The sequence below is a fragment of the Streptomyces sp. TP-A0356 genome (genome assembly GCF_001417775.1).
In the GTDB taxonomy this organism is placed as follows: domain Bacteria; phylum Actinomycetota; class Actinomycetes; order Streptomycetales; family Streptomycetaceae; genus Streptomyces.
Genome location: NZ_BBZJ01000044.1, coordinates 1 through 57671, shown reverse-complemented (window position 1 = coordinate 57671; position 57671 = coordinate 1). Strand labels below are relative to the sequence as shown.

The window sequence follows — 57671 nt, the reverse complement described above, 5'->3', positions numbered from 1 at the left end:
CGCCGGTCGGCCCCGCCGCGCGGGCGTGTCCTCCTTCGGCATCAGCGGAAGCAACGCCCATGTCGTCCTGGAGGAACCGCCCGCGCCACGACCGCTGGGAGAACGGCGGCCGGCCACGGCGGAGCCCCGCGCGTTCGCCGTCTCCGGGCACTCACCGGACGCGCTGCGCGCCCAGGCCGCCCGGCTGCGCACCCACCTCCTCGCGGACGTGACCGACCCGCGCGACCTCGCGTACACCCTCTCCACCGCCCGGCACCCCATGGACCACCGGGCCGTCGTCGTCGCCGCGGACCACGAGGAACTGCTCGCCGGGCTCGCCGCCGTCGCACAGGACCGACCCGCCGCGCACGTCGCCACCGGGGTCGTGGGCGCAGCCGGCCGGACCGCGTTCCTCTTCAGCGGACAGGGCGCCCAACGCCCCGGTATGGGAAGGGAGTTGTACGACGCCCACCCCGCGTACGCCGAGGCGTTCGACGCCGTCTGCGCGGAACTGGACAGACATCTCGAAGGCCCGCCGTTGCGTGAGGTGGTCTTCGCGGCGGAAGGCACGCCGGAGGCGGCGCTGCTGGACCGCACCGCCTGGACCCAGGCGTCCCTGTTCGCCCTGGGCACGGCCGCACACGCCCTCGTGCGGTCCTGGGGCGTCCGGCCCGACCTGCTCATGGGCCACTCGATCGGCGAGTTGACCGCCGCGCACGCCGCGGGCGTCCTGACCCTCCCGGACGCCTGCGCGCTCGTCGCCGCCCGCGGCCGGCTGATGCAGGCACTGCCCGAGGGCGGCGCGATGATCGCCGTCGCGGCCACCGAGGACGAGGTGCGCCCGCTCCTCGACGGCCAGGAGGAGCGCGTCGCGATAGCCGCGCTCAACGGCCCTGCCTCCGTGGTGCTCTCCGGCGACACGGACGAAGTGGAGCGCGTCGCCGCCGAGTTGGCCGCGCGCGGCCGCAGGTCCCGGCGACTGCGGGTCAGCCACGCCTTCCACTCACCGCACATGGACGCGATGCTCCAGGAGTTCGAACAGGTCGCCGCGGGTGTCCGCTACGCGCCGCCCACGGTGCCCGTGGTCACCAATCTCACCGGCGGCGTCGCCACGGACGAGGACCTGTGCTCGGCCGCCCACTGGACCCGGCACATCCGCGCGGCCGTGCGGTTCGCCGACGGCGTACGCACCCTGGAGGCCGAGGGCGTCACCACGTACCTCGAACTGGGCGCCGACGCCACGCTCACCACCATGGTCCGCGACAGCGTCCAGGACCCCGCCACCGCCGACGCCGTGCCGCTCATGCGGCGCGACGCCGCCGAGGTCCGCGCCGCCCTGCTCGCGGCCGGCCGGCTGCACGCCCGCGGCTGCGAGGTGGACCTCGCGCGGCTGCACGATGCCGACGCCCGCCGCGTCGACCTGCCCACCTACGCGTTCCAGCGCGAGCGATACTGGCTGGAGTCCTCGGCCGCGGCCGCCCGCGCGGAGGACGCACCGTTCTGGGACCTCGTCGAGCGCTCCGACCCGGCCGCGCTCGCCGGCCGGCTCGACCTCACCGAGGACGCCCCGCTCAGTGCCGTCCTGCCCGCTCTGGCGTCCTGGCGCCGCGACCGGCTCCGCCAGTCCGAGGAAAGCCGCCTGGACCACCGCGTCACCTGGCGGCCCGCACCCGAGGCAGGCTCCGCGACCCTCACCGGGCACTGGCTGATGCCCGTGCCCGTGGAACTCGCCGACGGCGCCTGGGCCGCTTCGATCGCCGACGCGCTCACCGCGCACGGCGGACACGTCACACCGCTGCCCGTCGACTGCGCCGCCGCCGGCCCCGCGACGCTCGCGGCCCGCCTCGCCGCGCTCCGCGACACCACCGACGGACCGGACCTCACCGGGATCCTGTCGTTGCTGGCCGCCGACGAACGTCCGCTGCCGGAGCACCCGTCGACGCCGGCCGGACTCGCCGCGACACTCGCCCTTGTCCAGGCCCTGTCCGAGGAGTCGGCCGCCACCACCGCCGTGCCGCTGTGGTGCCTGACGGCCGGCGCCGTCGGTGCCCCCGGACAGGAGGCGCCCGCCTCGCCCGAACAGGCCGCGGTCTGGGGCTTCGGCCGCTCCGCCGCCCTGGAGTACCCGCAGAACTGGGGCGGTCTTGTGGACCTTCCGGCCGGTACCGGCGCCGCCGTCGCCGAGGACGTCGCCCGGCGGTTGTGCGCCGTCCTGACCGCGCCCGACGGCGAGGACCAGGTGGCAGTCCGTCCCTCCGGAACCTTCCTGCGCCGCCTCGTCCGCCTCGCACCGCCCGCCGACCCGGGCCCCGGGCCGGACTGGAAGGGCACGGTCCTGCTCACGGGCGGCACCGGGGCGCTGGGCGTGCGGACCGCGGTCTGGCTCGCCGAACAGGGCGCCACGCGCCTGGTCGTGGCGAGCCGCTCCGGCGGCGACTCCGAAGGAGCGACCCGGCTGCGGGAGTCCCTCGCCGGCACCGGGGCCGAACTCGCCCTGGTCGCCTGCGACATCGCGGATCGTGCGGCGCTGTCCGCGCTGCTCGACGAACACCCGGTGGACGCCGTCGTGCACGCTGCGGGCGCCCTCGACGACCGGTTGATCGACAACCTGGACGCCACGAGCCTGGAGGCCGTGCTGCGGCCGAAGCTGGCCGCCGCCCGGAACCTCGACGAACTCACCCGGGACCGGCACCTGTACGCGTTCGTCCTGTACTCCTCGGTCTCCGGGACCATCGGCTCCATCGGCCAGGCCAACTACGCCGCCGCCAACGCCTGTCTCGACGCTCTCGCCGAGCGGCGGCGGGCCGCCGGGCTCCCGGCGACGTCGATCGCCTGGGGACCCTGGGCCGGCGGCGGCATGGCGACGAAGACGTCCGGCACCGAACAGCGCATGCGGCGCGGCGGGATGGCCCTGCTGGACCCCGCACGGGCACCCCGGGCGCTCGGACGGGCCGTGGCCCGCGGCGAGGCGGTGGTGGCCGTCGCCGACGTGGACTGGGCCCGCTTCGCGCCCGGCTTCACCTCGGCCCGGCGCAGCCCGTTGCTGTCCGACCTGCCGGAGGTGCGTGACCTCGCGTCCGCGGTCTCCGACGCGGCCGGCGGCACACAGGCGGCGCAGGCGTTGCGCGACCGGCTCACCGGGATGTCCCCCGCGGAGCGGGAACGCACGCTGGTCTCCCTGGTGCGCGCGGAGGCCGCCGGCGTCCTGGGACACGCCTCGACCGACAAGGTCGCCGCCACCCGCGCCTTCAACGCGCTCGGCTTCGACTCCCTGATGGCGGTCGAACTGCGCAATCGTCTCGGCGCGGCGACCGGGCTCCGGCTGCCCGCGACCCTGCTGTTCGACCAGCCCAACGCCGCCGCGCTCGCCGGGTACCTGCGCGGCCGGCTGACCGAGGGCACCGACGGCGCCGCCGCCGTGCTCGCCGACATCGACCGGCTCGACGAAGCCCTGGCCGGGCTGCCCGAGGACGACGCCCGTCGCGACCGGATCGCCCTACGGCTCAAGGCGCTGCTCGCCCGCTGGGACGGCGCCGACCGGGTCGCGTCGACCCCGAGCACGGCGACGACGGACGACGTCAGCGACCGGATCAACTCCGCCGCGGCGGACGAGATCTTCGACTTCATCGAGAACGATCTTGGGATCTCCTGAGCGCACGGCCACGGACCGGGAAACGGGTGAGAGACACATGAGCGATGAGGAGAAGCTCCTCGGCTACCTGAGGAAGGTCACGGCCGATCTTCACCAGACGCGGCAGAGGCTGCGCGAAGCCCAGGAGCGCCACCGGGAACCGATAGCCATCGTCTCGATGGGCTGCCGCTTCCCCGGAGGCGTCAGTGATCCGGACGACCTGTGGGGTCTGCTGCGGTCGGGCACCGACGTCATGAGCGAGTGGCCCGCGGAACGGGGCTGGGACGTCGACGCGCTGTACGACCCGGAGCCCGGTGCCCCGGGCAAGAGCTACACCCGTCTCGGCGGGTTCGTCGACCGTGTGGGGGACTTCGACGCCGGCTTCTTCGGCATCTCACCCCGTGAGGCCGTCGGCACCGACCCCCAGCAGCGGCTCCTGCTGGAGATCTGCTGGGAGGCGCTGGAGCGCGCGGGCATCGACCCGCTGTCCCTGCGCGGCAGCCGCACCGGGGTCTTCGCCGGCACCAATCTGCAGGACTACACGACCCTGTTGAGCCTGTCCGACAACGCCGGTGACGACGGTGTCGGCAACGCCTCGAGCGTGGTGTCCGGGCGCATCTCGTACACGCTGGGCCTGGAAGGCCCCGCCGTCTCGGTCGACACGGCGTGCTCCTCCTCCCTGGTCGCCCTGCACCTCGCGGCGCAGGCGCTGCGGGCGGGCGAGTGCGACCTGGCGCTCGCGGGCGGCGTCACCGTCATGTCGACGCCCACGGTCTTCCTGGAGTTCAGCCGGCAGCGCGGGCTGTCGCCGGACGGGCGCTGCCGCGCCTTCGCCGACGCCGCCGACGGCACCGCGTGGGGCGAGGGCGCGGGCGTCCTCGTCGTGGAGCGGCTGTCGGACGCCCGCCGCCACGGCCACCCCGTCCTCGCCGTGGTGCGCGGCTCGGCCGTCAACCAGGACGGTGCCTCCAACGGGCTGACCGCGCCCAACGGCCCCTCCCAGGAACGAGTCATCTGGCAGGCCCTCACCGCGGCGGGCCTGTCGCCGGCCGACGTGGACGCCGTCGAGGCGCACGGCACCGGCACCACGCTCGGCGATCCCATCGAGGCCCAGGCCCTCCTCGCCACCTACGGCCAGGACCGGCCCGCCGACCGGCCGCTGTGGCTCGGCTCGGTGAAGTCCAACATCGGGCACACCCAGGCCGCGGCGGGCGTCGCCGGCGTCATCAAGATGGTCCTCGCGCTGCGCGAGGCGCTCCTGCCGCCCACTCTCCACGTCGACCGGCCCTCCACGCACGTCGACTGGTCCGCGGGCAACGTGGAACTCCTCACCGGCACCCGCCCCTGGCCGCGTACCGACCGGCCGCGACGCTGCGGCGTCTCGTCGTTCGGCGTGAGCGGCACCAACGCGCACGTCATCCTGGAGCAGCCCCCGCTGGAGGAGGGGAAGCCGGACGCCTCCCCGCACGACCCCGGCGACACCACCGGCCAGGCGCCCCGTCCCGCCGCGCGCGGCCCGTTCGCCTTCCCGGTCTCCGGCCGCACCGCCGGGGCCCTGCGCGATCAGGCCGCGCGGCTCCACGCGCACCTGCGGACCGGCCCCGGCCGCACCCAGTCGCCCGCGGACCTCGCCTGGTCCCTGGCCGCCACCCGCCCCGCGCTGGAACACCGCGCCGTCGTCGTCGCCCACGACCACGACGAACTCCTGCGCGGCCTCACCGCCGTGGCCGAGGGCACTCCTGCCCCCGCCGTGGCGAACGGCGTCGCCGACACCGAGGGCGGCCCCGTCTTCCTCTTCCCCGGCCAGGGCGCGCAGTGGGAGGAGATGGCCACCGGGCTGCTCGACGCCGACGACGGACGGTTCCGCGCCCACTTCGACGAAGTGGCCCGGGCCGTCGAACAGTTCACGGACTGGTCGGTCCTCGACGTGCTGCGCCGTGCGGAGGGCGCCCCGTCGCTGGAGCGCCTCGACGTCGTCCAGCCGACCCTGTTCGTCGTGTGCGTGGCCCTCGCCCGGCTGTGGCAGTCCTGCGGTGTCCGCCCCGCCGCGGTCGTCGGGCAGAGCCAGGGCGAGATCGCGGCCGCCCATGTCGCGGGAGCGCTGACCCTCCAGGACGCGGCACGTGTCGTCGTCACCCGCTCCCGGGAACTGACCGCCATCGCGGGCCGCGGCGGCATGGCCTCCCTGCCCCTGCCGCTGGCGGAGGTGGAGCAGCGCCTCGCCCGCTGGAACGGGCGGATCTCCGTGGGCTCGGTGAGCGGACCGCGTTCCGTCGTGGTCTCCGGCGAGGAGGCCGCGCTCCTGGAACTCCTCGACGAGCTGACCGCGGAGGGGGTGCGCGCCCGCCGCGTCCCGGTCGACTACGCCTCCCACTCCGTCCAGGTCGAGGAGGTCCGCGACGCCCTGCTGGCCGGCTTCGCGCCCGTGCGTCCGCTGCCCGCCGACGTGCCGTTCTACTCCACCGTCACCGGGGGCCGGATCGAGGACACCACGCGGCTGGACGCCGCCTACTGGTACGCCAACATCCGGCAGACCGTCCGCTTCGAGGACGCCGTGAAGGCCCTGGCCGCCGCGGAGCACCAGGTGTTCGTCGAGGTCAGCCCGCACCCGGTGGTCACCACCGCGGTGGGCGACATCCTCGACGCGCTGGGCGCGGGCGGCGGTGCGGTCCTCGGGACGCTCCGGCGCTCCGAGGGCGGCCCGGAGCGGTTCCTGCTGTCCGTCGCCGAGCTGTCCGTGCGCGGCGGGGACGTCGACTGGGCGACCGTCCACGGGGCTCCCGGCCGCCGCGTCGACCTTCCCGTCTACGCCTTCCAACGACGCCGGTACTGGCCCGAGTTCACGTCCGCCGCCGAGCCGTCGGCCCGGCAGGACGACGCGGCCGACGCGCCGTTCTGGGCAGCCGTCGAGAACTCCGACCTGCCCGCCCTCTCCGCCGCGCTCGGACTCGACCGCGACGCCGTCTCCACCCTCGTACCGGCCCTCGCCCAGTACCGCCGACGCGGCGCCGAGTACGCCGTCGCGGACCGCTGGCGCTACCGCATCGCCTGGCACGCCGTCGAGGACCGGCCCACCCCGGCGCTCACCGGCACCTGGCTCCTCGTCGTGCCCCGCGGCCACGAGGACGGGCCGGAGGCCGCCGTCGTCGGCGCGGCCCTCGAACGCGCCGGTGCCCGCCGTGTCACCGTGGTGGTCGGCGGTGCCGACGACCGCGCGGCGGTCTCGGAGGCCCTCTCCGACGTCGTCCACGAAGCCACCGGCGTCCTTTCGCTGCTCGCCCTGGACGAGGAACCGCACCCCGGACTCCCCACCCTGCCCAGCGGCTTCGCCGGGACCGTCGCCCTCGTCCAGGCGCTGGACGACCTCAACGCGCACCTGCCGGTGTGGTTCGTCACCCGCGGCGCGGTCGCCACCCGGACCGGCGCGGGAGTGGACGCCCCCGCCCAGTCCCTCGTCTGGGGATTCGGGCGCGTCGTCGCCGCCGAACAGGCCGACTGCTGGGGTGGCCTCGCCGATCTGCCGCCCGACCTCGACGACCGGGCCGGTGACCGGCTCGTCGCCGTGCTCGCCGGTACGGACGCCGAGGACCAGGTCGCCGTCCGTGCCACCGGCGTCCTCGGCCGCAGGCTCGTGCGCGCCGCCACCGGAGGCCTGCCCGGAGGCCGGCGCTGGCGCCCGGACGGCACCGTCCTCGTCACCGGCGGCACCGGCGCCCTCGGCCGCCACGTCGCCCGCTGGCTCGCCCGCTGCGGAGCCCGCGACCTGCTGCTCGTCAGCCGGTCGGGCCCCGAAGCCGACGGCGCCCAGGACTTCGTCGCCGAACTCGCCGAGCTCGGCGCCCGCGCCGAACTCGCCCGCTGCGACGTCGCCGACCCGGACGCCCTCGCGGCCCTGCTCGCCACCGTGCCCGCGGAACGTCCGCTGACCGCGGTCTTCCACACCGCGGCCGTCCTCGACGACGGCGTCATCGGTTCCCTGACCCCGGAACGGCTCGCGGACGTGCTGCGCGTCAAGGTCCAGGGCGCACTCAACCTCGACGCCGCGACCGCCGGCCTCGACCTCTCCGCCTTCGTGCTCTTCTCCTCCGCCACCGGCGTCTTCGGCAGCCCAGGGCACGGCAACTACGCGCCCGGCAACGCCTTGCTCGACGCCCTCGCCGAGCACCGGCGCGCGCGGGGACTGCCGGCGACGGCCGTCGCCTGGAGCGCCTGGGCACACGGCGGCATGGCCGCGGGAACCGTCGGCGAACGGCTCCAGCGCCACGGAGTCCGCCTGATGGACCCGGACATCGCCGTCACCGCGCTGCAGCAGGCGCTCGACCATGACGACACGGCCCTCGTCGTGACCGACATCGACTGGGAGGTGTTCGGCGCCGAACTCGCCAGGAGCCGACCCCGGCGCCTGTATGCCGACCTGCCCGATCTGCGCCGCATTCTGGCGGACGCCCGCCGCACCGCACCGGAGCAGGACCAGGGGGGCGGGGCCCGACTGGCCGAACAACTCGCCGCCCTCGGCGAGGGCGACCGCAGGCACGCCCTGCTCCAGCTCGTCCGGGCCCATATCGCGTACGTCCTCAACCATCCCAGCCCCGACGACGTCGAACCGGCCCGTGCCTTCCGCGAACTCGGCTTCGACTCGCTGACCGCGGTGGAACTGCGCAACTCCCTGGGCGAGGCGACCGGGATGCGCCTGCCGGCCACGCTCGTCTACGACTACCCGACGCCCGCCGCGCTCGCCGAGCACCTCAGCGCCGGCCTGGCCCCGGCCGCCGCGCCCGCCGCCGCGCCGGTGGGATCCGCGACGGCGACCGACGACGACCCGGTGGTCATCGTCGGCATGGCGTGCCGTTTCCCGCGGGACGTCGAGACGCCCGAGGGGTTCTGGCGGCTGCTCGCCGACGGTACCGACGCCATGGGCCCCTTCCCGGAGGACCGCGACTGGGACCTGGAGGCGCTGTACGACCCGGAGCCGGGCAGGGCCGGCCACACCTCCACCCTGGCCGGCGGTTTCCTCTCCGGCTTCGCCGACTTCGATCCGGTGTTCTTCAACATCTCGCCGCGTGAGGCGACGGCGATGGATCCGCAGCAGCGTCTGCTGCTGGAGATGGCGTGGGAGGCGTTCGAGCGGGCCGGTATCGATCCGCGGACCCTGCGCGGCAGCCGTACCGGAGTCTTCGCCGGCACCAACTACCAGGACTACTCCTCGCGGCCCCTCGCCGTGGGAGAGGACACCAGTGCCCATCTCGGCACCGGAAACTCGGCCAGTGTCATGTCCGGCCGGCTCTCCTACACCTTCGGGCTGGAGGGGCCGGCGGTGACCGTGGACACCGCCTGCTCCGCCTCCCTGGTCGCACTGCACCTGGCCGTCCAGTCGCTGCGTTCCGGCGAGTCGGACCTCGCGCTGGCCGGGGGCGTCACCGTCATGTCGACCCCCGGTCTGTTCGTGGACTTCAGCCGGCAGCGGGGGCTTGCGGCGGACGGGCGGTGCAAGGCGTTCGCGGACGCGGCCGATGGCACCGGGTTCTCCGAGGGCGGCGGTCTGCTGCTGGTGGAGCGGCTGTCCGACGCCCGCCGCAACGGCCATCCGGTGCTGGCCGTGGTGCGGGGCTCGGCGGTCAACCAGGACGGCGCCTCCAACGGCCTGACCGCGCCCAACGGGCCGTCCCAGCAGCGGGTGATCCGTGCCGCGCTGGCGGACGCGGGTCTGCGTCCCGCCGATGTCGATGTGGTGGAGGCGCACGGTACGGGGACGAGGCTGGGTGATCCGATCGAGGCGCAGGCGGTGATCGCCACGTATGGTCAGGACCGGCCGGAGGGGCGGCCGGTGTGGCTGGGGTCGGTGAAGTCGAACATCGGTCATACGCAGGCGGGTGCCGGTGTGGCGGGTGTGATCAAGATGGTGCTGGCGATGCGGCACGGGTTGTTGCCGGCGACGCTGCATGTGGATGTGCCGTCTTCTCATGTGGACTGGGAGGCGGGTGAGGTACGTCTGCTGACGGAAGGTCAGCGGTGGCGGCGGGATCCGGGACGTCCGCTCCGGGCGGGTGTCTCCTCCTTCGGTATCAGCGGCACCAACGCGCACGTCATCCTCGAATCCCCCGAGGACGCCACCGCCGAACCGGACGCCCCGCGGCCACAAGCCGCTCCCGGAAGGCTCGTCCCCTGGGTGCTCAGCGCCCGCGACACCGCCGGTCTGCACGCTCAGGCGGCACGCCTACGGGACCGCGTCCTCGCCGAACCGGACGTCGGCCTGCACGACATCGGCCTGTCCCTCGCCACCACCCGCACCCACTTCGAGCACCGCGCCGTCCTCATCGGCGCCGACCGGGCCGCACTCCTGCGCGGCCTCGGGGAACTGGCCGCGGGCGCCCCCGGTTCCGACACGGTGACCGGCACGGCCCGTCCGGAAGGCAAGACCGCCTTCCTCTTCACCGGGCAGGGCGCCCAACGCCCTGGCATGGGGCGCGAACTCCACGCCACGTACCCCGTCTTCGCCGCCGCCCTCGACGAGGTCTGCGCGCGCATCCCCGGGCTGCGGGACCTCGTCCTCGGCGCGGACGGGTCCGACGGCGCCGCCGCCGACCGGCTCGACCGCACCGAACACGCCCAGCCCGCACTGTTCGCCTTCGAGGTGGCCCTCTTCCGGTTGCTGGAGTCCTGGGGCCTGCGCCCGGACCTGCTCGCCGGCCACTCCGTCGGCGAACTCGCCGCGGCACACGTCGCCGGGGTGCTCTCACTCGACGATGCCTGCACCCTGGTCGCCGCCCGCGGACGCCTCATGCAGGAACTGCCCGCCGGGGGCGCCATGGTGTCCCTCCAGGTCTCCGAGGAAGAGGTGCTGCCCCTCCTCGCCGGCCGTGCCTCGGAGGTCGGCGTCGCCGCCGTCAACGGACCGGCCGCCACCGTCGTCTCCGGCACCGAGGAGGCAGTCGCCGAGGTGGCGGCGGCGGTGGCCGCCATGGGACGCAGGACCTCCCGGCTCCGCGTCAGCCACGCCTTCCACTCGCCGCTGATGGAGCCGGTTCTCGACGCCTTCCGGTCGGTCGCGGCCACGCTCGACTACGCGCCTCCCCGGCTGACCGTCGTCTCCACAACGACCGGTGAACCCGCCACCGCCGAGCAGCTCACCGATCCGGAGTACTGGGTTCGGCATGTGCGGGAGCCCGTCCGCTTCCACGACGCCGTACGGCGCATGCGCGACCTGGGAGCCGCCCGGTTCCTGGAGGTCGGCCCGGATGCCACGCTCACGGCCCTGGCCCAGGCGTCGGCCGCCGTTCCCGACCGCGCAGAGGCCCTGCTCGTGCCCGCCGTACGCCGTGACCGTCCCGAGGAGCGGCACCTGCTGACGGCCGTGGCCCGGCTGTTCGCCCACGGCGCCACGGTCGACTGGCGTCCGCTGCACCCCGGCGGCCGGACGGTGCCCCTGCCCACGTACGCCTTCCAACGCGACCGGTACTGGCTGGCGAGCGCGCCGTGGACCGGCGACCTCGACGGCGCCGGACTGGAGTCGGCCGGGCACCCCTTCCTGGGAGCCGCCGTCACCCCCGCAGACTCCGACACGGTCCTGCTCACCGGGCGCCTGTCGCTGCGCACCCACCCCTGGCTCGCCGACCACGCCGTGCTCGGCCGCGTCATCCTCCCGGCCACCGGTCACCTCGACCTCGCGGTGCACGCGGGCGACCGCACCGGCTGCGGCCACGTGAGCGAACTGACCCTGCACAGCCCGTTGGTCATCCCCCGAGAGGGCGCCGTGCAGCTCCAGGTCACCGTGGACGCCCCGGACGCGACCGGCCGACGCTCCTTCGGCGTCTTCGCACGCGCCGCGGACGGGGACGGGCCCTGGGAGCGGCACGCGCAGGGCGTCCTCGCCCCCGACGCGCCGCACGCCCCCGAGGACGGCCTCGCCGCCTGGCCGCCGCCGGGCGCCCGGCTCGTGTCCGACGACGACCCCTACGCCCAGTTCGCCACCGCGGGGTTCGACTACGGCCCCAGCTTTCGCGGTCTGCGCACCGTATGGCGGCGCGGCGAGGAGGTCTTCGCCGAGGTGGCCCTGCCCGAGCCGTACCGTGCGGACGCGGCCCGCTTCGGCCTCCACCCCGCCCTGCTCGACGCCGCCGTCCAGGCGCTGCTGGTCACACAGCCGGGACCGGAGGCGGACAAGCCGTCCCACGACGAGGCGATGCTCCCGTTCGCCTGGAACGGGCTGACCCTGCACGCCGAGGGCGCCACCGAGCTACGGGTGCGGCTCACGCCGGCCGGGCACCCCCACGGCTACTGCGTCCTCGTGACCGACGCCACCGGCAGCCCCGTCGCCTCGGCCGCGTCGCTCACCCTGCGCACCGTTCCGGCCGACCGGCCCGAAGACGGCCCGCGGCAGCGGCCCGAACTGCTGCGCCTGGACTGGCAGCCGGCCACCCCCGCACCCGCCCCGCCCCGCCCCGAGTCCCTCCGCTGGATCATCCTGGGCGACGGCGACGACCGGGTGGCACGGGCGCTGGACTCCTCGGGTGTGCATCTGGAGACGTACGCGGATCTGGAGGCCCTCGGCAAGGCCGTCGCCACCGGCATGACCATGCCGGACCTGGTCCTGGTGGCTCCCGACCCGCACCGCACGCCCGAGGCGGCCGTCTCCGAGGCGGTGCGCGGACTGCTCTCCCGGGCCCACGACAGGATCCGGGAATGGCTCGCCGACGAGCGGTTCGCCGGATCGCGGCTGGTGTTCGTCACCCGCGGCGCCCTCGCCACCGGGCACGACACCGGGGTGCCGGATGTCACCGGGCCGGCCCTGTGGGGCCTGGTGCGTTCCGCCCAGGCCGAACACCCCGGCCGCTTCCAGCTCGTGGACCTGCCCCCGGCACCGGACCCGTCCGACGACCGGGCGATCCTGGCGGCGGTCGCCTGTGGCGGCCCGCAGAGCGCTCTGCGCGACGGGCAGGTGCTCCAGCCCCGCATCGCCCCCGCCGACGGAACCGCCACACCGCCCGACCTGACCTCCGGCACCGTCCTGGTCACCGGTGCCACCGGCACCCTCGGCCGGACCGTCGCCCGCCATCTCGTCACCGCCCACGGCGTACGCTCCCTGCTGCTCAGCAGCCGCCGCGGACGTGGAGCGGACGGAGCGGACGACCTCGTCGCCGAACTGACCGCGCTCGGCGCCCGCGTACACCTGGACTCGTGCGACATGGCCGAACGCGCCGAGGTCGAACGGCTCCTGTCCCGCGTCCCCGGGGACGCGCCGCTGAACGCGGTGATCCACGCCGCCGGGGTCGTCGACGACGCCACGGTGACAGCCCTGGACGGCCCGCGGTTCGACCGGGTGCTGCGACCGAAGGCCGACGGCGCCTGGCTGCTGCATGACCTCACCGCCGACCTGAACCTGGCCGCCTTCGTACTCTTCTCCTCCGCCGCGGGCACCTTCGGCTCACCCGGACAGGCCAACTACGCGGCCGCCAACGCCTTCCTCGACGGACTGGCAGCCCACCGGCGGGCCCGGGGCCTGCCCGCGGCGTCACTGGCGTGGGGGTTGTGGGAGACCACCAGCGGCATGACGGCCGGCCTGTCGGCCACCGACCGCCGGCGCATGGCCCGCGGCGGAATGCGGCCGCTGTCGACGCAGGACGCCCTGTCGCTGCTCGACTCCGCGCTCACCGCCGACCATGCCGCACTGCTCGCGATGGACACCCGCGCGGGCCGGGCCGGCGTGGAGGCGCTGCTGCGCCCCGCCACCACGGCACCGGCCCGGCGCAGCGCGGCGACCGCGCCCGGCGCCCCCACCGTCCCCGCGCTGCTGGCCGGACGTGGCCCCGAAGGGCGCCGACGCGTCCTGGTGGAGCTGGTGCGCGACCTCGCCGCGACGGTGCTCGGGCACGCCTCGGCCGACGGCGTCGCTGCCGACCGGCTCTTCACCGAGCAGGGATTCGACTCCTTGACCGTGGTGGAACTGCGCAACCAACTCGCGTCGGCGACCGCGTTGCAGCTCCCGCCCACCCTGCTGTTCGACCACCCCACCCCGGAGGCGCTCGCCGCCCACCTCGACACGCAACTGCTCGACGCGGACACGGCACCCGCCGGACCCGCCCCGGCGCCGCGGACCGGGGAACCCGCCGCCCGCTTCGAGGACACCCTCGGCGGTCTGTTCAAACGAGCCTGTGAGACGGGCCGTGTCAACGAGGGCTTCGCGCTCCTGCAGGCGGCGGCCGAGCTCCGGCCCACCTTCGGCTCCCCGGCCGAACTGGCCACCGTGCCCGAGGCGATCCGGCTGTCCGCCGGCGACCGGGCGGCCCCCCTCGTCTGCTTCAGCTCCTACGTCGCCCTGGCCGGCGTGCACCAGTACGCCCGGTTCGCCTCGGCCTTCCGCGGGCAGCGCGACGTATGGGCCCTGCCCACCCAGGGCTTCGGCGCGGGGGAGACACTGCCGGCCTCCTTCGACGCCGTCGCCGAACTCCACGCGGAGGCCGTCGCGCGGACCGCCGGTGACGGCCCCGTCGTCCTGCTCGGCTCCTCCTCGGGCGGCGTCCTCGCCCTGGCCGCGGCCCGCCGCCTCCAGGAACAGGGGCGCCCGCCGGCCGCCGTGGTCCTGCTGGACACGTACATGCCCCGCGCGGACTCGCCCTTCCTGCGCTTCTCCCAGCAGATGCTGGGCGGCATGTTCGACCGCGAGTCGATGTTCGCGCACATGGACACCGACCGGCTGACCGCCATGAGTTGGTACGTCGCGCTGATCGGCGAGTGGGAACCCGGCCCGCTGGACAGCCCGGTCCTGCTGGTGCGATCCAGCGAGCCGCCGGTACCGCCGGAGCCCGGGACCGAACTGCCCGCCGAGCAGTGGCAGACCTCCTGGGACCGCGCCCACACCGTCGTGGACGTCCCCGGCAACCACTTCACCATGATGGAGGCCCACGCCCGCAGCACGGCGGAGGCCACCGGCGACTGGCTCACCCGCCTCTCCGGCTGAGACCGCAGCACGACGAGCACCGGGCCCACTCCCTACTACAGGGGAGTGGGCCCGGTCAGGTCCGGTCCGATCACCCGAGCCGGACGGAGAGTGACGTTCTGTCAGGTGTACCGGGGCGCGCCGCACGGGAGCATGGGCGGAGGGTGCTCATCGGGCCTCGGGCGTGTGATGGGCGATCTGCCCGCGGGACCGGCGACGATGCGAGGCTCCTGGCCGGCTGCCGGCGATCCCGTCCGGCAGCCGACCAGGAGCCTCGCAGGTCCCGAGTCGCGCCGCGCCCGATGTCCGCCAAGAGGTCGTGTCCGCCCGCGCGCGGACGAGTCGTCGGCCCGCGTACGCGATGCCCGACGCATCAAGACCGACGCCCGGCCGCGCGGCGGGGTTTCACCCCGTCCCGCGCAGGCGGGCGGTGCAACGCGCGCCCTGTGCCGGGCGCCGGGACGCTCAGCCCGGCGTCGTCGTCTCCCACAGCTCGCGTACCGCATCTTCCAGTCCGCGGCGTGGTGACCACCCCAGCAGTTCACGGGCAGCGCTGATGTCGACCCGCATCCAGTCCGGGTCGGCCGAGGGCCTGGGAGCGGATCCGGGGTTCTCCACCACCTGCACGGTCATCCCGCTCGCCGCGATGAGGAGATCCACCAGTACGCGTACGTGGGTGGCCTCGCCCCTCCCGATGTTGATCACCTGTCCACCGACCGGGCCCAGGGCGGCGGCCACGATCGCGTCCGCGGTGTCGCGAGCGTCCACGAAATCACGGCTGGCGCGCAGTGGCGACAGCCGGACCACGGCGGGCTCGCGCGTCTGGGCCGCCTTCCGCAACTGCTGGGCCACACTGCCGAGAAGGCTGGTCGTCGGCGTGCCCGTGCCGATCACATTGGACAGCCTCAGGACCACCGCGTCCGCCCGGCCGGAGGCAGCCGCTTCGAGCACGGCCCGCGAACCCAGCAGCTTCGACGCGCCGTAGGCGGTGACGGGGCGGGTCGGCACCCGCTCGTCCAGGGCCGTGCCCACGGGCTGCGGTTCGTATTCGTGCATCGAACCCAGATGCACGAGCCGGGGGCGGCAGGAGGCGGCGTCCAACGCGGCCAGCACCTGCTCCACCAGAAGCAGGTTCCCCTCCCGCAACGGCCCCTCGGAGGAGGACCACGCGGCGCCGGCGGCGTTGACGATCGCGACCGGGCGCTCCGCGTCCATGAGCCGCAGCAGTTCGTCCCTTCCGTCATTGGCCAGGTCCGCGGGGAAGAACCGCCAGGACGCCGGTATCTTCGCGGGCCTGCGGGCCACGGCCAGCACCTGGTGGCCGCCGGCCTGGAACGCGGCCCCCACATGACGGCCGACGAATCCGGTGGCCCCCAGGATGACCACGCGGGAAGGCGTTTCGTCCTGCCCCCCGCCCTGCTCCTCTGCCGCCCCGACCACCATGTCCCAACCTCCTCGCGGGCCCGCCCCGCCCGTCGTCCCTCGCTTCCCCCGGCTCTCCGACGCATGCCGTGCGGACGCCGCACGCCTACTCTGTCACGCCCTCGTCGAGAATCAATTAGGGTTTGTTTCGACCCGATCGGCGCTTGACCGGCCCTTCAGTGAGCCTCGATCCCCTCGGCTTACCGTGGTGCGCCATGAAGGTTGTGCGAACGCCGTCGGCAGCCTCCGTGGCGTGGCGCGAGAGGGCATGAAACGTCCCGCGCGCCGGTTCGCCGGCGTTCGGTGGGCACCGGTCGCCCCGGCTGGATTCCTGGTCTGATGAGCTGCGTCGCGCGGTGGAGGCCGGTGCAGTTCGTTCCCGGCACCCGGCGCGGCGTCGCCCCTTCGCCAGACGCCCGTCGTCGCCGGCCCGGGCCCCATGCCGCGCGGCGCAGGCCGGGACCGCGGTGAGCCGCCTTTCCCGAGCCTGTCACAGCACGCCGGGCGCATCAGGTGCCCGCTGAGCAAAGGTCACAGTCACCATGAATGCAACAAGCCCGCGCCTGCATGTCGCCGTGTTCATCTTCGCGGATTTCGGGCACATCAATCCGACGCTGGGAGTGGCCCGCGAACTGTTGGCCCGCGGCCATAGGGTCACCTACGTGATCGACGAACGATTCGCGGACCGCGTCGAGCAGAGCGGGGCGCGCGCCGTCACGTACGCCTCCGGGCGAGGCGCCTTCTACAAGGCGACCCATCCGACCGCGGACGAATTGGCGGACGACGGCCACAGGCTCTTCATCGAGACGATGGACACGGTCGTCCCGCTCGCTGCTTCCGCGTTCGAGAACGATTCGCCGGACGTGGTGTTGTACGACTTCGAGACGGTTGTCGCGGGCAGAATGACCGCCCGCACGTTCGACGCCACCTCGATCCAGGTGAACCCCAGTTATGCGTCGAACGAGGAATTCTCGATGCGGGCCATGGTCTGGAAAGCCGACCACCCGGTCATCCAGGCGTGCGTCACGGCTCTCATCGAATTCCTCCAGGCCAACGGCATAGGACTTGAGGAATACAGCCGCTTCGGCGACGAGTGGGACGAGCGGAACCTGGTCTTCCTGCCTCGCGAGTTCCATATCAAGGGGGACACCTTCGGCGACCGCTACTCTTTCGTCGGTCCCACGGCGACGCAGTACGACGGCGACATCTCCTGGACCCCGCCCGGCGACGGCCGGCGCGTGGCGCTGGTCTCGCTCGGCACGGAGGCAGTTGGGCAGCAGGAGTTCTTCCAGGCCTGCGCACAGGTGTTCAACGAGCGTGAGTGGCACGTGGTGATGACCGTGGGGTCCGACTTCGACCCCACACAGCTGGGAGCCCTGCCTCCCAACGTGGAAGTCCACCCGTGGCTGCCCCACCCGGTGATCCTGCCGCACGTGGATGTCCTCGTCTGCCACGCGGGCATGGGCAGCGTGATGGAGGCCCTCTACTTCGCCACGCCCGTGGTGGCGGTCCCGCGCGCGCACGAACTGGAGCTGACCGCACGCCGGCTGGAAGAGCTGGGGCTGGGGCGGATGATCCCCGTGGACGATCTCAGCGCGTCGGCCATCGCCGAGGCCGTACAGGGGCTGCTGGCGGCCCCGGGGCTCGACGAACGGCTTGCCCTCATGCGCGAGCACCTGATCGCGTCCGGAGGCGCCCCACGCGCGGCCGACCTCGTCGAGAGGTGGGCCGCCGAGGCGGCCAAGCCCGCCGTCTCCGCACAGCCGTCGACCGCCCTCTGAACGACCCGCTGCACGGCCCTGTGCGAGGGCATTCACGGCCCGCGCGAGGAGCTCCGCGCACCTGACGTCCCCTCCACGCGCGGGGAAGCCGCGGCACGCTCTAGGCGAAACCCTAGCGAAGCTGTGGCCATACTGACGCTGCGATCAACATGCTTCGGCACTTTGGGTGCTCGGACCCGGCGCGAGCGGCCGGCTCGTCGGCGGCACCGCATTTCCGTTCCCGACGTGATTGGAATCCGAGAGCGTGAGTGACAGGTTGCGCAATGAGCTGATTCGACCGCTGCATGAGCTGCTTGACCACCATGCCCGTCGTTTTCCGGAGAAGACCGCGTTCCTGGACGCGCGGCGCTCCGTCACGTACGGAGAACTGGAACGCCGTACACGCCGACTGGCCGGACACCTGGCGGACCTCGGCGTGCAACGCGGTGACCGGGTGCTGCTGCGCATGGGCAACCGGGTCGAGATGGTGGAGAGTTACCTGGCCGTCACCCGCGCCGGTGCCGTCGGTGTACCCCTCGACCCCCAGTCGACGGACGCCGAACTCTCCCACCACCTCGACGACAGCGGTGCCGACCTGGTCATCACCGCAGCCGCCCAGACGGAACAGGTCCGCAGAGTCATCCGGCGCGCCGCGCAGGCCCGCGTCGTGGTGGTCGGAGCGGCCCAGGCCGACAACACGCTCCCGCGGTTCGAGACCCTCGCGACCACCGAGCCGGACGGCGGTGCGCGCGACGACCTCGGTCTCGACGAGCCGGCGTGGATGCTGTACACCTCGGGCACCACAGGGCGTCCCAAGGGCGTGGTGTCGACGCAGCGAACCTCTCTGTGGGCGACGGCGTCCTGCAACGCGCCCATCCTCGGCCTGGACGCCGAGGACCGGGTGCTGTGGCCCATGCCGCTCTTCCACGCGGTCTCGCACAACGTGGGCGTGCTGGGCGTACTGGCCGTCGGCGCCACGGCGCACATCGTGCAGGGCGCGGCCGCCGACGAGATCCTGGAGACCGCGCACGAGGACGGGTCCACCTTCCTGGTGGCCGTACCCACGCTCTTCCACCGCATGGTGGAAGTGGCCCGGGAGCGCGGCACGGGTCTGCCGGAGCTGCGCGTGTGCATGGCGGCCGGTTCCGCCTGTCCGGCGTCGCTGCACGAGACGTTCGAGGAGACCTTCGGCATCCGTCTCCTGGACAGCTACGGCAGTACCGAGACCGGTGGGGCGATCACCACCCAGGCGCCGGACGGACCGCGCATGCCGGGCTCCTGCGGAACGCCGCTGCCCGGGCTGACCCTGCGCCTGACGGACCCCCGCACCGGCGAGGAGGTCGCTGCGGGCGAGGAGGGCGAGGTATGGGTCAACAGCCCGGCTCTCATGCTGGGTTACCACAACCAGCCCGAGGCGACCCGGGCCGTGCTCCATGACGGCTGGTACCGCACCGGCGACCTCGCCCGCCAGGACGCATCCGGTTTCCTCACCATCACGGGCCGGGTCAAGGAACTGATCATCCGCGGTGGGGAGAACATCCATCCCCGGGAGGTCGAGGAGGTTCTCGCCCGGGTGCCCGGAGTGGCCGACGCCGCGGTGGCCGGCCGCCCGCACGAAGTGCTCGGCGAGGTTCCCGTCGCCTATCTCGTACCAGGGCCCGAAGGCATCGACCCGGCACTGCTGCTGGAGACCTGCCGTCGGGAGCTGTCCTACTTCAAGGTGCCCGACGCGTTCCACGCGGTCACGGAGATCCCCCGGAACGCGGCAGGGAAGATCGCCCGCCGACAGCTCGCCGAGCTGCCCGCCGCCCTGCTCTCCGTGAATCCCTCGGTCGGCCGGCGGCCGGACGTGCAGGCACCCGCCGGCGGCAGCGGCGCCCCGACGGACTCCGCCACGTTCCTGCCGCCCGCGGACGCCGAGGCGCCGACCGGCGGAAGGGCGCTGCTCGACCTGGTGCGCTCCGCCGTGGCGGAGGTCCTGGGGCTCGCCTCCGCCCAGGAGGTGCCCGTGGACCGGGCCCTGCACGAACTCGGCTTCACCTCGCTGGCCGCAGTGGCTCTGCGCGACCGCCTGTCCGCCGCCACCGGACGGCGCCTGTCGGCCGCGCTCGCCTATGACCACCCCACCGCCGGCGCCCTGGCGACGTATCTGGCGGGCGAGTTGCTCGACGCCGCGCCGACGGCCGAGGACACCGAACCGGCCCGGACCGACCCGGACGAGCCGGTGGCCATCGTCGCGATGGGCTGCCGGTTCCCCGCCGGCGCGCACTCCCCGGAGCAGCTGTGGGAGCTGCTCATGGCGGAGACGGACGCGGTCGGCCCGCTGCCGGTGGAACGGGGCTGGGATCTCGACCGGCTGCTGGACGACGCGTCCGGCGGTGGCGGCAGGTCGTCGGCCCGCCAGGGCGCCTTCCTGGAGGACGTGAGCCGGTTCGACGCGGCGTTCTTCGGGATCTCGCCGCGTGAGGCGCTGGCGATGGACCCCCAGCAGCGGCTGCTGCTGGAGACGGCCTGGGAGACGTTCGAACGCGCGGGCATCGACCCGGCGTCCCTGAAGGGCAGCCGGACCGGAGTCTTCGCCGGGGTGATGCACAACGGTTACGGGCCCGGGCTCTACGACCGCGCGCCCGAGAACCTCGAGGGGTACCTCGGCAACGGCGCGGCCGTCAGCATCGCCTCCGGGCGCATCGCGTACACGTTCGGTCTGGAAGGACCGGCGATCACGGTGGACACGGCGTGTTCGTCCTCCCTGGTCGCCCTGCACCTCGCCGCTCAGTCGCTGCGACAGGGCGAGTGCACGCTGGCCCTGGCCGGCGGGGCGACGGTCATGGCGACCCCCGCCGCACTCGTCGAATTCAGCCGTCAGGGCGCCCTGTCCGCCGACGGCCGCTGCAAGGCGTACGCGTCCGCCGCCAATGGCACCGGGTTCTCCGAAGGTGTGGGGTTGGTGCTGCTGGAGCGGTTGTCGGACGCGCGGCGTCGTGGTCATCCGGTGTTGGCGGTGGTCCGGGGGTCGGCGATCAATCAGGACGGTGCGTCCAATGGTCTGACGGCGCCGAACGGTCTGGCGCAGCAGCGTGTGATTCGTGCGGCTCTGGCGAACGCGGGTCTCGTCCCTGCTGAGGTCGATGTGGTGGAGGGGCATGGCACGGGGACCACGTTGGGTGATCCGATCGAAGCGGGTGCGTTGTTGGCGGCGTACGGTCAGGGGCGGCCGGAGGGGCGGCCGTTGTGGCTGGGGTCGGTGAAGTCGAACATCGGGCATACGCAGGCGGCGGCGGGTGTCGCCGGTGTGATCAAGATGGTGCAGGCCATGCGGCACGGGGTGCTGCCGCGCACCCTGCACGTCGACGAACCCTCCCCCCACGTCGACTGGACCAGCGGAGAGATACGGCTGCTGACCGAGGCACAGGCGTGGCCCGACACCGCACGCCCGAGGCGGGCCGGGGTGTCCTCCTTCGGCGCCAGTGGCACGAACGCTCATCTGATTCTGGAGGAGGCGGAGGGGGAGGCGCTGGTCGCTGGGGTTGTTGGTGATGCGGTGGAGGATGCGGTCGAGGATGCGGTGGTGTCGTTGATGGTGTCGGCGCGGGGTGAGGAGGGTGTGCGGGCGTTGGGGGAGGGGTTGGCGTCGTTCGTGGAGCGGTATGGGGAGGTGTCGTTGGGGGAGGTGTCTCGGGTTCTTGCGGGGCGGGCGGTGTTTGAGTGTCGTGCGGCGGTGGTGGGTGGTTCGCGGGTGGAGTTGGCTGCGGGGTTGCGGGGTGTGGGTGATCCGTCGGTGGCGGGGGTGTTCAGGGGTGTGGGTCCGGTTCTGGGTGATCCGGTGTTCGTGTTTCCGGGGCAGGGTTCGCAGTGGCCGGGTATGGCGGTGCGGTTGCTGGCGGAGGATGGGGTGTTCGCGCGGCGGTTGGGGGAGTGTGAGGAGGCGTTGGCGTCGTTCGTGGGCTGGTCGTTGACGGGTGTTTTGCGGGGGTTGGCGGGTGAGCCGGGTCTGGAGCGGGTGGATGTGGTGCAGCCGGCGTTGTGGGCGGTGATGGTGTCGTTGGCGGCGGTGTGGGAGGAGTTGGGGGTGCGGCCGGGGGCGGTGGTGGGTCATTCGCAGGGTGAGATCGCGGCTGCCACGGTGGCTGGTGTGCTGAGTCTGGAGGATGGTGCGCGGGTCAGTGCGTTGCGGTCGAGGCTGATCGCGGAGTTGGCGGGTGAGGGTGGTATGACGTCCGTGGCGGTGGACGCGGAGACCGCCCGGGACATGATCGCGCGGCTGGGTCTGGACGCGCATGTCGCGGCCGTGAACAGTCCCATGGGTACGGTGGTTTCCGGTGCGGCGGGAGATCTGGACCGGCTCGGTGAACACTGTGAGCGGGAGGGCATCAGGGCGCGTCGTGTTCCGGTGGACTACGCGTCCCACTCGCCCCACATGGAACAACTGCGTGACGAACTGCTTGAGTTGCTGGCACCCGTAGTACCGCGGTCGTCCAAGGTCGCGTTCTATTCGTCGTTGACCGGGACGCGGCTGGACGGTGCTGGGCTGGATGCCGGGTACTGGTATCGCAATCTGCGGCACACGGTGGCCTTCGAGGCCGCCACGCGTGCTCTGCTGGCGGACGGACATCAGGCGTTCGTCGAGGTCAGCCCGCATCCGGTGCTCACTTTGCCGTTGCAGGAGACCCTTCAGGAGGTCGCGTCGGAGGTGCCGCACGCGGTGCTGGGGACGCTGCGCCGCGATCACGGTGGCCGGCGTGACGTGCTGGTCGCGGCCGCGCAGGCCTTCACCCGCGGTGTTCCCCTGCATGCCCGTCCCGCCGCGCCCCATCCCGAACTGCCCACCTACCCCTTCCAGGGCGACCACCACTGGCTGCACAGCCGACCGACCGGCGGCGACCCGCAGGCGGTGGGGCAGCGGCCGGTGGCACATCCGTTGCTGGGCGCGGCGATCCACACGGCGGACGCGGACGCGGTGGTACTGACCGGACGGGTGTCCGTGGCGACGCACCCCTGGCTCGCCGACCACGTGGTGCGCGGTTCCGTGCTCTTCCCCGGTACGGCGTTCGTCGAGGCGGCGATCCGTTCGGGAGACGAGGCCGGCTGTTCCTTCCTGGAGGAACTGGTCCTGGAGGCCCCACTCGTCCTGGCCGAACAGGAGGTGGTGAACCTCCAGGTCACGGTGGGCGCGCCGGACCCGTCGGGACGCCGCACGGTGAGCATCCACTCGGCGCTGCAGGACGACACGGACGGCGCCGTCGCGCAGGAACCGGCCTGGCTCCGGCACGCGAGCGGGTTCCTGCGCCCGGCCCCCGCCCAGGAACCGGACGCCGCGGACGCCCTGGCCACGTGGCCGCCGAGGGCCGCGGAACCGGTGCCTGTGGAGGGCGTCTACGAGCAGCTGGAGGAAGCGGGATACGGGTACGGACCCCTCTTCCGGGGACTGCGGGCCATGTGGCGGCGAGGCGACGAGGTGTTCGCCGACATCGTGCTCGCCGCCGAGGACGCCGCGGACGGTTGGGGCGTACACCCGGGACTGCTGGACTCGGCGCTGCACCCCGACGTGCTGAACGAACTCGCCGTGGGACGACCCGAGGGGACGGACACGGACCAGCTGCACCTGCCCTTCGCCTGGCACGACGTGCAGCTGTACGCATCGGGTGCGACCGCCCTGCGGGTGCGTCTGACCTGGTCGGGCACCGAGGGCGTGTCCCTGCTGGCCGTGGATCCCACGGGCGCGCCCGTGCTCTCGGTGGCGGCACTGACGACCCGGCCGATGGCGCAGGGAACGGCCACGCCGACCGCCGAACTGGTCCGGCAGTCCCTGTTCCGGACCGAGTGGACACCGCTGACCACGCCCGTGCCGACGGCGGATGCCGGACGCTGGTGTGTGGTGGGCCCCGACGCCGAGGACCTGGTCCGCGCAGTGCGGAGCACGGGTGTCGACGTACGGGCGTACGGCACCCTCCGGGACGCGGCGGAGGGCGACGGGCCGTCAGCCGATGTGCTGCTGGCCTGCCCGTCGGCGGTGGAACCCGCCGCGGCCCCGGCCGAGGCGGCCCGCACGGCCGCGCGGCGCATGCTCGCCGACCTCCAGGCGTGGCTGGGCGACGAGCGCTTCGCGGCGACCCGCCTGGTGGTGGTCACCCGCGGGGCCGTCGCGGCGGCCCCCGGCGAAGGCGTCGCGAACCTGACCGACGCCCCGCTGTGGGGGCTGGTGCGATCGGCCCAGACGGAACATCCGGGCCGTATCACCCTGTTGGACGTCGAGCCGCCCGTGAAGCCCGCCGCCGGACAGCCGCCCTCGGCGGATGCCTCCGCACACGGCGCCATGGCCGTCGTCGCGGCGGTCGGCTCCGGGGAACCCCAACTCGCCGTACGGGACGGTGAAGTGCTCGTCCCCCGTCTCACACGCGCCTTCGACGCGCCCGAACAGGAGGCCAAGGGCCTCGACCCCGACGGGGTCGTCCTGGTGACCGGCGGCACCGGCGGTCTCGGAAGCATCCTGGCCGACCATCTGGTCACCGCCCACGGCGCACGCCACCTGCTGCTGCTGAGCAGAAGCGGTCCGCACGCCCCCGGTGCCGCCGAACTGGAGGCGCGGCTCGTCTCACGGGGTGCGAGCGTCTCGATCGCGGCCTGCGACGCCGCCGACCGCGAGGCGCTCGCCGCGGTGCTCGGCGGGCTCGACCGTCCGCTGACCGCGGTGGTGCACACGGCGGGCGTACTGGACGACGCCACGACCGCGGCCCTGACGCCGGAGCAGTTGGAGACCGTCATGCGCCCCAAGGTGGACGCGGCGGTGAACCTGCACGAGCTGACCCGCGACGCGGACCTGGCGCGGTTCGTGCTGTTCTCCTCGCTCGCCGGCGTCCTGGGCGGCCCCGGCCAGGCCAACTACGCGGCCGCCAACGCCTTCCTGGACGCCCTCGGTGAGCACCGCCGCGCCCACGGCCTGCCGGCCACGACGGTGGCGTGGGGGCTGTGGGAGGACGGCGGCCTGACCGCGCACCTCGGCGACACCGACCGCCGCCGGATCGCCCGGGGCGGCGTACGGCCGCTGTCGGCCCAGCAGGGAGCGGCCCTGTTCGATGCCGCCGTGGCCCGGGACGGCGCCACCTTCGTGGCCGCGCGGTTCGACCTCGGTGTGCTGCGCCGGCAGCCCGGCGGTGTCCCGGCCGTGCTGCGCGGTCTGGTGCGCACCCCTGTCAGGCGTACGGCGGCCGCGGGCGTCGCGCCGGACGGCGGCGCCGGGGAGTGGCTGGCGAAGCTGTCGGAGCCGGAGGCACGGAGGGCGCTGCTCGACCTGGTCCGGACGCATGCGGCAAGCGTCCTGGGGCACGAGTCCGCGGCGGCGGTACCGGTCGACGGCGTCTTCAAGGAACTCGGGTTCGACTCACTGTCCGCGGTGGAGCTGCGCAACCGCCTCAACGGGGCCACCGGCCTGCGACTGTCGCCCACCGTCATCTTCGACCACCCGACCGCCCACACACTCGCCGAGCATCTGTGGGGGACCTGGAGCGGCGACACGGCGACCGCCGCAGCGGCCACGCCGGTGACGGTCGCGCACACCGGGGCGGACGAGGACCCGATCGCGATCGTGGCCATGGGCTGCCGCTATCCCGGGGGCGTCTCCTCCCCGGGGGAGCTGTGGGAACTGGTGGCCTCCGGAACCGACGCGGTCACCGGCTTCCCCTCCGACCGTGGCTGGGACCTGGACGCCCTGTACGACCCGGATCCAGACAAGCCAGGCACCTCCTACGCACGTGAGGGGGCCTTCCTGGACGGGGCGAGCCGGTTCGACGCGGCGTTCTTCGGGATATCGCCGCGTGAGGCGCTGGCGATGGACCCCCAGCAGCGGCTGCTGCTGGAGACGGCCTGGGAGACGTTCGAACGCGCGGGCATCGACCCGGCGTCCCTGAAGGGCAGCGCGACCGGCGTCTTCGTCGGCGCCCTGTCCCAGGAGTACGGCTCCACCCTGCTGCACGAGGCACCGGAGGGCCTGGACGGCGTCCTGCTGACGGGCAACGCGCTCAGCCTCGTATCGGGCCGGCTGTCCTACTTCCTCGGACTGCAGGGCCCCGCGGTCACGGTGGACACGGCGTGTTCGTCCTCCCTGGTCGCCATGCACCAGGCGGTGCAGTCGCTGCGACAGGGCGAGTGCGGTCTGGCGCTGGCCGGCGGGGTGACCGTGATCGCCACCCCCGGTACCTTCACCGCGTTCAGCAGGCAGCGCGCCATGTCGCCCGACGGTCGGTGCAAGGCGTTCGCCGCGGCCGCGGACGGCACCGGCTGGGGCGAGGGTGTGGGGTTGGTGCTGCTGGAGCGGTTGTCGGACGCGCGGCGTCGTGGTCATCCGGTGTTGGCGGTGGTCCGGGGGTCGGCGATCAATCAGGACGGTGCGTCCAATGGTCTGACGGCGCCGAACGGTCTGGCGCAGCAGCGTGTGATTCGTGCGGCTCTGGCGAACGCGGGTCTCGTCCCTGCTGAGGTCGATGTGGTGGAGGGGCATGGCACGGGGACCACGTTGGGTGATCCGATCGAAGCGGGTGCGTTGTTGGCGGCGTACGGTCAGGGGCGGCCGGAGGGGCGGCCGTTGTGGCTGGGGTCGGTGAAGTCGAACATCGGGCATACCCAGGCGGCGGCGGGTGTGGCCGGTGTGATCAAGATGGTGGAGGCCATGCGGCACGGGGTGCTGCCGCGCACCCTGCACGTCGACGAACCCTCCCCCCACGTCGACTGGACGGCCGGTGCTGTGGAACTCCTCACCCGGGAGGAGCCCTGGACCGCTGCCGAGGCACCGCGGCGGGCCGGGGTGTCCTCCTTCGGGATCAGTGGTACGAACGCTCATCTGATTCTGGAGGAGGCGGAGGGGGAGGCGCTGGTCGCTGGGGTTGTTGGTGGTGCGGTGGAGGATGCGGTCGAGGATGCGGTGGTGTCGTTGATGGTGTCGGCGCGGGGTGAGGAGGGTGTGCGGGCGTTGGGGGAGGGGTTGGCGTCGTTCGTGGAGCGGTATGGGGAGGTGTCGTTGGGGGAGGTGTCTCGGGTTCTTGCGGGGCGGGCGGTGTTTGAGTGTCGTGCGGCGGTGGTGGGTGGTTCGCGGGTGGAGTTGGCTGCGGGGTTGCGGGGTGTGGGTGATCCGTCGGTGGCGGGGGTGTTCAGGGGTGTGGGTCCGGTTCTGGGTGATCCGGTGTTCGTGTTTCCGGGGCAGGGTTCGCAGTGGCCGGGTATGGCGGTGCGGTTGCTGGCGGAGGATGGGGTGTTCGCGCGGCGGTTGGGGGAGTGTGAGGAGGCGTTGGCGTCGTTCGTGGGCTGGTCGTTGACGGGTGTTTTGCGGGGGTTGGCGGGTGAGCCGGGTCTGGAGCGGGTGGATGTGGTGCAGCCGGCGTTGTGGGCGGTGATGGTGTCGTTGGCGGCGGTGTGGGAGGAGTTGGGGGTGCGGCCGGGGGCGGTGGTGGGTCATTCGCAGGGTGAGATCGCGGCTGCGACGGTGGCTGGTGTGCTGAGTCTGGAGGATGGTGCGCGGGTCAGTGCGTTGCGTTCGCGGCTGATCGCGGAGTTGGCGGGTGAGGGTGGTATGACGTCCGTGGCGGTGGACGCGGAGACCGCCCGGGACATGATTGGGTCGTTGGGTCTGGACGCGCATGTCGCGGCCGTGAACAGTCCGGTGGGTACGGTGGTTTCCGGTGCGGCGGGAGATCTGGACCGGCTCGGTGAACACTGTGAGCGGGAGGGCATCAGGGCGCGTCGTGTTCCGGTGGACTACGCGTCCCACTCGCCCCACATGGAACAACTGCGTGACGAACTGCTTGAGTTGCTGGCACCCGTAGTACCGCGGTCGTCCAAGGTCGCGTTCTTTTCGTCGTTGACCGGGACGCGGCTGGACGGTGCTGGGCTGGATGCCGGGTACTGGTATCGCAATCTGCGGCACACGGTGGCCTTCGAGGCCGCCACGCGTGCTCTGCTGGCGGACGGATATCAGGCGTTCGTCGAGGTCAGCCCGCATCCGGTGCTCACTTTGCCGTTGCAGGAGACCCTTCAGGAGGTCGCGTCGGAGGTGCCGCACGCGGTGCTGGGGACGCTGCGCCGCGATCACGGTGGCCGGCGTGACGTGCTGGTCGCGGCCGCGCAGGCCTTCACCCGCGGTGTTCCCCTGCATGCCCGTCCCGCCGCGCCCCATCCCGAACTGCCCACCTACCCCTTCCAGGGCGACCACCACTGGCTGACGGCTTCCCCCGGGGGCTCCCGTGGTGCGTCCGGCATCGGTGCCGTGAGCGCGCAGCACCCACTGCTCGGGGCGGCCGTCGAGATGCCCGGCTCCGACACCGTGCTGTTCACCGGGCGGCTGTCGGCGAAGGCGCACGACTGGCTCGCCCGGCCCGGCACCGGCGGTCCCCCGGTCGTCCCCGAATCGGCACTGGTCGAACTGGCCGCCAGGGCCGGCGACCAGGTCGGCTTCGGGCGGCTGGAATCACTGTCGGTCCAGGACCCCCTGATCCTGCCGGAGTCCGGGGCCCTCCAGCTCCGGGTCACGGTCGGCGAGCCCGGCGAGACGGGGGCGCGTCCGGTGACCGTGCACTCCCGGCGCGGTGACGAAGGCGTCGGACGGCCGTGGACGTGCCACGCCACGGGAACGCTCACCCAGGAGAACCCGCCTCCCTCCTGGGACCTGGAGGCGTGGCCCCCGGCCGAGACCGAGACCGTGCCGTACGAGCAGCGGGCGGCGGACGACGGACGTGAGGAGCACCGCGGCACACCCTCCCTGTGGCGGCGTGGCGACGAGCTCTTCGCCGAGATATCCCTGACCGAACGGCCCCGGGCGGAGGCGGCGGCGTTCGGGCTCCACCCGGTCCTGGCCGACGCGATGCTCGATCCGCTGCGGATCCAGGGCGCGCCGACGGACTCCGGACGCGCATGGCAGGCGGCAGAGTGGCAGGGGGTCTCGTTGCACGCCTCCGGGGCCTCCGTGCTGCGCGTACGCATCAGCCCGCTGGCCGACAGAACCTTCTCGCTGCGAGTGGCCGACGCCACCGGGGCGCCGGTGATGACCGTCGAGTCGCTGACACTGCGGCCCCTCTCACGCGGCGATGTGCGAGCCGCCGAGGCCGCCCAGCAGGACAGTCTGTTCACCGTGGAGTGGACCGACACGGACCTCGCGTCGACCACCGGGACCGTGCCGGCCAAGTGGGCGATCGTCGGTGAGGACACCCTGCGGGCCCGGTCCGGACTGATGGCCGTGGGCCAGTACATCGAGGCGTACCCGGACCTGGAGACGCTGGCCGCGACGCTCGGCGACGCCTCCCACGCACCCGATGTCGTCCTGGTGACCTGCGCCCCCACCACGGTGGGAGGCACGGGTGAGGACATCGCGGGCGCCGTCCACGACACCACGCGCCGGGCACTGGCATGGGCAAGCTCCTGGGCGACGACGCCCGTTTTCGACCGGTCCCGGCTGGTGTTCCTCACCCGGGGCGCGGTACCGGCCTGGGACGGCACGGGGGCGACCGGACGGCTCGACCTGACGGCGGCCGCGGTGTGGGGGCTGGTGCGCTCGGCGCAGACCGAGTTCCCCAACCGCTTCCTGCTGGTGGACACCGACGCCGGCAAACCGGCCTGGCGGGCGCTGCTGAAGGCGGTAGCCTCCGACGAACCGCAGTGGGCGCTGCGGAAGCGGGCCGCGCGGGTGCCGCGGCTGGCACGCCTCGCGATCGAAGCCCACGACGACGGCACGCTGCCGGGCGGCGCCGACGGCACGGTCCTCGTCACCGGCGGCACCGGCATGCTGGGCAGCGCCGTCGCCCGTCATCTGGTGACCGAGCACGGCGTCCGGGACCTGCTGCTGACCAGCCGCCAGGGCCCCGGCGCGCCGCGAGCGGCCGACCTCGACGCCGAACTGTCCGCCCTCGGCGCGCGGGTGACCATCGCCGCCTGCGACGTGACGGACCGCAACGCGCTCGCCGGACTGCTGGCGGAACTCCCGGCCGATCGCCCGCTCAGGGCGGTGGTGCACACGGCCGGCCTGCTGGACGACGGGGTCGTCCCCTCCCTGACGCCCGAACGACTCAGTACGGTGCTGCGGCCGAAGGTCGACGCCGTGCTGGCGCTGCGGGACGCGACCCGGGAGACGGAGCTGTCCTCGTTCGTCCTGTTCTCCTCGGTCGCCGGTGTCCTGGGCGGAGCGGGCCAGGCCAACTACGCCGCGGCCAACGCCTTCCTGGACGCGTTCGCGCACCAGACGCGTGCCGACGGCATCCCGGCCACGTCCATCGCCTGGGGAGTGTGGGCGGGGCGCGACCTGCTCACCGCGGGCAATGCACGGCTGGCGCTCCAGGGAGCGGGCGAACTCGCCACGGACCAGGGACTGCAACTGTTCGACGCGGCACTGAGGACGGGGCTGGGCTCCACCGTGGCGGCCCAGTGGGACTTCCGGGTGCTGTACGAGGGGGCCAGGGCCGGTCAGGCCCCGGCGCTGTTCCGTCACCTGCTGCCGGCTCCGGCCCGCCGGACGGCGCAGGACAAGCCGGCGCAGGCCACGGAACTCCGGCATGTGCTGGCCGCGATGACGACCGACGCGGAGCGGGACGAGGCCCTGACCGGACTCGTGCGCGACCGGATCGCCGCAGTTCTGGGCCACTCCTCCGCGCAGGAGGTGGCGGCCGCGGTGCAGCTCAAGGAGCTCGGTTTCGACTCCCTGACCTCGCTCAACCTCCGCAACGCCCTGAACACCGCCACGAAGCTCACCCTGGCTCCCAGCGTGGCGTTCGACTTCACGACGCCCGCCGAGCTGGCCCAGCACATCAAGAAGCAACTGCTCGCCTGAGACCGGCCTCGACGCCGGACGGAGAAGGAGACATCCCGCATGAGGGTAGAGAACGTCCACATCAGTTCCCTGGGAGTCACTCTGCACGAGTGGGCGAGCGTGGAGCAGGCCGTCGCCGAGGGTCGCGTGGATCCCGAGGTGACCGCCGCGAACGGGCTGACCGGGACGCACGTCTCCGGTGACGTGCCGGCCATGGACCTGGCGGTGTCGGCTGCCACCGCCGCTCTGGAGCGCTCCAAGCTCGAGCCCGACGAGATCACGTCGCACATTCACAGCGCGGTCCACTATCAGGGGCCCGTTGGGTCCTATCCGCCCGGATACATCCTGCGCGAACTGGGACTTGACGGTGTCTCCGCGCTCTACCTGCAGCAGGGCTGCAATGGCATGCTGGGCTCCCTCGAGGTGGCCATCGGCCAGATGACCGGTGCTGCCCGGAGCGAGGCGGTGCTGCTGACCACGGGGGAGAACTTCTCCTCCCCGGAGGTCGACCGGTGGACGGGCTACGGTCAGTCGTACTTCCTCGGCGACGGTGGTGCCGCCGTTCTGCTCAGCGCGGAGGAGGGCTTCGCGGAGGTCCGGTCGCTGCACGCCGGAGTGCTTCCGGCGCTGGAGAAGTGGCACCGTGGTGACGGCCCGCTCCTGCTGCGCGGCGAGACGGATGCGATGGACATGCAGGAGCGGACAGCACGGTTCAACGAGACCGAGATGACGGTGTCGGAGACGCTGGAGAAGCTGAGCATCTTCGACCTGGACGTCATTCACCGGGCCTTGGTCGACGCCGACCTGAACGCGGCCGACCTCGCCAAGGTCGTGCCGATCAACATGGACGGCCGGATGATCGAGTACTCGTTGATGCTGCCGCTGAGCCTGCCCATGTCCCGGTCCAGCTGGGACTTCGGCAAGGGCGTCGGTCACGTGGGCGGCGCGGACGTCTTCATCACGCTGGGGCACCTGGTCCGCACGCGTGAGGTCGGCCCGGGAGACCACGTCCTGCTGGTCTCCCAGGGACCCGGCTGGATCTGCACCGCATGCGTGGTCACGATCACGGATCTACCCGCCTGGGCGGTGTGATCCCCGGCCCGCCTGCGGGGCCTGCGCGGCACCCGCCCATGGCGGTCCACGACTAGGGCCCCCGACCGGGTCTTTCCCACCGGTCGGGGGCCCTCGTCGTGTCGGGGCGATCCATGTGCGAGGCGTGGAGGCGAGAGGCACGAAGCGTCGGCGGTACAGGGCTGCCGAGTCCGGCCCGCCGTCTCTGCGGTGGCCGTCGCCCGGGCCGGCCCGGGCGGGGTTCCGCGACGCACGGCCGCCCCGGCGGTGGGCCCCCGCCCCTGACGCGCGGTCGGCTCCTCGCCGACGGCCCGGCGACGGCACCGGCCGGAAGACGGCGGCACCCGCCCGGCCCGGCGGCCGACGGCTGCGCCGGGGCGGGGACCCGTGGGGGCGCCACCGCCCTCACCAGGTGTGCGGCGGGGCGGGCGGATCGGCGAGTGTGTTCCGGGCGGGCCGCCGCGGGGGCCCGGGCAGCAGATCGCGTCGCAGCGCGTTCGTACCCGTCCACGCGCCACCCGGCCACGGCTCACCCAGGTCGAGGCGCTCGGCCGTCACCACCGGCCGGCCGAGTGCCAGCGCCGCGTCCAGCAGGTCCTGGCCCTCCGGCGAGAGCGGATCGGCGCAGCGCACCGAGACCACGGGAGCGCCGTCGGTGGCCAACTGACGTGCCAGAGCGTCAAGGCAGGCCGCGACCGCCTCCCCGACCGGTCCCAACGCGTCGGCGGTGGGCTGGACCAGAACGAGACGCGGACCCCGCCCGCCGGACACATGAGCACCCAGGGCCAGTGCCGTGCCCACCACGAACCGAATCGCTTCGTCGGCCTCCGCTTCCGCGTCCGCCGTCACGCCGCCCGGTTGGACGGAGGCGGTGAAGACGACCGCCTCCCAAGCGTCGCGCAGCACGGTGGCGAGGGAACGTGCCGGATCGGCCGGGTCCCGGTCCGCCACCGTCACCCGCGCACCCGCCCGGGCCGCCACGGCAGCGGTCCGCCGGGCACACGGCCCGGTGACGACCAGCTGTTCCACACCGACACCGCCGGGAGAGACCAGGTGCCCGGCGAGTTCCGGCGCCGGCCGCCCCGCGACGAGCAGCACGCCGCGCACCGCGTGCCCCGCGCTCCCGTCCAGCCCAGTGCCGCCGGTGCGGGTCACGCGGGGGGCACGGACACGCCTGCCGCGAAGCGCCAACCGTGGCTCGCCCGACGCCACCGCCCCCGGCAGCGCTCGCCAGGTCTCCGTGGAGGCATCCGTGTCGCACAGCAGGAACCGCTCCGGCACCCGGTCCTGCAGGGCGCCGACCAGACCCCATATCGCGGAGCCCGGCAGACATTCCCCGGCGGGCCGCTCCCAGGCCGGTACCGCGTCCCGCGTCAGGACGACGAGCCGGGCGCCGGGCAGGAAGGAGTTGGTCCATCTGCGCGCCCATTCCGCCGCATCGCGCACCGCTCCCCGGACGAGGTCCAGCACGTGACCGGTGGCGCCCGCGGAGGGCGAGGCCCACGACACGACCACCACGTCGGGAGCGGGCGCCCCGCCGTCCACCGCCTTGGCCAATTGCTCGAAGCCCGGGTAGGTCTCGACGTGCACCCCGGCGGCCGTCAGCCCCGAGCGGGCCCGCAGCGGATCCGCGCCCACGACGGCCCACCGCCGACTCCGCTCCGCGGCGGGCGGCAGCGGCACATCGCGCCACACCTCCTCGAACAGGCCGTCCTGCTGCGCCACGGAGGCCGCCCGCAACCCCTCGGGGGACAGCGCCCCGAAGCGCACCGATTCCGCCGTCAGCACCGGATCCCCGGCAGCGTCCGCGGCCTCGACGGCGAGGGTCCCGTCCGCCGCGATCCGGAGCCGGGCCCGCAGTACGGAGGCCCGGACGGCATGCAAGGTCACCCCGCGCCAGGCGTCCGCCACCCGCAACGGGCCGTCACCGGATCCGGCGGATCCCGGCGCCGCGATCAAGTGGTTCCACAACTCGGGCCGGGTCACCACCTCCAGGAGCGCCGGATGCAGTCCCAGACCGCCGCCGCGCCCCGGCGTCCCCGCGGCGACGGACACCTCGACGAAGAGGTCGTCCTCGCGCCGCCACAGACCACGCAGCGCCTGCGGCGCGCCACGGGCACCCAACGGCCCGCGGTCCTCGAAGACGTCGTCGACACCCACCCACGTCGCCCCGGCGGGCGGCCACACGGCCAGGCTCCACCCAGGCGAAGGGCCGGTACCGAAGGCCGCTCTGCCGGAGGCATGACGGACCCAGGGGCGTCCCGTCGCACCGTTCGCGTCACGGCGTGCGTACACGGTCACCGCGCGGATCCCGAGGGTGTCGGCCGCATCGACGGTGACCCGCAACTGCACGCCTCCCTCCGCGGGCAGCAGCAGCGGCAGCACGACGTCGAAGTCCAGCAGCCGGCCGCAACCAAGATGCGCGGCCGCGTGCAGGGCCAGGTCCAGCAGCACCGCGTGGGACACCACGGCCCGGCCACCGGCCTCGCCGGACAGCCACGGCGCGCCGGTGCCCCGCAAGAGCCGCCCGGTGAAGGTCACCCCGTCCCCGTCCGGGTGTTCGACCGTCGCGGCCAGCAGCGGATGCCCCCCGGCCGACAACCCGAGGTCGGCGGCTCCCTCGTAGCGGGCGGGATCCAGTGGACCCTGCGCCCGCCGCCACAGCAGCCGCCCGGTCAGTCCCGACAGCCGCTGCCGGGCGATCTTCCCCGCCGGATTGCGCGGCACCTCGTCGACCGCGCGGATCTCCTCGGGCCGTTTGGCGGCCGACAGTTCGTCCCGGCAGGCGGCCAGTACCGCGTCGACGTCCAGGCCGTCGGGCCCCGGCACCAGATACGCCACCGGCACTTCGCCCAGCACCTCGTGCGGCTTCGCGCCCACGGCCGCGTCGCCGACGCCGGGCACCTGGAGGAGGACCTTCTCCACCTCGCCCGGGTGGATGTGCTCGCCCCCGCGGACGATGACCTCGTTCAGGCGGCCGGTCAGGGTCACGTACCCGTCCGCGTCCTGCCGGGCGAGGTCGCCGGTGCGAAACCAGCCGTCGCAGAGCACGGACTCGGTCGCGTCGGGGTGGCCGTGGTAGCCGAGCATGAGGGCGGGGCTGGAGACCCAGACCTCGCCCTCCTCGCCGGTGGTGACCTCGGTTCCGGTCCGAGGGTCCGTCAGCCGCAGCGCGACGCCGGGCAGCGGGCGTCCGCAGGAACCCGGCACGTACGGGCCCTGGGGGAGGTTGGTGGTGATCGCGCCGCACGTCTCGGTGCCGTAGCTGTCCAGCAGCGCGACGCCGAACGTGGCGCGGAACGCCTCGTGCAGGCGCGTCGGGCAGGGGGACCCGGCCACCATGCACACCCGCAGCCCGTGCGGGTCGAGGTCGCCGTCGCGCGCCTGCTCCACCATCTGGTGGTAGAGGGTCGGCGTACCGACGAGGAAGGTCGACTCCTCATCCCGGGCCGTGCGCAGCACCTCGTCCGCGGCGAGTCCGTCCGTGATGCGTGCGGTGGCGCCCACAGCGACGACACCGAGGACGCAGATGTTGTGGGCCAGTGCGTGGAACAACGGCATCGGCCCCAGCACCCGGTCCTGCTCCGACAGCCCGAGCAGGGGGGCGTTGCAGGAGGCGGTCGCCCACAGCGAGGTGCGCTGGGTGGAGACCACGCCCTTCGGCCTCCCGGTCGTGCCCGTCGTGTAGAGCATCCACGCAGGCTCGTCGAGCCCGAGGTCGTCGCGCGGCGGATCGCGCAGCGACCAGGTGGTGGCCAGTGTCTCGTACCGGTGCGGAGCGCCCTCCTCCGGCTCCGCGTGGGGGAGTTCGGCGGATTCGCCCACCAGGACCACGACGATTCCGGGGCGGTCCGCCAGCACCCTCCGCACCTGGGGGAGCTGCGCGGCACCCGTGATCACCAGCCGGGCCGCGCAGTCGTCGAGGAAGTGGCCCAGCTCGGCGTCGGTCGACCGCGGATCGAGCGGGACGCCGACGGCGCTCGCGCGGGTGATCGCCAGGTAACTCTCCACCGCCTCAAGCCGGTTGGAGAGGTAGATCACCGCACGGGCGCCGCGCTCCAGCCCCAGTCCCACGAGATGCCCGGCCACCCGGGCGGTACGCCGCTCCAGTTCCGCGTACGTCACCGAGCGGTGGCCGTCCAGGAAGGCCGTCCTGCCGGGCTGCCGTGCGGCGTGTCGGGCGAGCAGCTCGTGCAGCGGCCGTATCAGATCGGCGCGGAAGGCGTCTGTCATGGCCGTGGCACCCCGGTCTCACAGGCCCATCGCACTGTAGCGGCGAACCGCCAGCACCCGGCAGACCACCGCGATCACGACCGACCAGAGCAGGGACAGGGCGAGGGGGTGGTGCGCCGGCCAGGCCCCGCTGTGCGACAGGCTGGGATTGCCGAACAGCTCGCGACTGGACTGCACGGTGGCGCTCAGCGGATTCCACTCCGCGGCCCAGCGCAGCACCGTCGGCAGGGTCGAGGGCGCCACGAAGGCGTTCGACAGGAACGTCATGGGGAACAGCCACAGGAAGTTGCTCGTGGCCGCGGCCTCCGGGGCCCTGACCGAGAGGCCGATGAGCACCGCCACCCAGGACAGGGCGTACCCCATGAGCAGCAGCAGCCCGAACGCCGCGGCCGCCCGTAGGAGCCCGTCGTGAGCGCGCCATCCGACGATCAGGGCACAGACGACCATCGCCGCCAGCAGGATCGCGTTCAGCACCATGTCCGCGACGGTGCGCCCGGTCAGCAGGGCGCCTCGGGACATGGGCAGCGAGCGGAACCGGTCCACCATGCCGCTCTGCAGATCGCCGGCCATGTTCACACTGCTGCTGCTCGCAGTGGCGAGGGCGACCGTCTGCGCGAAGAAGCCCGGCATCATGAACTCCCGGTACGCGTCCGGTCCTCCGCTGCCGGGTAGGCTGAAGGACCCCGCGAGGACGTACGCGAACAACAGCACCATCAGCACCGGTTGCGCCAGGCTCAGAATGAGGATCTCGGGGACCCGCATCGTTCTGGTCAGGTTGCGCCGTGTGATCACCACGACGTCACGGGCGGCCTTAGCCGCCGTTCCGGGCCGCAGGGCGTCCGCCGGCCCGGGTTGCACCGCCACCGACATGGCTCTCACTCCTTCTCGCTCGACGCGCCGGCGGGGACCGCCACGTCCTCGGTCCCCCGTGGGTGCGGGGCCTCGTGGGTCAGGGCCAGGAACACCTCGTCGAGTGTCGGACGCCGCAACTCGATGTCGGTGATCTCGACACCGGCGGAGTCGAGCGCGGCCGCGATCTCCAGGAGCAGCCGCACCCCTCCGTCGACGGGAACGGAGATCCGTGACCTCGGCCGGTCGGCCTCGGGTCTCCTGGTGCCGAAGGGCGCGAGCAGCGTCACCGCGTGCTCGATCTGCTCGGTCCGGGCGATGACCACTTCGACGCGCTGGTGACCGGACTGCGCCTTGAGCTGCTGGGGCGTGCCACGGGCGATGATGCGACCGTGGTCGACGACCGCGATCTGCTGCGCGAGCCGGTCCGCCTCCTCCAGGTACTGCGTGGTGAGCAGGAGCGTCATGCCGGTCTCGACGAGATGCTCGATGGCGTTCCACAGGATGAGACGGCTGGTGGGGTCGAGGCCCACGGTCGGCTCGTCCATGAACATCACCGTCGGCCGCACCACCAGCGCCCCGGCGAGGTCGAGCCGACGGCGCATGCCGCCCGAGTAGGTGCTCGACTTCCGGTCGGCCGCCGCGACCAGGTCGAACTGCTCCAGCAGCTCGGCGGCACGCTGCCGTGCGGCACGGCTGCGCATGCCGTACAACTCGCCGATCATGCACAGGTTCTCACGACCCGTCAGCCGCTCGTCCACGGCGGTGAACTGACCCGTCAGCCCGATCGACAGCCGGACCCGGTCCGGCTGACGGACCACGTCGTGGCCGGCCACGGTCGCGATGCCCGCGTTCGGGCGCAGCAGTGTGGTGAGCAGCCGGACCGTGGTGGTCTTGCCCGCCCCATTGGGGCCGAGCAGGCCCAGCACGCTGCCTTCCGGGACGTCCAGGTCGAGTCCGTCGACGGCCCGGACCTCGCCGAAGGTCTTCACCAGACCCTCGGCGTGAATGGCGCCCGTCATGGGCTTCTCCGTCCTTGTCTGCGTCGGATGGCGTGCGCCGACGCGCCCGCCGGGGATGGCGCCGCCGCCCGACGGGGCGTCGCCGCTCCGGTGCACCAGAGCCCCGAACGGCGGCCCCGGTGCACCGGTACTCAGGTCGCGGCGATCAGCTTGAGTTCGGGGTGGGCGGTGCCGCCCTCGATCGCGGTGGAGGAGATGTGGGAGGCGACCCGCTCGTCGACGGGGTCGTTGGCGGGGTCGTCGTGGACGACGAGGTGTTCGTACGTCGTGGAGCGCTGGGCCGGGACCCGGCCCGCCTTCCTGATCAGGTCGATGATCTCCTGGCGGTTGGAGCGGTGCTTGGCGCCGGCCGAGGAGACGACGTTCTCCTCCAGCATGATCGAGCCGAGGTCGTCCGCGCCGTAGTGCAGGGACAGCTGGCCGATCTCCTTGCCGGTGGTCAGCCAGGAACCCTGGATGTGCTGGACGTTGTCGAGGAAGAGACGGGCGATCGCGATCATCCGCAGGTACTCGAAGAGGGTCGCCTGGGTGCGGCCCTTCAGATGGTTGTTCTCCGGCTGGTAGGTGTACGGGATGAACGCACGGAAGCCGCCCGTGCGGTCCTGTACGTCCCGGATCATCCGCAGGTGCTCGATGCGCTCGGCGTTCGTCTCGCCCGTGCCCATGAGCATGGTGGACGTCGACTCCACCCCGAGGTTGTGCGCGGCCTCCATGATCTCCAGCCAGCGCTCACCGGACTCCTTCAGCGGCGCGATGGCCTTGCGCGGCCGCTCGGGCAGCAGCTCCGCGCCCGCCCCGGCGAAGGAGTCGAGGCCGGCCGCGTGGATACGGGTGATGGCCTCTTCCACCGACACGCCGGAGATACGCGCCATGTGCTCGACCTCGCTGGCGCCCAGGCTGTGGATGACCAGCTGCGGGAAGGCTTCCTTGATGGCGCGGAAGTGCTTCTCGTAGTACTCGACGCCGTAGTCGGGGTGGTGGCCGCCCTGGAACATGATCTGCGTGCCGCCCAGCTCCACGGTCTCCGCGCAGCGGCGCAGGATGTCGTCGAGGTCGCGGGTCCAGCCCTTGGCGGTGTCCTTCGGGGCCGCGTAGAACGCGCAGAACTTGCACGCCGTCACGCACACGTTCGTGTAGTTGATGTTGCGCTCGATGATGTACGTCGTGATGTGCTCGGTGCCCGCGTACCTGCGGCGGCGTACGGCGTCGGCGGCGGCGCCCAGCGCGTGCAGCGGGGCGTCGCGGTACAGGACGAGCGCCTCTTCGGGGGTGATCCGCCCACCCTCGGCGGCACGGTCGAGAACGGTTTGCAGCGGAGACTGGGGAGGTCGGGGCATGGTGCCGGCCTTTCCGGGATGTCGAGGGTGAGTGCTGGTCGTGTCTCAGGTCATGCGATGTCGGGCGAGTCCAGGAGCCGCACGCGGACGTCGGGCGCGAATCCCTCGGTGTCCCCGCCGACCCGGCGGGCGAACTCCTTGATTCCGGCGAGCTGTTGCGGGCCGAGACGGAAGTCGAGCGCCGTCGTGTAGTAACGCTCCAGCGTCACCGCGTCGAACTCCTCCCATCGGGATGCCTGCTCGCACACCTTGGCCACCTCTGCCAGCGACAGGTCGCGGGACGCGAGCAGGTCGGCGTGGACCTGGTGCACCAGGTCGGGTTCCCTGGCGAGGAAGTCCCGGCGTGCGGCGAACACGGCGAACACGAAGGGCAGTCCGGTCCAGTCCTTCCACATCCGGCCCAGGTCGTGCACCTGGAGACCGAGCCGGGGCGCCTCGTGCAGCGCGGCGCGCAGCGCGGCGTCACCGATGACGACGGCGGCGCGCGCCTCACTCATCATCGTCCGCAGGTCGGGCGGGCTGACGAAGTACTCGGGTCGCACGCCGATGCGTTCGGCGAGGAGCAGTTGCGCCAGCCGCACCGACGTACGGCTCGTCGATCCCAGCGCGACCGGCTCGCCGTCCAGCTGCTCCAGCGGCACCTGGCTGACGATGAGGCACGACATCACATCGCCGTCGCTGCCCACGGCGATGTCGGGCAGAGCAACCAGGTCGTCGGCGTTCTTGAGGAACTCGACCAGGCTGATGGGACCGATGTCGAGGTCCCCCGCGGCCAGCGCGTCGTTGAGGCCGTCCGGGGTGTCGGTGCGCAGATCCAGGTCGAGGAGGCTGCCCGTACGGGCCAGCCCCCAGAACAGGGGAAGGCAGTTGAGGAACTGGATGTGCCCCACCCTGGGCCGGCTGCGCCTGCCGCCGGGGGGCCGCGACACTTCTTCGACGGGTTGGTGAGTCATCTGTGCACGGCTCCCGGAACGGATCGCTGGGACAAGGAGGGCTGGGCCGCTTCCACGTGGGCAGCGCGTCAGGCCTGGCGGGACGCGGTCGCGGAGAAGTGCTCGGTGAGGACGGCGATGACGTCGGCGGGATGTTCGGAGAGGAAGAAGTGCCCGCCGGGGAAGACGCGCAGGTCCATACCGCTCAGGGTGTGCTCCTCCCAGGCCCGCGCCTCGTCGAGTGAGGTCTTGGGGTCGTCGAAGCCGACGAGAACGGTGACCGGGCAGCGCACGGTCGCGCCCGGGTCGCACCGGTAGGTCTCCACGGCCTGGTAGTCGCTGCGAATGGCGGGCAGGACCATGCGCAGCAGCTCCTCGTCGTCCAGGAACTGGGTGTCGGTGCCGCTGAGCGAGCGCAGTTCGGCGACGACGGCGGCGTCATGGAGAGTGTGCACCTTCTCGCCGCGGGTGCGGGACGGGGCCCGCCGTCCGGAGGCGAACAGCCGGACAGGTCCGGACCCGGCACGTTCCATGCGCCGGGCCACCTCGAAGGCCACGACCGAGCCCATGCTGTGCCCGAAGAAGGTCAGCGGCCGGTCGTCCCAGGCGGCCAGCGCCTCGGTGACGCCGTCGGCGAGTTCCGCGATCGAGGTCAGCCCCCGTTCCCTGCGCCGGTCCTGACGCCCCGGGTACTGCACGGCGACGACGTCGACCTCGGGACTGAGCGCGGAGGAGACGGGGAGGTAGAAGCTGGCGGAACCGCCTGCGTGCGGGAAGCACACCAGGCGCTCCGTCGCCTCGGGCGCCGGCTGGAACCGGCGGATCCACAGATCGTCCGAAGGGCTGGGACTCATGGACGTGCGTGTCCTTCCGAAGGATCCGACGGACCCGGACGCATCGCGTCGTCCCGGTCGTCGAAGAGTGCGGGAGTGAGGACCGAAGCCGCCGGAATCCCCGGTCGGGTCCGGTGGCAGCGGTGGCGGTGGGGTGAGACCGGGCCGCGTCGGACGGGCCCGTGCTATTGCGCGTCGGGTCCGTAGACCTCGACCGCGTCGGAGACTCGCCGGACGTGAATGCAGTCGCCAGGGCACTTCTCGGCCGAGTCCGCGACGTCGTTCAGGAGGTCCAGGGGCACCCGCGTGGTGGCTCCGGGCTCCTGCAGCAGCTCGTCCTCGGGGCTCTTCACATACGCGAGGCCATCGATGTCGAGTTCGAATATCTCGGGCGCGTACTGGGCGCAGATACCGTCACCGGTGCACAGGCCCTGGTCGATCCAGACTTCGAGGTCCTGTTCGTTGGTCGTGTGCGAGGACATTTCCACCTGCCTGCCGAATGGGTCGGGGAGTGCGCGGACGGGCACAAGTTGGGGGCGCTTGCGCGACGGCGCCTCAGCCGTCGCCGGGGCGCCGCCGTGCGAAGAAGGGAGGGGCCGGAGCCGAGGGGCGGGGCCGCCGGCTCACACGCGCATGGGCTGTGGCTCGTCGCGGCGCGCCGGGTCCGGGCCCTCGTACTCGCGGATGATCTCGTACCGTGTGTTCCGCTCCACCGGACGGAAGCCCGCGTCGCGGATCAGGTCGAGCAGGTCCTCCCGGGTCAGCTTGTTCGGCGTGCCGAAGTCGTCCGCGTCGTGCGTGATCTTGTACTCGACGACCGAGCCGTCCATGTCGTCGGCGCCGTGCTGGAGGGCCAGCTGCGCGGTCTGCACGCCGTGCATCACCCAGAACACCTTGACGTGCCGGACGTTGTCGAACAGCAGACGCGAGACCGCGAAGGTCTTCAGGGCCTCCGCGCCGGTCGCCATCTGCGTCCGGGCCTGGAGGCGGTTGCGGACCTTGCCGTCCTTCACGTCCACGAAGTCGTGCTGGTAGCGCAGCGGGATGAAGACCTGGAAGCCGCCGGTCTCGTCCTGGAGTTCACGCAGCCGCAGCACATGGTCCACGCGGTGGCGCGGCTCCTCGATGTGGCCGTACAGCATGGTGCACGGGGTCTTCAGACCCTTCTCGTGCGCCAGGCGGTGGATGCGCGACCAGTCCTCCCAGTGCGTCCTGTGGTCGACGATGTGCTGCCGGATCTCCCAGTCGAAGATCTCCGCGCCGCCGCCGGTCAGCGACTCCAGACCGGCGTCGATCAGCTCGTCGAGGATCTCGGAGGCGCTGAGCCCGGAGATGGTCTCGAAGTGGTGGATCTCGGTCGCCGTGAACGCCTTCAGCGAGACGTTCGGCAGGGCGGCCTTCAGCTCGCGCAGCGAGCGCGGGTAGTAGCGCCACGGCAGGTTCGGGTGCAGGCCGTTGACGATGTGCAGCTCCGACAGGTGCTCGTTCTCCATCGTCCTGGCGAGCCGGACCGCCTCCTCGATGCGCATCGTGTACGCGTCCTTCTCCCCCGGCTTGCGCTGGAAGGAGCAGTAGGCGCAGGACGCCGTGCACACGTTGGTCATGTTGAGGTGACGGTTGACGTTGAAGTGGACCACGTCACCGTTCTTGCGGGTCCGCACCTCGTGCGCGAGGCCGCCCAGCCAGGCCAGGTCGTCCGACTCGTACAACGCGATGCCGTCCTCGCGGGACAGCCGCTCACCGGAGAGGACCTTCTCCTCCAGCTCGCGCTTGAGCCCAGCGTCCATTGCCGGGAACCTCCTCGGTCAGTGCCTGGCGGCACACGTGGTGAGTGGGAGCACGCGGCAGGGCACGTGACTCGTCATGCGGGTGCCCGCGTCGTACCGACTCGTGCGACCGGCGGGCCACTCGTCCGGCCGGGGAGGCCGGCCGGACGAGCGAACTGCCCCGTCCGGCGCGACTTCGGCGCGCCGTCCGTCCCCGGACGAGACAGGGACCCGGCGGGAACCGCAACCCCCGGGCCCCTGGGTCGACAGGCATCGACGCCGCGCCGGGTGGGGCGCTCTCATCCTTGCGGAGGGCAGTCTGGGGAAAACCCCACACCCGCAACGGGTTTCCTGGAACCGGACCATCCGGCCCGCCGACGCCGGCCCCTGACGAGACCCTCACCGACCCCATGGCAGAGAAAGAGGCGAGCGCATGACGCCACCACTCACCCTGGCGCACTCATCGTGCCCCAACGACACGTTCGTCTTCCACGCGTGGACGCACGGTCTGGTGCCCGGTGCGCCCGCGGTCGAGGTGACCCTGGCCGACATCGACATCACCAACGGCCTCGCCGAACGGGGCGAACTCGATGTCCTGAAAGTCTCCTACGGCGTCCTGCCGTACATCCTCGGCGCGTACACGCTGCTGCCCTGCGGCGGTGCCGTCGGACGCGGCTGCGGGCCGCTCGTCCTGGTCGGGGAGCCCGGGGACCCCACCGCCCTGTCCGGAGCCCGGATCGCCGTACCGAGCACCCGATCCACGGCCTACCTGCTCTTCCGGCTGTGGGCGGCCGGCGCCGTGCCCGCAGGAGTGGGCGAGATCGTCGTCATGCCCTTCCACGAGATCATGCCCGCCGTGCGCGACGGCCTCGTGGACGCCGGACTCGTCATCCACGAAGCCCGTTTCACCTACGGTCAGTACGGGCTGCACTGTCTGGCCGACATGGGCGAGGAGTGGGAGAAGCAGACCGGACTGCCCATCCCGCTCGGCGCCATCGTCGCCAAGCGCTCCCTCGGCGACCGAGTTCTGCGGGAACTCGCCGACGCGCTACGGGCTTCGGTGCGCTTCGCCTGGACGACCCCCGAGACCTCCCGTGCCTATGTCCTCGCCCAGGCACAGGAGATGGAACCAGCCGTCGTCGATCAGCACATCGACCTGTACGTCAACCCATTCACGGCGGAACTCGGCGAGGAAGGCCACCAGGCAGTTCGCGCTCTCCTCGACCGCAGCGCCGAAGAGGGACTCCTCCCACCCGTCGCTCCCGGCGCCCTCGACCTGAGGGCCGAGCCCTAGCCCCCCGTCAACGCTAGAAGTTCTCTTAGAGCCGGTCGGCGCGGGTCAGCGGGAGCACACGCCCCTCCTCATAATCGGCCGTGAGGGCATGCCCCGCGGACCAGGCCGAGGCGCCGGCCGCCCGGGACGCCCGCGCCTGCGTCCGCACGGCGAGGAACGCCACCCCTCCGCGCCGTGGCTGCCGCCCGTGCGACCACCGGCGAGATCTCGTGCCCGCTGTCGAAGGGAAACCGATCCGTGAGCGAGGACAGGATTCGCGAGTTCCTGACGCGCGTCACCAACGACCTCCAGCGCACCCGTAGCCGTCTGCGGCAGGTCGAGGCGAAGGCCACGGAACCCATCGCCGTCGTCTCCATGAGCTGCCGTTACCCCGGCGATGTGCGCACCCCGGAGGACCTGTGGCGGCTGGTCGACACGGGCACGGACGCCGTCTCCGGCTTCCCCGAGGACCGCGGCTGGGACGTCGACTCGCTCTACGACCCCGACCCGGCGCGCCCAGGCACGTGCTACACCCGCGAAGGCGGATTCCTCCACGACGCCGCCGACTTCGACGCCGACTTCTTCGGCATCTCGCCGCGCGAGGCGCTGGCCACCGATCCCCAGCAGCGGCTGCTCCTCGAGGTCGTCTGGGAAGCCCTGGAACGGGCCGGCCTGCGCCCCGTCGACCTCCGGGGCAGCGACACCGGCGTGTTCGCCGGCGTGATGTACAACGACTACGGCTCCCGCTTCCCCGAGCCGCCCCCCGGACTGGACGGATACATAGGCAACGGCAGCGCCGCCAGCATCGCCTCCGGCCGCATCTCCTACACCTTCGGCTTCGAAGGCCCGGCGCTCACCGTCGACACCGCCTGCTCCTCCTCCCTGGTCTCGCTGCACCTCGCCGTCCAGGCGCTGCGCGCGGGCGAGTGCGGCCTCGCCCTCGCGGGCGGCGTCGCCGTCATGTCCACCCCGGTCACGTTCCTGGAGTTCAGCCGACAGCGGGGGCTGTCACCGGACGGCCGGTGCAAGTCCTTCGCGGAGGCCGCCGACGGCACAGGCTGGGGCGAGGGCGCCGGCATGCTCCTGCTGGAACGGCTCTCCGACGCCCGCAGCAACCATCACCCGGTGCTCGCCGTGATCCGCGGTTCGGCGGTCAACCAGGACGGCGCGAGCAGCGGACTCACCGCGCCCAACGGCCCGGCCCAGCAACGGGTCATCCGTTCCGCCCTGGCCGCGGCGGGACTGCGGCCCGCGGACGTCGACGCGGTGGAGGCCCACGGCACGGGCACCACCCTCGGCGACCCGATAGAGGCGCAGGCCCTCCTCGCCGCCTACGGTCAGGAGCGCCCCGCGGACCGCCCGCTGTGGCTGGGTTCGCTGAAGTCCAACATCGGTCACACGCAGGCCGCCGCGGGCGTCGGCGGCGTCATCAAGATGGTGCAGGCCCTGCGCCACCGCAGGCTGCCCCGCACCCTGCACGTCGACGCCCCCTCCAGCACCGTCGACTGGACCGAGGGAAACGTCCGGCTGCTGACCGAACCCGTCACGTGGACCGACCCCGGCCGGCCGCGCCGCGCGGGCGTCTCCGCATTCGGCGTCAGCGGCACCAACGCCCACGTCATCGTGGAGGAGGCACCCGCCGAGGACCCCGTGACCGCGCAGGAGACGCGGCCCGAGCCCTCGGTCGTCCCCTGGCTGCTGTCCGCACAGACCCGCGAAGCCCTGGAAGCCCAGGCCCGCGCCCTGCTGACCCACCTCGGTTCCCACCCGACGGACGACGACCACGCCGTCGCCCACACGCTGGCCGTTCGGCGGACCCTCTTCGAGCACCGAGCGGTGGTACTCGGCCAGAGCCACGACACACTCATCGGCGGCCTCAAGGCACTGGCGACCGGAGAGACCGCCGCCCACGTCGTCGTGGACACGGCACGCCGGGGCGGCAAGACAGCCTTCCTGTTCTCGGGTCAGGGCGCACAGCGGCCAGGGATGGGCCGGGGGTTGTACGGGGCGTTTCCGGTGTTCGCGGAGGCGTTCGACGCGGTGGTGGCCGAGGTCGGCGAGGAACTGCGTGAGGTGGTCTTCGGTGAGGATGCCGGGCTGCTGAACGAGACGCGTTGGGCGCAGCCCGCGTTGTTCGCGGTCGAGGTGGCGTTGTTCCGCCTGGTGGAGTCCTTCGGGGTGCGCCCCGACTACCTGGTGGGGCACTCCATCGGTGAGCTGGCGGCCGCGCATGTGGCCGGGGTGATGTCCCTGGCGGACGCCTGCCGGCTGGTGGTGGCCCGTGGCCGGCTGATGCAGCAACTGCCCTCCGCGGGCGCCATGTTCGCGGTGGAGGCCACGGAGGACGAGGTCGTGGCGCTGCTGGCCGGCCGCGAGTCCGACGTGTCCGTCGCGGCGGTCAACGCACCGCGCTCGGCCGTGGTCTCGGGCACCGAGGCGGCGGCCGCGGCCATCGCCGAGGAACTCGCCACCATGGGCCGGCGCACCACCCGGCTGCGGGTCAGCCACGCCTTCCACTCGCCCTTGATGGAACCGATGCTGGACGACTTCCGGGCGGTCGCGGCAGGCATCACCTACGCGCCGCCGCGGATCGCGGTGGTCTCCAATGTGACCGGGCATGTCGCCGCTCCGGGCGAGTTGGAGTCCCCGGAGTACTGGGTCCGGCACGTCCGGGAGGCGGTCCGCTTCGCGGACGGGGTGCGCCGGCTGGAGGAGCACGGCGTCACCCGGCTCGTCGAGATCGGCCCCGACGGCACCCTGACCGCCCTGGCCCAGGCCGGCCTCACCACGCCCGACGCCGATCCCCTCCTGGTACCCGTCCTGCGCAAGGACCGGGAGGAGCCCGTCGCCGCACTGGGAGCCCTGGCCGCACTCCACGCCCGCGGTGTGAGCGTCGACTGGTCGACGCTCCTGCCCGGCGACCAGCCGACGGTCGACCTGCCGACGTACGCCTTCCAGCGCCGCCGCCACTGGCTGGACCCCGTGGCCCCCGGAACCGCGCACCGCACGGGCCACCCCTTGCTGACCGCCAGTATCAGCCTCGCCGAGTCGTCCTCACTCATATGCACCGGACGGCTGTCCCCCCGCACCCATCCGTGGCTCGCGGACCACACCGCGTTCGGCCTCCCCGTGCTGTCACCCGCCGTGTTCACGGACCTCGCCCTGCACGCCGGTCGCCTGATCGGCGCCCATCACCTCGCCGACCTGGCCGTCGACGTCCCCCTTCCCATGCCGGACACCGGTGGCTTCGAGATCCAGACCGTCGTCGACGCCACCGACGAGGACGGCCGATGGGACGTCACCGTGCACGCCCGCCCCCTGGGCACGGCCGGTGACGAGGCGGACGCCCCCGGTATCGAGCGCCCCTGGCGACGGCACGCCCACGGCACCCTCCTCCAGGTTCCCCACCCGGACCCGGAACCCATGGACCAGGCCCCCGCGACATGGCCGCCCGCCGACGCCATCCCGGTCGACGTCGACGAGCTCTACCGCACCCTCGACGAGAGGGGCAGCACCGCCGCGGACCACCGCTCGCTGACCGGCGTATGGCGCCTCGGCGAGGAGATCGTCGCCGAGGCGGCGCTCCCCGAACCGCAGCGCGCCGACGCCGACCGGTACGCCGTGCACCCGTCGCTCATCGACGGGGCCCTCACCACGCTGGCAGCACTCGGATCGCCCGCACCGCACCTCCTCACGTGGTCCGGACTCACTCTGCACGCCGACGCCGCGGAATCCGTACGGATCCGCATCCGGCCCCGCCCGGACGGCACCGTCTCGCTGAGCCTCCTCGACGGCACGGGCGCCCCCGTCCTGACCGCGCGGGCCCTCACCGTCCGGCCGCTCACGGAGACCGAACTGCCCACGCTTCCGACAGCCGCCGACAGCGACCTCTACACGGTCGAATGGCTCCCGTCCGACCAACCCGTGCAGCCCCGGCCCATGGACATCGCCGTCCACGGGGGCCCCGACGACCTCCTCGACGCCCTGCGCGACCGGACGGACCTCCCCGATCTCGTCGTCGTGCCCTGGCACACCCCGGCCACGGCCCGTACCGACCTGGCGCAAGCCGTCCACACGGCCACCGCCGACGCCCTCGCCCTCCTGCAGCAGTGGCTGGCCGACGACCGCCACGCCCGGTCCCGCCTGCTGGTCCTCACCCGGGGAGCGGTCGCCGTCACCGACGACGAGACCGTCACCGACCTCCCCGCGGCCGCGGTACGGGGCCTCGTCCGGTCCGCCCAGTCGGAGAACCCCGGCCGGATCCTGCTCCTGGACACCGATGCCGACGCGCTGACCGCCGACGAGATCGCCGCCGCCGTGGCGCACGGCCGGCCCGACGTGGCGCTGCGCGCCGGACGTGTCCTCGAACCCCGTCTGACGCGCCGCACCGATCCCGCCGAACCGTCCACCCCCGCGGCCGCCTTCGACCCGGAGCGCACGGTTCTGGTCACCGGCGGCACCGGCACCGTCGGTGCGGCCGTCGTACGGCATCTCGTGGCCCAGCACGGCATGCGGCACCTCGTCCTCGTCGGCCGACGGGGCGCCGACGCCCCCGGTGCCGCGGAGCTGGCAGCGGACCTCGTCGCGTCCGGCGTCCGGCTCACCGTCGCCGCCTGCGACGTCGGTGACCGGGAGGATCTCGCCGCCCTTCTGGACACCCTCCCGCCGGAGCGACCGCTCGGCGCGGTCGTGCATGCCGCCGGCGTCCTCGACGACGGCGTGATCACCTCCCTCACCCCGGACCGGCTCGCCACGGTGTTGCGTCCCAAGGCCGACGCCGCCGTACACCTCCACGAACTGACCCGCGACCGCGGCCTGTCGGCGTTCGTCCTGTTCTCCTCCGCCGCGGCGACCTTCGGAGGCCCCGGCCAGGGCAACTACGCGGCCGCCAACGCCTTCCTCGACGCGTTCGCCGGTCACGCCCGGTCCGAGGGACAACCAGCCGTGACCATCGCCTGGGGCCTGTGGGAGCAGGACAGCACCATGACGAGCGGCATCGGCACGGCCCGGCGCGGACGCATCGGCCGCAGCGGCGTCGGCGCCCTGCCCACCCGGGACGCCCTCGCCCTCTTCGACCGCTGTCTCTCCCCTGGCAAGGGCATCCCGGTCCCGCTCCGCCTCGACACAGCCGTCCTGCGCAGGGGGCGCGAAGAGCTCCCGCCGCTCCTGCGCTCCCTGACGGGTCGTCCGTCCCTGCGCCAGGCCGCCCCGAATGGCACGGCCACGACGACGACCGGAGGGGCCCTCGCCGCGCTGCCGGAGGTACAACGCGCCTCGGCGGTACGGGACTTGGTGCGCACCATCGTGGCCGGCGTTCTCGGTCACGACTCAGGCGCACCGCTGGACCTCGACCGGCCCTTCCGCGAACTGGGCTTCGACTCCCTCACCGTCCTGGAACTGCGCAACGCCCTGACCAGCGCCACCGGCCTCTCCCTGCCCGCCACGCTGGCCTTCGACCATCCGACCCCGGCGGCCGTCGCGGACCTCCTGCTCGGCGAGATGACCCCTGTGGGGCGGAGCACGGCCGAAACGGCCCCCGCCCGGCACGGATCCGCGAGCGACCTCACGCACGATCCCGTCGCCATCGTGGGCATGGGCTGTCGCTTCCCCGGTGGCATCGAGAGCCCCGAGCAGCTCTGGGAACTGCTCATCAGCGGCGACGACGCCATCACCGACTTCCCCCGCGATCGCGGCTGGGACGTGGAGCGCCTCTACGACCCGCACCCGACGGCACGGCGCGAAGGCACTTCGTCCACCTCTCGCGGTGGCTTCCTGACCGGAGTCGGCGCCTTCGACGCGGACTTCTTCGGTGTGTCGCCGCGGGAGGCGGTGGCGATGGATCCGCAGCAGCGGTTGCTGTTGGAGGTGTCGTGGGAGGCCGTGGAGCGGGCCGGAATCGACCCCCGTTCCCTGCGGGGACGTCACGTCGGGGTCTTCACGGGGACCAACGGCCAGGACTATGTCCAGGTCCTCCACACCGCGAAGGAGAACGCGGAGGGCTACCTCGGGACCGGGAATGCGGCGAGTGTGGTGTCGGGCCGGGTGTCGTATGTGCTGGGGCTCGAAGGCCCCGCGGTGACGGTGGACACGGCGTGTTCGTCCTCCCTGGTCGCCCTGCACTGGGCGATCCGCGCGCTGGCCGCGGGCGAGTGCGAGATGGCTCTCGTCGGTGGCGCGACGGTGATGTCGACGCCGGGTGCGTTCGTGGAGTTCAGTCGGCAGGGTGGTTTGGCGGGGGATGGGCGGTGCAAGGCGTTTGCGGAGGGTGCGGATGGTACGGGGTGGGGTGAGGGTGTGGGTGTGTTGGTGGTGGAGCGGTTGTCGGATGCGCGTCGTCGTGGTCATCGGGTGTTGGCGGTGGTGCGTGGTTCGGCGGTGAATCAGGATGGTGCGTCGAATGGTTTGACGGCGCCGAATGGTCCGTCGCAGCAGCGGGTGATCCGTGCGGCGTTGGCGAGTGGGGGTTTGTCGGCGGCGGATGTGGATGTGGTGGAGGCGCATGGTACGGGGACGGTGTTGGGTGATCCGATCGAGGCGCAGGCGTTGTTGGCGACGTACGGGCAGGGGCGGTCGGTGGATCGGCCGTTGTGGTTGGGGTCGGTGAAGTCGAACATCGGTCATACGCAGGCGGCTGCGGGTGTGGCGGGTGTGATCAAGATGGTGTTGGCGTTGGAGCGGGGGGTGTTGCCGGCGACGTTGCATGTGGATGCGCCGTCGTCGCACGTGGACTGGGATGCGGGTGCGGTGCGTCTGCTGACGGAGCGCCAGGTGTGGCCCGAGACGGGAGAGCGTCCGCGGCGTGCGGGGGTGTCGTCGTTCGGGTTCAGTGGCACCAACGCTCACCTCATCCTGGAAGGCGCGCCTGACGAGAGCTCCGTGCACACCACGGCGGGACAGGTCGTCGAGGAAGGGGTGGTGCCGTGGGTGGTGACCGCGCGCGGCAGCGCGGCGCTCCGGGCCCAGGCCGAGCGGTTGTCGGCCCATCTCCAGGACCATCCGGAACACACCGCCGTCGGCATCGGTCTGTCGCTCGCCGCCACCCGCACGGTCTTCGAGCACCGCGCGGTGGTGCGGGGCGCGGACCGCGCTGAGCTACTGGCCGGCCTGTCCGCCCTGGCCGAGGGCGGGTCGCTGCCGAACGTGACCCAGGGCCTCGCCACCGAAGGTCGGCTGGCGTTCTTGTTCTCGGGTCAGGGTGCGCAGCGGCTGGGGATGGGCCGGGGGTTGTATGAGGCGTTTCCGGTGTTCGCGGAGGCGTTCGACGCGGTGGTGGCCGAGGTCGGCGAGGAACTGCGTGGGGTGGTGTTCGGTGAGGATGCCGGGCTGCTGAACGAGACGCGGTGGGCGCAGCCCGCGTTGTTCGCGGTCGAGGTGGCGTTGTTCCGGCTGCTGGAGTCCTTCGGGGTGCGCCCGGATTACCTGGTGGGGCATTCGGTCGGTGAGTTGGTGGCTGCGCATGTGGCGGGGGTGTTGTCGTTGGCGGACGCCTGCCGGCTGGTGGTCGCCCGTGGTCGGTTGATGCAGGAGTTGCCGTCGGGTGGGGTGATGGTTGCGGTGGAGGCTGCGGAGGAGGAGGTGTTGCTGCTGCTGGCGGGCCGTGAGGGGGAGGTGTCGGTGGCGGCGGTGAACGGGCCGCGTGCGGTGGTTGTTTCGGGTGTCGAGGCGGCCGTGGCCGAGGTTGTGGAGCGTTTGTCCGCGTTGGGTCGTCGTACGAGCCGTCTGCGGGTCAGTCATGCGTTTCATTCGCCGTTGATGGAGCCGATGTTGGAGGAGTTCCGTCGGGTCGCGGAGAGCATCGACTACGGGTCGGCGCGGATGGCGGTGGTCTCCAATGTCACCGGTGAGGTCGCGGATGGTGGTGAGTTGGGGTCGGCGGAGTACTGGGTGCGGCATGTGCGGGAGGCGGTGCGGTTCGCTGACGGGGTTCGGTGGCTGGCCGGTCATGGTGTGACGCGGTTCGTGGAGGTGGGGCCGGACGGGACGCTGACCGCTCTCGCCCAGGCCTGTGTTCCCGAGGAGCGGGAGGCGCTCTTCGTACCCGCCCTGCGCAAGGACCGCGACGAGCCGGACGCCCTGCTCCAGGCGCTGGCCGGTGTGTTCGTGCACGGTGGCCCGGTCGACTGGCCGACGCTGTTCCAGGGAACCGATGCGCACCCCGTCGAGCTGCCGACGTACGCCTTCCAACGCGACTGGTTCTGGCCCGAGCCGAAGCCGTCACCTTCGGCCGACGGTACCGGGGACGCGGCGTTCTGGGATCTCGTGGAACGGGGCAGCGCCCATGACCTGGCGGTCGCGCTCGGTGTCGAACCGGGAGTGCTCGACAATGTCGTAGACGCCCTGTCCGCCTGGCGCCGCGGACAGATCGAGCGGTCGACGGTCGACGGCTGGCGCTACCGCGTGGGCTGGGAACCGGTTCGCAACCTGTCGCCGGCGGTCGCGGAGGGGCGATGGCTGCTGCTGCACCCGGCCGATGACACCGGCTTCCCCGGCATCGAGGACCACCTGCCGGGCCTGGAGCGGCTGAGCTTCGCCCCGGATGCGGTCCGTAGTGAGCTGGCCCGCACCATCTCGGACGCCGCGGCGGGCGAGGCCGTGGCCGGTCTGCTGGCGGTGCCCGGTCGGCCGGAGACGGCACTCGCCCTGGCGCAGGCGCTGGGGGACAGCGGTGTCACCGTTCCGTCGTGGTGGCTGACCCGGGTCGCCGTGGCGGTGGGGCACTCTTCCGACGGGGCCGTGGTTCCGGAACAGGCCGCGGTGTGGGGCCTGGGCCGGGTGGCCGCACTGGAGCACCCGGAGCGACTCGGTGGCCTGGTCGACGTGCCGGAGCGGGCGGATCGCCGTGAACTGGCCCGAGTCGCCGCCGTGGTGACGTCCGGTGCCGAGGACCAGGTCGCCGTGCGCGGCGGAGAGGTCTTCGCCCGCCGTCTCCTCCACGACTCCGCGCCGTCCCGACCGGCGTCCGGCTGGGGCGTGCCCCACCGTGCCCTCGTGACGGGCGGGACGGGAGCGCTTGGTTCCCGGGTGGCCCGCTGGCTCGCCGGGCAGGGGGTTCGAGAACTGGTACTCACCGGCCGACGGGGTGCCGACACTCCCGGCGTGCCGGAACTCAGGGCGGAGCTCGCGGAGTTGGGCGCGGAACAGGTGCACGTCGAATCCTGCGACATGGCCGATGCCCAGGCAGTTACGGAACTGCTGCGGCGCCACGAGGTCGACGCTGTGTTCCATGCCGCGGGGATGCCGGACGCCACGCCGCTCGACGAAGTGGACGACGAGCATTTCGTGGACGTCTGGTCCGCCAAGGCGAACGGCGCGGCACACCTGGACGCGGCTTTGGGCGACCGGCATCTGTCGGCGTTCGTGGTGTTCACGTCGATCGCGGGTGTGTGGGGCAGCGGGGGACAGGCGACGTATGCGGCGGCCAATGCGTATGCGGATGCCTTGGTGGAGGGGCGTCGGGCGCGTGGTCTGGTGGGGACCGCGGTGGCGTGGGGGCCATGGGGCGGTGGGGGGATGGTGTCGGATGCCGGGGCCGTGGACTTGGCGCGGCGTGGTTTGCGGGTGATGGACCCGGAGCGGGCGTTGGCGGGATTGGGGCGTGCGCTGGAGTGTGGTGATACGGCGGTGGTGGTGGCGGACGTGGACTGGGAGCGGTTCGTTGCGACGTTCACCAGCCGGCGGTCGAGTCCGTTGCTGACCGCTCTTCCCGAAGCCGCCGCCGTCCTGGCGGGCGAGGACAGGGGCGAGGACGGGGCGGCGGACACGTCGACCAGCCCGGAACTGGTGCGACGCCTGTCCGGTCTTCCGGAGCAGGAGCGTCGGCGTGGTCTGCGCGAGCTGGTGCGTGACCGTGCCACAGCCGTCCTGGGCCGCACCGACGGCCGAGCCATCGACGTCGGCCGCGCGTTCCGTGACATCGGCTTCGACTCGCTCACCGCCGTCGAACTACGCAACCAGCTCAACGCCGAAACCGGGCTTCGGCTGCCGAGCACCCTCGTCTTCGACCATCCGACCTCCCGGCACCTGGCCGATCATCTCCACGACGAGCTGTTCCCGGACCCGGACCCGGAGACCGGCACGGACGGCGCGCGGGCCGACGGCCCCGCCGATCCCGACGAGGACGTCCTGCGCGGCCGGATCGCCAGGATTCCCCTGTCCCGGTTGAAGGAGAGCGGCCTGCTCGCTGGCCTGATGGCGCTCGTGGAGCCGGAGCAAGCGCACCAGTACGCCGCCGCCGACCCCGGTCCCGGCCAGGAAGCGGCGGACACCATTCACACGATGGACGTCGACGACCTCGTGCAGTTGGCCCTGGGCGACACGTCCCACTGATTCGCCCCCCGGCAACGCCTCCCACCCCCACCCCACCCTGAAGCCCGAAGCACAGACAGTGGAGTTGAGTATGGCCACCTCCGAGGAGCGCGTCGTCGCGGCTCTGCGCGCATCGCTGCTCGAGAACGAGCGCCTGCGCAAGCAGAACGAGCAGCTGACACGCGCGGCGACCGAGCCCATCGCCATCGTGGGGATGGCCTGCCGTTACCCGGGCGACGTCAACTCTCCCGAGGACATGTGGCACCTGGTCTCCGAGGGCATCGACGCGATGACGGAGTTCCCCGACGACCGCGGCTGGGAATGGGACGACGACGAGCCGGGCGCGTCCGCCTCGCATGGTGGATTCGTCAGGTCGGCCGCGGAGTTCGACGCCGCGTTCTTCGGTATCTCGCCACGCGAGGCCCTCGCCATGGACCCGCAGCAGCGGCTCACACTGGAGGCGTCGTGGGAGGCCCTGGAGCGAGCCGGCATCGATGCCGGCGGCGTCCACGGCAGTCGTACCGGTGTCTTCATCGGATGCAGCAACCAGAACTACGGGTCCGCAACCGGCCGGCACCTGCCTGAGGGCATCGAGGGCCACCTGCTCACCGGGAATGCGGCGAGCGTGGTGTCGGGCCGGGTGTCGTATGTGCTGGGGCTCGAAGGCCCCGCGGTGACGGTGGACACGGCGTGTTCGTCGTCACTGGTCGCCCTCCATCTGGCGGCGCAGTCGCTGCGGTCGGGAGAGTGCGACCTTGCACTCGCGGGTGGGGTCACCGTCATGTCCACCCCCGACGTCTTCCTCGAGTTCGATCGGCAGGGTGGTTTGGCGGGGGATGGGCGGTGCAAGGCGTTTGCGGAGGGTGCGGATGGTACGGGGTGGGGTGAGGGTGTGGGTGTGTTGGTGGTGGAGCGGTTGTCGGATGCGCGTCGTCGTGGTCATCGGGTGTTGGCGGTGGTGCGTGGTTCGGCGGTGAATCAGGATGGTGCGTCGAATGGTTTGACGGCGCCGAATGGTCCGTCGCAGCAGCGGGTGATCCGTGCGGCGTTGGCGAGTGGGGGTTTGTCGGCGGCGGATGTGGATGTGGTGGAGGCGCATGGTACGGGGACGGTGCTGGGTGATCCGATCGAGGCGCAGGCGCTGTTGGCGACGTACGGTCAGGGGCGTGCGGTGGATCGGCCGTTGTGGTTGGGGTCGGTGAAGTCGAACATCGGTCATACGCAGGCGGCTGCGGGTGTGGCGGGTGTGATCAAGATGGTGTTGGCGTTGGAGCGGGGGGTGTTGCCGGCGACGCTGCATGTGGATATGCCGTCGTCGCATGTGGACTGGGACGCGGGTGCGGTGCGCGTGTTGACGGAGCGCCGGGTGTGGCCGGAGACGGGAGAGCGTCCGCGGCGTGCGGGGGTGTCGTCGTTCGGGCTGAGTGGCACCAACGCTCACCTCATCCTCGAAGCACCGGCCGAGCACACCGAGCACACCCAGCCGTTCGAGCCGATCGAGTCGGTCCAGCCGGTCGAGCCGGTCGAGCCGGATTCTGACGACGTGGCGCCTCTCCCGGCGATCCCCTGGGTGCTGTCCGGCCACGGGGCCGACGCCCTACGCGCCCAGGCCGGACAGTTGTTGGCCTGGTGCCAAAAGAACCCAGACCTCGAACCCGCCGACATCGGCCTGTCGTTGGCCACGACTCGCTCCACTCTCCAGAACCGAGCCGTGGTGATGGGTGAGAGCCGTGATGAGCTCATCCACGGCCTGATGGCCCTGACCGACGACATGGCAAGTCCGCATACGGTGACCGGCTCCGCGGCCGGACCGGCCCAGCTCGCATGCCTCTTCGCCGGCCAAGGCGCACAACGTCTTCAGATGGGGTGGGAGCTGTACGACGGCTATCCGGTGTACGCGGAGGCCTTCGACTCCGTCTGCGCTCACCTGGATCTGGAACTGGACCGTCCGCTGCGCGAGGTCGTCTTCGGTGAGGATGCCGGGCTGCTGAACGAGACGCGGTGGGCGCAGCCCGCGTTGTTCGCCGTTGAGGTGGCGTTGTTCCGGCTGCTGGAGTCCTTCGGGGTGCGCCCGGATTACCTGGTGGGGCATTCGGTCGGTGAGTTGGCGGCTGCGCATGTGGCGGGGGTGTTGTCGCTCGCGGATGCGTGCCGGCTGGTGGTGGCGCGTGGTCGGTTGATGCAGGAGTTGCCGTCGGGTGGGGCGATGGTTGCGGTGGAGGCTGCGGAGGAGGAGGTGTTGCTGCTGCTGGCGGGCCGTGAGGGGGAGGTGTCGGTGGCGGCGGTGAACGGGCCGCGTGCGGTGGTTGTTTCGGGTGTCGAGGCGGCCGTGACCGAGGTTGCGGAGCAGTTGTCCGCGCAGGGTCGTCGTACGAGCCGTCTGCGGGTCAGTCATGCGTTTCATTCGCCGTTGATGGAGCCGATGCTGGAGGAGTTCCGTCGGGTCGCGGAGAGCATCGACTACGGGTCGGCGCGGATGGCGGTGGTGTCGAATGTGTCCGGGCGGCTTGCGGATGTCGGTGAGTTGGGGTCGGCGGAGTACTGGGTGAGGCATGTGCGGGAGGCGGTGCGGTTCGCTGACGGGGTTCAGTGGCTGGCCGGTCATGGTGTGACGCGGTTCGTGGAGGTGGGGCCGGACGGGACGCTGACCGCTCTCGCCCAGGCCTGCGTGACCCCGGAGACAGGAGATGAGCCGGTCTTCACATCGGTGTTGCGCCGTGAGGGCTCCGAACCGGTCGCTGTCCTGAGGGCATTGGCCCGGTTGTACACCACCGGAGGCGCGGTTCGCTGGCCGGTGGCCTTCGCCGGAACCGGGGCGAAGATCGTGGAACTGCCGACGTATGCCTTCCAACGGCAGTGCTACTGGCCAGAATTCGCCACTCCGTCGGCACCTGCCGCCGCGGGCGCCGTGGATACGGCGTTCTGGGACTTCGTCGAGAACGAGAAGGCGCACGAGCTGGCGTCGGTTCTGGGCGTGGACGAGGAGATACTCGGCGAGGTGGTTCCGGCGCTCTCCGCGTGGCGCCGCGAACAGGCTGAGCGGTCCACGGCCGACGGCTGGCGCTACCGCGTGACCTGGGAATCGTCCTCTGGGGTGGCCGTACCTCCGGGAACGACCACCAAGGGCCGTTGGCTACTGCTGCACGCCTCCGACGGGCCGGGGCTCCCGGGCCTCGACGAGTTCGTCTCCGGCGTCGAGTACGTCCGGTGCGACGCACAGGACCGCGAAGGGCTGGCCGCCGTGCTGACGGAGGCCGCGAAGGGCGAGCCCCTGTCCGGAGTGATCTCCTGCCTCGCCGCCTCGCACGCGGGACTCGGGGTCACCATGGCCCTGGTGCAGGCGCTGGGTGATGTCGGTGTGCCGGCGCGGTTGTGGCTGGTGACGTCCGGGGCGGTTGCGGTCGGTGGCTCCTCCGAAGACGTGATCGATCCTGAGCAGGCCGCGCTGTGGGGTCTGGGCCGGGTTGCCGCGTTGGAGCACCCGGACCGGTGGGGTGGTCTGCTGGACCTGCCCACGGACCTGGACCGCGAGGCGTTGGCCGCT

Annotated in this window: 15 protein-coding genes and 2 pseudogenes (1 of these 17 running past the window's edge); 8 read left to right on the top strand and 9 right to left on the bottom strand. The window is 72.5% G+C overall.

Going from position 1 to position 57671, the window contains the following annotated elements; genetic code table 11:
* A protein-coding gene (locus ASC56_RS42635) for a type I polyketide synthase (RefSeq protein ID WP_234377240.1) crosses the window boundary here: on the top strand, positions 1-3631 show its end. It extends 7676 nt beyond the left edge of the window; 3631 of the gene's 11307 nt are visible here — the last part of the coding sequence; the start codon falls outside the window, past its left edge; it ends in the stop codon at positions 3629-3631.
* A 37-nt stretch (positions 3632-3668) separates the two neighbouring features.
* The gene (locus ASC56_RS36045; RefSeq protein WP_055495832.1) at positions 3669-14564 is read left to right on the top strand and encodes a type I polyketide synthase; all 10896 of its coding nucleotides are present in this window, start codon (positions 3669-3671) and stop codon (positions 14562-14564) included.
* 444 nt (positions 14565-15008) lie between these two features.
* On the opposite strand, the gene ASC56_RS36040 is transcribed toward ASC56_RS36045, so the two are convergent.
* Positions 15009-15986: an NAD(P)-dependent oxidoreductase gene (locus tag ASC56_RS36040; RefSeq protein ID WP_063785063.1), complete on the bottom strand. Its 978-nt coding sequence runs from the start codon at positions 15984-15986 to the stop codon at positions 15009-15011.
* Between the two features lie 521 nt (positions 15987-16507).
* Here ASC56_RS36040 and ASC56_RS36035 point away from each other — a divergent pair.
* The 3 genes from ASC56_RS36035 to ASC56_RS36025 all read left to right on the top strand — a co-directional run bounded on the left by ASC56_RS36035 (position 16508) and on the right by ASC56_RS36025 (position 31598).
* Positions 16508-17746 (top strand): macrolide family glycosyltransferase, encoded by a 1239-nt coding sequence (locus ASC56_RS36035; protein ID WP_055495831.1) that lies wholly within the window; start codon positions 16508-16510, stop codon positions 17744-17746.
* A 244-nt stretch (positions 17747-17990) separates the two neighbouring features.
* Positions 17991-30527 (top strand): type I polyketide synthase, encoded by a 12537-nt coding sequence (locus ASC56_RS36030; RefSeq protein ID WP_159039818.1) that lies wholly within the window; start codon positions 17991-17993, stop codon positions 30525-30527.
* 39 nt (positions 30528-30566) lie between these two features.
* Positions 30567-31598, top strand: a complete 1032-nt coding sequence (locus tag ASC56_RS36025; RefSeq protein ID WP_055495829.1) for a ketoacyl-ACP synthase III family protein — start codon at positions 30567-30569, stop codon at positions 31596-31598.
* 384 nt (positions 31599-31982) lie between these two features.
* Here ASC56_RS36025 and ASC56_RS36020 read toward each other — a convergent pair whose 3' ends face one another.
* The 8 genes from ASC56_RS36020 to mqnE form a co-directional block, all read right to left on the bottom strand.
* The gene (locus ASC56_RS36020) at positions 31983-35810 is read right to left on the bottom strand and encodes an AMP-binding protein (protein ID WP_055495828.1); all 3828 of its coding nucleotides are present in this window, start codon (positions 35808-35810) and stop codon (positions 31983-31985) included.
* 18 nt (positions 35811-35828) lie between these two features.
* On the bottom strand, positions 35829-36680 hold the full coding sequence (locus ASC56_RS36015) for an ABC transporter permease (protein WP_055495827.1): 852 nt from the start codon (positions 36678-36680) through the stop codon (positions 35829-35831).
* 5 nt (positions 36681-36685) lie between these two features.
* Complete coding sequence (locus ASC56_RS36010; RefSeq protein WP_055495826.1) at positions 36686-37681, bottom strand: ATP-binding cassette domain-containing protein; 996 nt, start codon at positions 37679-37681, stop codon at positions 36686-36688.
* Between the two features lie 131 nt (positions 37682-37812).
* Complete coding sequence (gene mqnC / locus ASC56_RS36005) at positions 37813-39018, bottom strand: cyclic dehypoxanthinyl futalosine synthase (protein WP_055495825.1); 1206 nt, start codon at positions 39016-39018, stop codon at positions 37813-37815.
* Positions 39019-39068: 50 nt separating this feature from the next.
* Positions 39069-39971, bottom strand: a complete 903-nt coding sequence (locus tag ASC56_RS36000) for a menaquinone biosynthetic enzyme MqnA/MqnD family protein (RefSeq protein ID WP_055495824.1) — start codon at positions 39969-39971, stop codon at positions 39069-39071.
* 68 nt (positions 39972-40039) lie between these two features.
* The gene (locus ASC56_RS35995; protein ID WP_055495823.1) at positions 40040-40804 is read right to left on the bottom strand and encodes a thioesterase II family protein; all 765 of its coding nucleotides are present in this window, start codon (positions 40802-40804) and stop codon (positions 40040-40042) included.
* Between the two features lie 164 nt (positions 40805-40968).
* Positions 40969-41265 carry a ferredoxin gene (locus ASC56_RS35990; protein ID WP_055495822.1) on the bottom strand — a complete coding sequence of 99 codons (297 nt, stop codon included), beginning with the start codon at positions 41263-41265 and terminating at the stop codon, positions 40969-40971.
* Positions 41266-41406: 141 nt separating this feature from the next.
* Positions 41407-42570, bottom strand: a complete 1164-nt coding sequence (gene mqnE / locus ASC56_RS35985) for an aminofutalosine synthase MqnE (protein WP_055495821.1) — start codon at positions 42568-42570, stop codon at positions 41407-41409.
* A 412-nt stretch (positions 42571-42982) separates the two neighbouring features.
* Here mqnE and ASC56_RS35980 point away from each other — a divergent pair, with 412 nt between their 5' ends.
* The 3 genes and pseudogenes from ASC56_RS35980 to ASC56_RS35970 all read left to right on the top strand — a co-directional run.
* A complete protein-coding gene (locus tag ASC56_RS35980) occupies positions 42983-43843 on the top strand; it encodes a 1,4-dihydroxy-6-naphthoate synthase (RefSeq protein ID WP_199836163.1) in 861 nt (286 codons plus the stop codon).
* A gap of 252 nt (positions 43844-44095) precedes the next feature.
* Positions 44096-54148: pseudogene (locus ASC56_RS35975) on the top strand (type I polyketide synthase); the annotation flags it as partial.
* Between the two features lie 76 nt (positions 54149-54224).
* Positions 54225-57671: pseudogene (locus ASC56_RS35970) on the top strand (type I polyketide synthase); the annotation flags it as partial.

Coding starts and splice junctions, on each gene's coding strand:
- ASC56_RS36025 (WP_055495829.1), top strand. CDS start 30,567: ATGAGGGTAGAGAACGTCCACATCAGTTCCCTGGGAGTCACTCTGCAC.
- ASC56_RS36040 (WP_063785063.1), bottom strand. CDS start 15,986: ATGGTGGTCGGGGCGGCAGAGGAGCAGGGCGGGGGGCAGGACGAAACG.
- ASC56_RS35995 (WP_055495823.1), bottom strand. CDS start 40,804: ATGAGTCCCAGCCCTTCGGACGATCTGTGGATCCGCCGGTTCCAGCCG.
- ASC56_RS35980 (WP_199836163.1), top strand. CDS start 42,983: ATGACGCCACCACTCACCCTGGCGCACTCATCGTGCCCCAACGACACG.
- ASC56_RS35990 (WP_055495822.1), bottom strand. CDS start 41,265: ATGTCCTCGCACACGACCAACGAACAGGACCTCGAAGTCTGGATCGAC.
- ASC56_RS36015 (WP_055495827.1), bottom strand. CDS start 36,680: ATGTCGGTGGCGGTGCAACCCGGGCCGGCGGACGCCCTGCGGCCCGGA.
- mqnC (WP_055495825.1), bottom strand. CDS start 39,018: ATGCCCCGACCTCCCCAGTCTCCGCTGCAAACCGTTCTCGACCGTGCC.
- ASC56_RS36045 (WP_055495832.1), top strand. CDS start 3,669: ATGAGCGATGAGGAGAAGCTCCTCGGCTACCTGAGGAAGGTCACGGCC.
- ASC56_RS36035 (WP_055495831.1), top strand. CDS start 16,508: ATGAATGCAACAAGCCCGCGCCTGCATGTCGCCGTGTTCATCTTCGCG.
- ASC56_RS36010 (WP_055495826.1), bottom strand. CDS start 37,681: ATGACGGGCGCCATTCACGCCGAGGGTCTGGTGAAGACCTTCGGCGAG.
- ASC56_RS36020 (WP_055495828.1), bottom strand. CDS start 35,810: ATGACAGACGCCTTCCGCGCCGATCTGATACGGCCGCTGCACGAGCTG.
- ASC56_RS36000 (WP_055495824.1), bottom strand. CDS start 39,971: ATGACTCACCAACCCGTCGAAGAAGTGTCGCGGCCCCCCGGCGGCAGG.
- mqnE (WP_055495821.1), bottom strand. CDS start 42,570: ATGGACGCTGGGCTCAAGCGCGAGCTGGAGGAGAAGGTCCTCTCCGGT.